A 56701-nucleotide genomic window follows, 5' to 3' on the forward strand; every position below is an offset into this window, starting at 1 on the left:
ACCGGGAACTGCAAATACAGAGGGAAACCGATGCGAACCCATCACTACGCGGCTGGTCTGCTGCTGCTTTGCCTGACGATGTTATCAGGTTGCACAGTCGTCCCGCCTTTGCCAGTGCCAGAGATTATCTGGACTGGCTGTCCACGCGTGACAAGCTGCCCATTCCCGGCCAACAGCCTGCGGACGCAGGGCGATCTGGCGGCGGATAACCGGCAGTTAGAGGCTGCGCTCGCGTCTTGCGGGCTGCAGGTCGAGATCATCAAAGAATGCCAGGAGCAGCACGATGCTGAAACCCAAACAGTTACGCCAGGCGTTAACCGACAGCGTGCTGCTGCTGCAGCGAAGCCCTGACAGCCTGAATATGTTCATTGATAACGGGCGTATTGTGTCAACGCTCGCCAGCTCGCTGTCGTTTGAATATCAGTACCAGCTGAATCTGGTTATTACCGATTACGGTGACAATCTCGACCTGCTGACCGTGCCGCTGCTGGCGTGGCTGCGGGTGAATCAGCCAGACATTATGGCCAGTGAAGAAAAGCGCCGCACCGGGTTCACGTTTAACGCCGATATCATCAGTGATACGGCGGTAGATATCAGCATCAACCTGCAGCTGACCGAGCGGGTGATCGTTAAAGAGCAGGAGGGCGAGCTGCACGTTAACCACGTTGGTGAGCCGCCGCTGCCGGAGAATAATTCCCGCCCGTGGCAGCTGTACGTTAAAAATGAACTGGTTAGCGAGTGGCAGCTATGAATGAACTTGAACCGCTGGAAACAAAGCTCACTGCCCTACTCGCTAATCTGTCACCGGCAGCGCGTAAAAAGATGGCAACTGATATTGCGCGCAAACTGCGGGCCAGCCAGCAACATAACATCAAGCAGCAGCAGGCACCCGACGGCACGCCGTTTAAGCTGCGCAAGGCGCAAACATTACGCGACAAGAAAGGTCGCGTTAAGCGACAGATGTTCGCAAAGCTGCTTACCAGTAATTATCTCAAGACTAAAGCTTCAAATGAGGGGGCCTTGGTTGAGTTCACCGGACGCGTGCAGCACATGGCACGGGTGCATCATTACGGCCTGTTTGATAGACCTGCGCGTTGTAGCAAGGATGTTAAGTATGAATCTCGTCCCTTGCTTGGATTTAATGCAAAAAATCATACGGAAATCATAAATCTATTTTATAAATCTTTAGGAAAGGGATAAAATCATTATGCGTCTATGAGAAAAAATTCTACAAAGGGTATGTGTATGAATAACAAAATTATCGATGACAATGAAATCAACGAATGGTTTGAGTCTGAAGAAGAAATTGATGAAAAACCTATTGATAATACTCAGTTGACAATTGAAGAGAAGTTTTCCCAGTCTCAGCTTAGGGTCATAAGAACTTCAATGGATTTCACCTTGCATCATCTCAAACAATCTTTAGAGGATAAAGAGTACATAAATGCCTCCCCAAAATATCAACGCCGCCATCGTTGGGATATTAAGAAAAGATCTCAACTGATCGAGTCTTTTTTGATGAATATTCCCGTTCCTCCAGTTTTTCTTTACGAAAACAATTATAACCAATATGAAATTATGGATGGTCGCCAAAGGATTGATACCTTAAGGAGTTTTATGAATAATGAATTTCCATTAAGGGGGCTGGAATTTTGGAAAGAGCTTGAGGCTAAACGACACCATGACTTACCACAAATTATTCAGCGAGGTCTTGCAAGAAGGACTATTAATGCAGTTGTGTTATTAGCGGAGACTATGAAAGATAGCAATGACGATATGGATATAAGGAAGATACTTTTTAAAAGGTTGAATACTGGTGGTGTTCAATTAAATCCTCAAGAGTTAAGGAACGCTCTCTATCCTGGTGATTTTAATGAACTAGTGTCAAAGTTATCCCGTTATCCTACATTTACAGAAGCATGGGGGATTCCGGACTCCAATAGTGATGAAAACAATGAATTATCACAAAAGTTAATAAAAAACACTCTTTTTAAGAGCATGGCTGATTGTGAACTTGTACTTAGATACTTTGCTATTAAAAGAATTATTACAGAAAATGCCAAAGGATCACTAAGGAGTATCTTAGATAGAACGGCTAAACAATATCAATTTTTAGATATTGCTGAAATAAAAAGACACGAAGAAGATTTCAAAAAAACAATAGATGGTCTATATGATATTTTTCAAGAGGAATTATTTATAATGCCTTCGACTGGAAAGTTAAGTAGGCCACTATATGATGCATTTATGGTTGCATATAGCAATTTAAACATTTCAGAAATCGGTGCTCCAGATGATATCAAAAGAGTAATTCACTCTGTTCAACCAGGAGCTAAAGAGTATGATATCCTGACTGGTAAAGGGAATACGACTGAGTCTATAAGAGAGCGAATTGACCTCGCTACTGAAATTCTTAAGTCTTAAGGTGCCGCCATGTACACTACATTAGAAGATTTTCATGGTGACATTGCAAAAGCGAAATCATTATTACAAATGACTGTTCTCTTAAAGGATTTTTCTGGAGTGAGCTTTGTTGGTGAGAGTCTTTCTTCCGAACTGAGCCATGAAAAAAAAACAGGAAATTCAGATGGTGATCCTGTAAATAATGCTGATGCTGGGTTATTGAATAAGATTGATTCGCTGTATTCTTGTTCAAGAAACAACCATTCCAACTTAACTATTCTCAATGGCACTCTTTTGCTTTTTATTTCAGGTAGATTCGAGTCGTTTGTTCGTGAAACATTTGAAGAACTATGTAAAAATATCGTTGACATGTCTGAGAGATATTGTTATCTGCCAAAAGAAATGAGAGTGAATTTGATAAAATTCACATCGGAAGTCATCTCCAATCCCAGAAAATATGGACATGCTGATGGTGGGGTTAAGTCCTTTGTAAGAATTCTGTCAAAAAACTTAATTGATGATGAAGACTTGGCTGAGGTAAATCACCAATGTTTATCAGTGACCCATGAGAACATGCGGGCAGAGATTTTATCAGATTTATTTAAAAGAGTTGGGGTGAATGATATCTGGGAGAGAGTTTCTCAACAGTCTCAGATGCAAGTCCACTTCGGAACAGGCGAAGCCTCGGCTGCCAAATCGAAAGCAGAAAAACTGCTGAACGATATTATGACTACAAGGAATCACATCGCTCACCCATCGAGAAGTGTGACATGGCCTGATGCCGAGTTTATTAATGGCGCGCTGAATTTTTTAGAAACCTTAAGTAGTGTTCTGATTGATTCTCTTAATGCATCTGAGTTTGAGGTGAGATCTAAAATAGAATCATCACGCAATAGAAACGGCAGTTGAATGTTATGACATGTTAAATTGGTTCTAAAATGATCGAACAGGAAATCACTCACCACCTCGCCCTGTGATCTTCTTGCCTGTCTGCCATCGGGCGGCACTTCGTTGCTGCCCGACCTTCCTGCAGTGAAACTTGCCGCATGAACGCACAACTCAGCGACACCCTGCGCCTGCTGCGCAACCTGATCCGTATCGGCACCGTGTCCGCCGTCAATCTCGACGGCGGCACCTGTCGCGTGGATACCGGAAACAACACCACTGACTGGCTGCACTGGCTGACCGCCCGCGCCGGAAGAACACGCTCCTGGAATGCCCCGTCGGTGGGCGAGCAGGTGCTGGTTTTATGCCTTGGCGGCGAACTGAATACAGGCTTTGTCATGCCCGCCGTTTTCTCTGATGACAACCCGGCCCCGTCTGCCTCGGCTGATGCGCTTCACTGGGCATTTCCCGATGGCGCGGTGATCGAGTACGAACCCGCCACCGGCGCGCTGACCGCTACCGGGATGAAAACCGCCACGGTTGAGGCGGCGGATTCAGTCACGGTGAAAACCACCAAGGTGCTGGTCAACGCCAGCGAAAAAATCACCCTCGACAGCCCGCTGGTTGAATGCACCCAAAAGCTCAAAGCAGCCACGTTTGAGCTGACCGGCGGCGGCTCCATGAAAGGCAATATTACCCACAGCGGCGGCAGCCTCACATCTAATGGTGTTGTGTCACACAGCCACACACACGGCGGCATCGAGCGCGGCGGAAGCAGTACGGACGGGCCAAAATGACAGCGGCTAAATACAGCGGTATGAACCGCGATACGGGCGTGCAGGTTGCTGATATCGAACACATCCGGCAGAGCGTGCGCGACATTCTTACCACGCCGGTGGGTTCCCGCGTCATGCGGCGCAGCTATGGCTCGCTGCTGTCGGCGCTGATTGACCAGCCCAACAACAACGCGCTGCGTCTGCAAATTATGTCGGCCAGCTACATGGCGATCCTGCAGTGGGAACCGCGGGTAAAGCTGACCGCTATTGACTACATCCCGGATTTCAACGGCGGGATGGTCGTGGAGATCACCGGTGAGCGCACCGACGCGCTGCAAAACTTTTCCCTTACCGTTCCCGTGAGCTAACCCTATGGCAACTATTGACCTGAGCCAGCTGCCCGCGCCTGACGTGGTGGAAACGCTGGATTATGAAACTCTTTTGGCCGAGCGCAAAGCCACGCTGATTTCGCTGTACCCGGCAGATCAGCAGGAGGCGGTCGCCCGCACCCTGTCCCTTGAATCGGAACCCATCGTTAAGCTTCTGCAGGAGAACGCTTATCGCGAGGTCATTCTGCGCCAGCGTATTAATGAGGCGGCAGAGGCCAACATGGTCGCCTGGGCAAGCGGCGCGGACCTTGACCAGCTCGGTGCGAATAACGGCGTCGTGCGTCTGACGCTGACTGCAGCAGATGACAGCGCAATCCCGCCCGTCGCCGCCGTGATGGAAAGTGATGATGATTTCCGGCTGCGCGTAGCCTCGGCGTTTGAAGGGCTGAGTGTGGCCGGTCCGACCGGCGCGTATGAGTTCCATGCCAAAAGCGCCGACGGACGCGTATCAGACGCCACGGCGATCAGCCCGTCGCCCGCCTGCGTCACCGTCACAGTGCTTTCCCGTGAGGGTGACGGCGTGGCCGCTGCTGGCCTGCTGTCCGTGGTGGATGCCGCGCTGAATGACGAGAACGTGCGCCCGGTAGCCGACCGCTTAACCGTTCAGTCAGCCGCGATTGTTAACTACAGCGTGGACGCCGTGCTGTACATCTATCCGGGGCCGGAAGCCGAGCCGGTGCGCGCCGCAGCCGAGGCAAAGCTCCGGGCGTTTGTCTCCGCGCAGCGCCGCCTCGGGCGCGATATCCGTCAGTCAGCGCTGTATGCCGCGCTTCACGTTGAGGGCGTGCAGCGGGTGCAGCTGAACGCACCGACGCAGGATGTGGTGCTGGATAAAACCCAGGCCGGCTACTGCACCGGCTACACCATCACCGTCGGGGGTTCCGATGAGTGATCGCCTGTTGCCCACGGGTTCCTCCGTGCTGGAGGTGGCGGCGGCAGAAGCCTGCGCCGCGATTGAGAAAACCCCCGTACCGCTGCGCAAGCTGTGGAATCCGGCGACCTGTCCGGTTGAGCTGCTGCCCTATCTCGCCTGGGCGTGGTCGGTTGACCGCTGGGATGCAGGCTGGAGTGAGACGACCAAGCGCAGCGTGGTTGCGTCATCTGCGGCCCTGCACCGCCATAAGGGCACTCTCGGGGCAGTGCGTCGGGTAGTGGAGCCGCTGGGCTATCTGATTACCGTCACTGAATGGTGGCAGACCGGCGACGCGCCGGGCACGTTCAGGCTTGAGATAGGCGTGCTTGAATCGGGCATCGACGAAAAGATGTATCTCGAAATGGAGCGCATGATTGCTGATGCGAGGCCCGTCAGCCGTCACCTTATCGGCCTTACCATCACGCAGGATATTCAGGGCGTGATTTATATTGGCGCTGCGCAGTATGACGCAGAGACAACCACTATTTATCCGGGTTAATTATGGCGCAGAAATATCAGTCAATCGTCACCCTGACCGGGCAGGCGCGTATCGCAGCTGCTGTTCAGGGGAGTAGCAAGGCAGACATCACCACTATGGTTGTGGGAGACGGCAACGGCGCACCAACTACCCCCAGCGCTTCACAGACGCATCTCGTTAATGAGGTGTGGCGGGTCAAACTCAACTCGCTGAAGGTGGACGCCAAAAATAAGAACTGGCTGATCGCCGAGGCTATCGCTCCTGCCAGCGTCGGGGGCTTCTGGATGCGTGAGCTGGGTTTACTGGCATCTGACGGTTCACTGATGGCCGTGTGTAACATGGCGGAAACCTATAAGCCGACCCTTGAGCAGGGATCGGGGCGTACCCAGACGCTGCGCATGGTGCTGAGCGTGACGGATACCAGCGCCGTAACACTGCTGATTGATGACAGCATTTCGCTGGCGACAGAGGAGTATGTTAATGACCGGCTGGCAGAGCACGAGCTGTCGCGTAATCATCCTGACGCGACGCTGAGCGAGAGGGGCTTCGCCATCCTCAGCAGCATTATCAGCGAAGATGAAACCCGCGCCGCCACGCCAAAGGCAGTAAAGGCCGCTAACGATAATGCTAATGGCCGCGTGCCTGCCTCTCGCAAGGTAAACGGGCTGGCCCTGACGGCAGATATCAACCTCGGGGCGGCGAGTGTCGGGGCGTACACCAAAGCCGAGACGGATACACAGGTCGCTGTGGCAAAGGCTGCTGCGGATAACGCCAACGCCAACGCTAACGGGCGGGTTCCTGCCTCACGCAAGGTAAACGGGCTGGCCCTGACGGCAGATATCAACCTCGGGGCGGCGAGTGTCGGGGCGTATACCAAGGCTGAGACGGAAACGCGTGTTGCGACGGCGAAGACTGCTGCAGACAATGCCAATACCAATGCTAACGGGCGAGTACCATCGGCCCGTAAGGTAAATGGCAGGGAATTATCTGCTGATATTGAGATCACCGCTGGCGATGTGGGTGCCATTCCCGATGGCTCAATCTTTGGCGGGCCGAATGCGCCTGCGTGGGATGCTAAAAGCGGAATGTATAACCTGTCACTGGACGGTGCATCACAGATGATATTTCATCTGAATCAGGGAGTGGGCAGCTGTCCGGCAGCACAGATTAAGTTTGATTATAAAAATCGTGGCATCTGGTATCGAACTGCCCGCGATAAATTTGGATTTGAGGCTGACTGGTCTGGGTTTTATACAACGACTAATAAACCTTCTGCTGGTGATGTTGGGGCGTTGTCCTTAGCTGGCGGTACTATGGGTGGCAGTATCACGGGAGTTTATACAGAAAGTTCGGCTTGGGCGGATCAATACCGCACAAAAGCACCTTTTTTTGACGACTACGCATCAACAGCAGGAAGCGCTTATCGCCCCATTATTAAGCAACGAGCAACGACAACCGGGAATTCCTGGGCATTTTCGATGGGCACTCTACTTAGTGGCGGAGCGCTTAGCTGGCATCTGCATATTCGTGGTTCGTCTGGATTGGATATTAATCACCGATGGGCAACTGACGGAAATTACTATGCGGCGAATCAGCTAATTCCGGCTAGCTATACCAATTTTGATGCCCGCTACCAGCCAAAAAACACCGCTTCAATTTCAACTGCTGGAGGGTGGCAGCAGGATAGTACGACCGGTCTGATAATTCAGATGGGAACCGTAAGCCGAACTGGCTACAGTACAGCCGTAAATTTTCCTAAAGCATTCCCTAATTTCTGCATGGGCGTCCTGCTTACACTTAGCGATGCCGGCACCGGTAGACTTGACGACTCATTAAGCAACATCAGATCGTTAAGCCACAGTAAAACGGGTTTTACGTATGGTTCGAACGGCGACCCGGAGAAAAAGGCATTCTGGGTGGCATTTGGTAAATAGGATACAAAATGAAAGACAAATATTTCTGGAGTGCTAAAGAAAACGGCTTTTATCCTGAATCAATGAAAGAACTTTATGAAACCAGCCGTGATGGCTGGCCGGAGGACGCCGTTGAAATCAGCGCTGAAGACTACAATGCTCTGTTTGCCGGCCAGTCAGCGGGTAAAGTCATTACGCCTGGGGATAATGGACGTCCAGTGCTGACGGACCCGCCACCGCCTACAAATGAACAATTGGTAGCGCAGGCAAATTCCCGCATTAAATCGTTAATGGCCCAGGCAACTACGGCTATCGCGCCATTACAGGATGCTGAAGATCTCGGAATACAGACTGATGAAGAGGCCGCAATGTTAAAGGCCTGGAAAACTTACCGCGTCCTGCTCAGCCGAGTTAAACCTGAAGATGAAAAGATAAACTGGCCTGAAATGCCCCAAGTTCCACAATAGCTGCCACAATGCTTGCTGGTTGAAGAGCAAGCCGCAACAGCATGCATCCCCTCGCATGAGCTGACAATCTGAGCGCACCCTTAATTTGGAGTGCTACAGATGGCAGATTATCACCATGGTGTCCGTGTCGTCGAAATCAACGACGGCACGCGCACTATCTCCACCGTTTCCACCGCGATTGTCGGCATGGTTTGCACCGCAGAAGACGCCGACGCCGCGACCTTTCCCCTTAACACCCCGGTCCTGCTGACCAACGTACAGGGCGCAATCGCTAAAGCCGGTAAAAAAGGCACCCTGGCGGCTTCGCTGCAGGCCATTGCCGACCAGTCAAAGCCCGTCACCGTAGTGGTGCGCGTGGCCGAGGGCGCGACGGAAGCCGAAACGATTTCAAACATCATCGGCACCACCGACGAAAACGGCCAGTACACCGGCATGAAAGCGCTGCTGAGCGCGCAGACGCAGCTCGACGTTAAGCCGCGCATTCTCGGCGTGCCGGGCCTCGACTCGCTGGAGGTGGCGACGGCGCTTGCCAGCATCTGTCAGCAGCTGCGCGCGTTTGGCTACGTGTCCGCGCACGGCTGCAAAACCATTTCCGAGGCAATGCTCTATCGCGAGAACTTCAGCCAGCGCGAGCTGATGGTTATCTGGCCCGATTTTATCGCCTGGAACACCACGGCCAACCAATCAGAAACCGCCTACGCCACCGCCCGCGCCCTCGGCCTGCGCGCCAAAATCGACAACGACACCGGCTGGCATAAAACCCTGTCAAACGTTGGCGTCAACGGCGTGACCGGGATTTCCGCGTCGGTGTTTTGGGATCTGCAGCAGGTCGGGACCGATGCGGACCTGCTGAATCAGGCATGTGTCACCACGCTAATTCGCAAGGACGGTTTCCGCTTCTGGGGTAACCGCACCTGCAGCGACGATCCGCTGTTCGCGTTTGAGAACTACACGCGCACCGCGCAGGTGCTGGCCGATACCATGGCCGAGGCGCACATGTGGGCCAACGACAAGCCGCTGACGCCGGTGCTGGTGAAGGACATTATCTCCGGCATTAACGCGAAGTTTCGCGAGCTTGTCAGCGCCGGTTATCTGCTGGGCGCGACCGCCTGGTATGACGACACTGCGAACGATAAAGACACCCTGAAAGCGGGCAAGCTCTTTATTGATTACGACTATACCCCCGTGCCGCCGCTGGAAGATTTAACCCTGCGTCAGCGCATCACCGACAGCTATCTGGCGAACTTCGCCGCGTCCGTTAACAGCTAAGGAGCCGGATAAATGGCACTACCTCGCAAACTGAAGGGGCTGAACCTCTTCAATGATTCCAACAGCTATCAGGGCGTCGTCACCGCCGTCACGCTGCCTAAGCTGTCGCGCAAGCTGGACACCTATCGCGGTGGAGGCATGAACGGTGCGGGCTTTATCGATAACGGCCTGGACGATGACGCGCTCGACATGGAATGGACCATCGGCGGCGTCGACGATCTGGTGCTGTCACAGTGGGGCGGCAGTGCCGTACCGCTGCGCTTTACCGGCTCCTACCAGCGCGACGACACCGAGGAGGAAATTGCGGTCGAGATCGAGGTGCGCGGTCGTCATCAGGCGTTTGACTTTGGCGAAGCCAAGCAGGGCGAAGACACCGAAACCAAAATCACCACCAAAAACACCTATTTTAAACTCACCTGGAACGGTAAAGAGCTGATCGAGATCGACACCGTGAACATGGTTGAAAAGGTGAACGGCGTTGACCGCCTTGAGCAGCGCCGCAAAAACCTCGGCCTGATGTAATCCTGACGCCAGCGCCCGGCGCTGGCCCTTACCCCTTCTGAGCAGAGATAAATTAAATGGAACAGAAAGAAAACGTTGTTGTACTGGCCTCACCCGTTAAGCGCGGTGAAACCGAAATCAGCCAGGTGGAACTGATCAAGCCTAACGCCGGTGCGCTGCGCGGCGTGCGCCTGTCGGACCTTGCCGGGTCGGACGTTGACGCGCTGCTGATGGTGCTGCCGCGCATTTCGCAGCCCGCGCTGACTAAGGCTGAGTGCCTGAATCTGGCGCCGGAAGACCTGATCTCGATGGCCGGGGCGGTGATCGGTTTTTTGTCGCCGAAATCGGACGAGTAGACTGGCCCGCAAAGCTGACCGTCAATGACCTGATGGCCGACATTGCCACCATTTTTCACTGGCCCCCCTCTGAAATGTACGTCATGCCGCTGGCCGAGTTGCTCGGCTGGCGGCATCAGGCCATGATCCGCAGCGGAGTAAACCCCGATGAGTAACAACCTCAAGCTGCAGGTGATGCTGAAAGCCGTTGATCAGGCGTCCCGCCCTTTTAAAGCCATCCAGGCCGAAACTAAACAGCTCTCCGGCAGCATCCGCGAAACCCAGGCCAACATTAAAGCGCTGGATGCGCAGGCGGCGAAGATTGACGGATTTCGCAAGACCAGCAGCCAGCTGGCCGTCACGCAGCAGTCGCTGAAAAGCGCGAAGGAAGAAGCCGCCGCGCTGGCGGTTCAGTTTCGTAACACCGAGCGGCCCACCACGCAACAGGCCAGGGCGCTGGAGAATGCGCGCAAGGCCGCGTCCGAACTGCAGACTAAAAGCAACGCCCTGCGCCTGTCTGTGCAGCAGCAGCGCGAAGCGCTCAATGCCGCAGGTATCTCCACCAAAATCCTGAGCAGCGAGCAGCAGCGCCTGAAAACCAGTTCGGCGCAGGCCACCGTCAGCCTGAGCAGGCAGAAGCAGGAGCTGCAGCGCCTGAGCCAGAAGCAGGAGCAACTTAACCGCGTGAGCGAGCGCTACCGCAAGGGGCAAGAGCTGTCATCGAAGGTGCGCAACGGCGGCGCTGCAGCGCTGGGCGCGGCCACGGTCGGCACGATGGCCGGGGTGGCAGTGCTGCGACCGGGCTATGACTTCGCGCTGGCAAACTCCACCCTTGAGGCAACGCTCGGCCTCGATAAGAACTCCGCCGAGTTCCAGTCGCTGCGCACGCAGTCGCGCAGCATCGGGGATAACACGGCGGCATCCGCCAACGATGCGGCGCAGGCGCAGATCATCATCGCCAAGGCTGGCGGCAGCGTGGACGATATCAAGGCGGCAACGCCGGTTACGCTCAACATGGCGCTGGCGAACAACCGCACGATGGAAGAAAGCGCCGCGCTGCTGATGAGCACCAAAAACGCCTTTGGCCTGGCTAACGATCAGGTGGCGCACATCGGCGACGTCATCAGCTCGACAATGAACAAAACCGCCGCCGACTTTGACGGACTGAGCGATGCGCTGACCTACATCGCACCGGTGGCGAAAAATGCGGGCGTCAGCATCGAGCAGACCACGGCCATGATCGGTGCGCTGGCACAGAACGGCACTAAGGGCAGCATGGCCGGGACGGGCGTGCGCGCCATGCTGCTGCGCGTGCAGGCACCGACCGGCGCAGCCTTTAAGGCGATCAAAGAGCTGGGCGTGAAAACCTCGGACAGCAAGGGCAACATGCGTCCGTTCTTCACCGTGCTGAAGGAGATGCAGCAGTCGTTTGAAAAGAACCGTCTCGGCTCGGCGCAGCAGGCTGAATACCTGAAAACCATCTTCGGCGAAGAAGCGGCATCGTCGGCAGTGACGCTGATGAAAGCGGCCTCAAGCGGCATGCTGGACGACCTGACCAAAACCTTTAAAGGCTCCGACGGCAGCACAGAAAAGCTGGTGAAGGTACAGCAGGACAATCTCGGCGGCGACTTCAAAGAGTTCCAGTCCGCATGGGAGGCGGTCGGTACTGACCTGTTCGACGGGCTGGACAGTTCGCTGCGATCCCTGACGCAGAGCGCCACGAAATTCCTGCTGACCGTCGACGGCTGGATTAAAAAAAATCCCGAACTGGCGGGCGGGCTGGCAAAAGCCGCCGTTGCCGGGACGGTTATCCTTGGCGTGCTGGGGGCGGTCGGGCTGGCGTCGTGGCCGGTTGTGTCGGGTATCAATGCCATCCTCGGCGGTGCCGGAAAGCTCCGCATTGCTTTTGCGGTTGCGGGTGAAGCTATCACCGCCGCGCTCGGGGCTGTCACCCTACCGGTGGCGCTGATTGGTATTGCCATCGTCGCTGGTGCGCTGCTAATCCGTAAATACTGGGAGCCTATCAAGGCATTTATTGCCGGTGCTGCCGAAGGGTTTACCGCCGCAATGGGGCCAATCACGGACGCCTTTGCCCCGCTTAAGCCCGTGTTTGACTGGCTGGGCGACAAACTCGGCTGGGTATGGGACAAGTTCAAGGGGCTGATTGAGCCAGTGAAGTCAACGCAGGCCGAGCTGAAAGCGGCCGGTGATATGGGCAAGCAGTTTGGTGAACTGCTCGCGGCGGGCATTAAGTTCGTGCTGTCGCCATTAACCGAGCTGCAGAACGGGATTGACTGGGTGCTAAAAAAGCTCGGCGTTATCGACGACAAGTCGAAATCCCTCAAGGATAAAATCCCTCACCCCGACGACAACGCCGGGGGCGATGTGGGGTTTGTTTATCCCGGTATGCAGTACAACATGGCTAGCGCGGGTAATTATCGGCCCGTGACCGCGCCCGCCGCAGGCGGCTACACCGACAACAGCCAAAACCACAGCACATATGAGATCAACATGCACCCGGGCATGAGTAAAGACGATGCGCTGGCGCTGATAGCGCAGGACAGGGAGCGGCAGGCACGCGCCAGGCGGGCGCAGCAGCAGAGCAAAATGGGATGGGAGGATTAAACCATGATGATGATTTACGGGCTGATCCCGTTTATGCGTCAGACGCTGCCTTACAGCGAGATGCAGCAGAACGTTGATTATCGCTGGCCCACTAACAGCCGCATCGGACAGCGCGCCTCGGCGCAGTTTATCGGGCCAGGCGATGACAAGATCACGCTGTCGGGTGAGCTGCGCCCGGAAATCACCGGCGGCGCAATTTCCATGCTGACCATGAAGCTGCTGGCCGACGAGGGGCGCGCCTGGCCGCTTATAGGCGGAAACGGGACGATTTACGGGATGTACGTCATTGAAAACTACTCGTCGACCAGCAGCGAGTTTTATTCCGATGGCAGCGCCAGAAAAATCATGTTTTCCCTGAGCCTGCTGCGCGTCGATGAAACCCTGACCTCGATGTTTGGCGACATGAAAAAACAGGCTGACGGGATGATGACCGGGGTAGGTAACCTGCCGGGCCAAATCACCTCGGCAATGGACGGCATCAGGACGGCGGCGGGCGGCGTGCTGGGTTCCGTGGGAGGGCTGATCGGATGACCGTGATTAACAGCCTGGCGATGCCTGCCGGGACGATGAGAACCCCGGATTTCATGATTAGGGTTAACTCGGAGAACGTGACGGCCAATATCAGCCCGCGCCTGATATCGCTGACAATGACGGATAACCGCGGCTTTGAGGCAGACCAGCTCGACATTGAGCTGGATGACTCCGACGGACAGCTGGCGATGCCGGTGCGCGGCGCGGTGATCTCTCTGTTTCTCGGCTGGAAGGGCCAGCCGCTGACGGGCAAAGGGGATTTCACCGTTGATGAAGTGGAGCATCACGGCGCGCCGGATACCATGACGATTAGAGCACGCAGTGCGGATTTTCGCGGCACGCTCAACTCCCGGCGCGAAGTGTCCTATCACGACACCACGCTGGGCGCGGTGATCAGGCAGGTAGCCGAGCGCAACAAGCTGCAGCCGATGATTGCCGAGGCGTTTGCGTCCGTGCCGGTCACGCACATCGACCAGACTCAGGAAACCGACGCGGCATTTATGACGCGGATTGCCACGCTTAACGGCGCGGTGGCCGCCATCAAGGCCGGGCGGCTGCTGTTCATCAAGCCGGGGGGCGGCGTTACCGCTGCGGGGAAGCCGATCCCACAGATGACTATCACCCGCCAGGACGGTGACCGGCACAGCTTCAGCATTGCTGATCGTGGGGCTTACACCGGGGTGACGGCCAGCTGGCTGCATACCAAAGAGCCGAAGCCGAAAAAGGTCAAAGTACAGCGGAAACCCAAAGAGCGGCACCTGCGCGCACTGGAGCACCCGGCGGCGAAGAAACGCAAAGCGGCGGCAGCGAAAACGCCCGAGACAAAAGAGGGGGATTATCTGGCCGGCAGTGAGGATAACGTGTTTGCGATCACCACGGTCTATGCCACGAAAGCCGCCGCTATGCGCGCGGCACAGGCGAAGTGGAACAAACTGCAGCGCGGCGTTGCTGAGTTCTCTCTGACGCTGGCAATGGGCCGCGCCGACCTGTTCCCCGAGACGCCAGTGCAGGTCAGCGGCTTTAAGTCGGTGATCGATGCGCAGCCTTGGATTATCAGTAAGGTAACTCACAATTTGGGAGGTTCAGGGTTTACTACGGCGTTGGAGTTCGAAGTTTTGTTGTCTGATGTAGAGTACAAAGCAGAATCAGATAATGATTATTCACAATGAGTGAATTTTCTTGTTCTTTTTTTCTATATAGGGTATTAAAGCATCACTCACAGGGGAGAAAAATTAGATGATGCACTGTCCGCTATGCCTTACCGCCGCCCATGCAAAAAGTAGCCGCTATCTTTCGAAAGAGACAAAGGAGCGCTATCACCAATGCCAAAACATAAATTGCAGTTGCACGTTTAAAACGCACGAATCCATAGCAGCTGTGATCGTTACGCCGGGTGCGATTAACAAAGTCCCACTTCACACTCAGCATGAAAGCCAGCCCTCTTTGCTGCACTGATAACGTCTGCCAGATGAAGCCCGCGAAAGCGGGCTTTTTACTGTGTGCTATTTGCCGTTATAGGTATGGGTGTTGCCGAGCATCACAACGGTTGCGGGCTTCTCCATCAGATTACCCATTTCTTTGCACACGCTGAGCGGGTTCTCAAAAGAGTAACCAATGGCTTTAAATTTATTGGTTACGTTAATCTGCTTGATGGTTTTTAGGTAATTGGCCGGAACGTCCTTAGTCCATATTGGTGAACAAATCCCGCTTGAAACTATGGCGCTGTAGATATCTGAGGTGATGTTTGCGCTGGGAGTAACTACCGTAATCTGATCGCCGCTGAGGCTAACTTCTACAGGTTGCCACGGTTTGAGTTTGCTTTTCAGGGTGGTGATATCTGACCCTGCAGCATTAGCGGAAGATGCAAACGCCAGGGCGGCGCTGAGCAGTGCAACATTTAAGCGCTTCATTTAGATTCCTTCTAAATCACAGTTAGCTCGGCAGCTTTGCCCCAAGCCGGGAAGAGTGTCAGCAAAATACGCATCGCCATTTCACCGCCACTAAGAAAGCTAAAAATAAAAAAGCCACCGCAGAGGGTGGCTTAATTATATGATTCTAAAGCTAAAATCTGGTGGCCCCAGCTGGACTTGAACCAGCGACCAAGCGATTATGAGTCGCGTGCTCTAACCAACTGAGCTATGGGGCCTGAGGCGCAGGATTATAATGTAACTGCGCGGCCCGATCCAGCGCTTAACCGTTGTCTGCTGCAATTCCAGGCAAATTTATTTTGGCCGGAACTGGTTGAATCATAACCGTTATCTGCCGCAGCCCGCGCCGCGCAGGCGCTAACGGTAGCGTGACGCTGACCGATCGCGTGATAAATCGGGGATCAGCGCCGCACGACTTGCCTCGTAGGCCTGCCATTTCTCAATGTTTTCCAGTGACGCAATCGTCACGCTCTCGCCAAGGTCGAGTCCCGCCAGCGCGGCATCAACCAGCGTATCAACCTCCATAATCATCTGCGGCGGCACCTCGTCCAGTGATTTGCCGGAGCGCTCGAAAATTTCGGTGCGCGTTATGCCCGGCAGCACCGCCTGCACGCGCACGCCGTGCGCACTCAGCGACGCTTCCAGCGAACGGCTGAAGGTCAGCACAAATGATTTACTGGCGTTATACGCGCCGTTGAACATCTCATGCACCAGCGCCAGCACCGAAGCCACGTTGATCAGCGTACCGTGGCCGCGAGCTTTAAATGCATTCCCTGCGGCGTGCGCAAGGCGGGTGGGGGCGAGGATATTCAGCGCAATCATCGTCTCTACCCTGTCGATATCGTTATCGAGGAAGTCGCCATCCACGCTCATTCCGGCATTATTCACCAGCAGGCTGATGCTGGCGTCGCTGCGCAGGCGCTGCTCAACGCGGGCAAGCTCCTGCTTATTGGTCAGGTCCGCCGCCAGCACTTCGCTGCTGATGCCGTACTTGTCGGCCAGCTGCTGCGCCAGCTTCTCTAACCGCTGCTGGTCACGCGCCACCAGCAGGACGTTATAGCCGCGTGCCGCCAGGCGCTCGGCATAGACCGCGCCAATACCGCTCGACGCACCCGTAATCACTGCCGTACCCAAAGTTGCCGTTGTCATGGTTATTCCTCTATATGATGGTCATCATGTTTGCACTGAGCTAATATGACGGTCATCATATATACTGTCAATACGTCACCCGCATTGAATATGACGATCATAATAATTACTCTGATAGCCCTGGCCTGTGGGCACTCATTCAGGAAGCCGTTATGTCAGAAGCAATCAGTCACAAAGAACGTACCCGCCAGCGCATTCTCGATGAGGCGGCGGCGATCATGCGCGTGGTCGGCACCGAGGGGATCGGCGTAGCGGCGCTGATGAAGCGCGTTGGGCTGACCCACGGCGGCTTCTATGCGCACTTTAGCTCGCGTGACGATCTGGTGGCGCAGGTGGTCGGGCAGATGTTCGATCAGACCCACGCGCGCGCGCGCAGCGAAATAAGCGACGGCAGCGTCGCGCAGCAGCTGGCACAGCTGATTGACCTCTACCTGTCGCCCGAGGCGCGTAATGCACCGGAGTGCAGCTGCCCGCTGCCGTCACTGAGCGGTGAAGCTTCGCGCCTGCCGCCGGAGGCACGTCAGCGCTTTGACCAGGGGATTCAGGCGATGCATGCTTTGCTGGTGCAGTGGCTGAGTGCGCTGGGGCATGAAGAAGCACGAATGCTGGCGAGTTCGGTGCAGGCGGAGATGATCGGCGCGATGGCGCTGGCGCGCGCGATACCGGATGAAGCCCGTGCCGGGAGTGCGCTGCAGGCGTCGCGCACCGCGCTTAAGCAGCGTATCGGGATTTAAATCAGCGGCGGGTGGTAGATGGCACTGCTCCAGTGGCGGCTGCTGGCGTGTTTCTCCCCCAGCCAGCCGAGCTTGCGCAGCTGGCGCGCAATCAGTTTGTTCATGATGCCGTGGCCGACCAGCAGCACATCGCCGTGCCGGGATAGCGCAATCAGCTGCAGGGCGGCACGCGCCGCGCGCTGGTTTGCCTCGGCGTATGACTCCACCTCCCCCTTGTAGCCAAACAGCCATATTGCGCGCAGCAGCGGCAGCCACAGCAGCGGCGGCAGAGCAGGAAACGCCAGCGGCATCACCGGCATCGCCACCTCACGATATAACGCATCGACCTGCTGCGCCGGTCTGCCCAGCTTCGCCAGCGACGAGCGCGCGCGCGGCAGCGGGCTGGTGACGATCACCTGCGCCCGCGCCGCCAGCCGCAGGCTGCGCTCCGGCGGATGGTCGCAGATCTCAGCCAGATCGTAAGCTTCGCACCACTGCGCCATCGCCAGCGCCGAGCGGCGGCCGGGGAGGTGGTGGTCGGGTTTACCGTGGCGCATCAGGGTTATGGTCATCGCATCTCGCCTGCATAATTCCGTTCGTCAGCTTAACGACACTCCTGCACTAAGACAAACGCCTCGGCATTTTTCAGACGATGTCATCAAAGCGCAACATCTAGCGGTTAAAAACGTCGGGCCAGCGCGCGGTTTAACCTCATTTGTCTTAAGTTTTGCTGCTCCATGGCGCGATAGAAAAAAATTGCATGTTTTTCACACGATTCAGCCCGTTGATTTTATTTGATTTTTTGGCAGGTCCTGGTTGTGAATGTCAAGATAATCTAATTAATCGTGCTGCGATGGCTTGATTTATCTACCCGCGTAGATACAATAGCTCCGTAGTGAAAATTCACGGTGCTTGATGGTTAGCAGTCACCTGAAGGTCAACTTAGTTTCGCGTAACTTATACGACTGGTCATTTTTAGACCGGCGGCGCAAAGCGAAGAAGCGTTCCAACACCAGGGAACCTTACACGACCTTTCGTCATGGCTTTTATATCAGCATCTTCACTGGCGAATTTTCCTCTGCGGAGGAGTGCGAACCAGGGAAGGTGACAAACTGAACTCCTCACATCAGGGAAATTTTCATGTCTACACCGCAAAACGTCGCATCGGATAGTGCAATGCCAGCCACCTCGGCGGCAGATGAACGTTTAACCACCCCCGAAGGACGCAAAGATTTCTGGCGTGCCACCTTGTCCTGCTGGCTCGGCACGGCGATGGAATATGCCGATTTCGCATTATATGGCCTTGCCGCCGGGATTATCTTTGGCGATGTCTTCTTTCCCGAAGCCACCCCCGCCATGGCACTGCTTTCCACCTTCGCGACCTGGTCTGTCGGCTTTATTGCCCGCCCGATTGGTGCGCTGTTCTTTGGCTGGCTGGGCGACCGTAAGGGTCGTAAAGTCGTCATGGTCTCCACCATCATCCTGATGGGCGCTTCCACCACTCTTATCGGTCTTATCCCCAGCTATGCTTCAATTGGCCTGTGGGCGCCTGCCTGTCTGGTGGTCCTGCGCTTTAGCCAGGGCTTTGGCGCGGGGGCGGAGCTGTCCGGCGGCACGGTGATGCTGGGCGAATATGCACCGGCGCAGCGGCGTGGGCTGGTCTCTTCGATTATTGCTCTTGGCTCCAACAGCGGTACGCTGGTGGCGTCACTGGTGTGGTTGGCGGTGGTGCAGATGGACCAGCAGTCATTGCAGGAGTGGGGCTGGCGTATTCCGTTCCTGTGCAGCTCGCTGATTGCGCTGGTGGCACTGTGGATCCGCCGCCATCTGCGAGAAACGCCGGTATTTGAACGCAAGAAAGCGGAAGTTGAAGCGCAGCGTGAGCAGCGAATCGCCGCGCAGCCGCAGGAGGCCGATACCCGCGGTTTCTGGCGCCGCAGCCGTGCCTTCCTGACCATGATTGGCCTGCGCATCGGTGAGAACGGCCCGTCGTATCTGGCCCAGGGCTTTATCATTGGTTACGTGGTGAAAGTGCTGGCGGTGGATAAGTCCGTTGCCACCACCGCCGTATTTATCGCCTCGCTGCTCGGCTTCCTGATTATCCCGCTGGCCGGCTGGCTCTCGGACCGCTTCGGTCGTCGCATTACCTATCGCTGCTTCTGTCTGCTGTTAATCCTCTACGCCTTCCCGGCTTTTATGCTGCTCGATTCGCGCGAGCCGGCGATTGTCATCGCCACCATCGTCACCGGCATGGGGCTGGCATCGCTCGGGATCTTTGGCGTGCAGGCCGCGTGGGGCGTTGAGATGTTCGGGGTAACCCACCGCTACACGAAAATGGCGACGGCGAAAGAGATTGGCTCGATTCTCTCCGGCGGCACCGCGCCGCTAGTGGCTGCGGCGCTGCTCTCCTGGACCGGGCACTGGTGGCCGATTGCGACCTATTTTGCGGTGATGGCGGGCATTGGCTTCCTGACCACCTTTGTGGCACCGGAAACCCGCGGGCGCGATCTTAATGACCCGAACGATGCGATATAAACAGGGATAACGAACTCAAAGGATGCGTGAGCCGGGAACCTGTTCCCGGCTTTGAGCTGTTTCAAACCAAAGGAAAGTGCCTGTGAGCAAACAGAACCCTCAGCGCGCAACCCGCGCCGATGTGGCGAAAGAGGCAGGAACCTCGGTGGCGGTGGTGAGCTACGTCGTCAATAACGGCCCGCGCCCGGTGGCCCCGGCCACGCGCGAGCGCGTGCTGGCGGCGATTAAAAAGATCGGATATCGCCCGAACAACGTGGCGCGAGCGCTGGCTTCCGGCACCACCAAAACCTACGGGCTGGTGGTGCCGAATATCAACAATGCGTTTATCGCCTCGCTGGCAAATGCCCTGCAGCAGGAAGCACAGGCCAATGACATGGTGATGCTGCTCGGCGACTCTGGCGATAACCGCAAGCGCGAGCTGCAGCTGATCAACAATCTGCTCGGCCAGCAGGTCAACGGCCTGATTTACACCAGCGTCGATCGCCACCCCTATATTGATGTTCTGCAGGCCAGCAATACGCCGTTTGTGATGCTGGACAGAGTCGATCCCAGCCTGCAGGTCAGCGTGCTGCGCGTTGATGAGCGCGCGGCTTCGCGCCAGGTGACGGCGCATCTGTTAAGCCACGGCTATCAGGACGTGGGGATGATCTCCGGCCCGCTGGAGATGCTTAACGCGCAGGATCGTCTGCAGGGCTGGCGCGAAGCGCTGGCTGAACAGGGCGTGGCGCAGCGCGAAGAGTGGGTTTTCGCCGCGCCTTACACCCGCAGCGGCGGCTATCAGGCGGCACAGCAGATGCTGCAGGGCGCCACTCGTCCACGCGCGCTGTTCACCGCCAACGAAGCGCAGGCGATTGGCTGCATTCGTGCGCTCTCCGAGCAGGGTATCCGCGTCCCGCACGATATTGCGCTGGTCTGTTTTAACGGCACCGAGCAATCCGCCTTTCATGTTCCTTCGCTGACCACGGTACGTCAGCCGGTGCAGGAGATGGCAAAAACCGCGATTAAGATGCTCGCGGCATGGAAAGGAGAGACCACGCTGCGTGAGTTTTCTCACCAGCTGGAAATTGGCGAGTCCTGTGGCTGCAAGCTGGCCCGATAATAAGAAACCGATAAATGAAACGATTAATTATTGATTGCGATCCGGGGAATGGTATTGCAGGCGCCAACGTCGATGACGGGCTGGCTATCGCGCTGGCGATGGCCGCGGCAGAGATCTCGCTGGAGCTGATCACCATCGTGGCGGGCAACACGCCCAGCGATGTCGGATACAGCGTGGCGAAAGATCTGATGGCGCGCACCGGGCAAGCGGTGCCGGTGATCAAAGGGGCGGATGCCGCGCTATGTGAACCCGCCGCCGCCTGGCGTGAAGCGCTGGATACGCGGGTGCACACCAGCCAGCTGGCACATCTGTGGCGCGGCGTGCGTCAGCCGCAGCCCTGTTCACCGCCGCCGCAGGAAGCTGCCGATGCGATGGGGCAGCTGATTTGCGCCAACCCGGGCAAAATTACCCTGGTGGCGATCGGCCCGCTGACCAATGTGGCGCTGGCGCTGGAGCGTTACCCGGAGATGGCCGATGCGGTGCAGGAGATCGCCATTATGGGCGGGGTGTTTGCGCTGGACGACTTTATCAAAGACACCAACTTTGGCATCGACCCGGAAGCGGCGCACAAGGTGCTGAGCAGCGGGGCAAACATCACCCTGGTGCCGATGGATGTCACCAGCCAGACGCTGATGACCCATCAGGATCTGAATCGCATCGCCAAAATCGATACGGTGCTGGCGCGCTTTGTCACCGAGACGCTGCGCCCGTGGATTGACTATTCCATCCATACCCGTCATCTGCCGGGCTGCTGGATCCACGATGCGCTGGTGGTGGCGTGGCTGCTCAATCAGCAGGTGGCGACCGCCGCTGACTATTTTGTCGATGTCGAGCTGCGGCCGGGCATGACGCGCGGGAAATCCTGGCGTTTCCGCCAGCCGCTGCGGGTGGATGTGGGTATCGGTCAGCCGCAGGGTGGGTTAGTCCACGTACTGCAGACGGTGGATAACCAGCGCCTGCTGGGGATGCTGGAGCGTTATCTGGCGCAGCCGTTGGGTTAAATCCCGGGTCGGGCATGCCCGACCCCTACTCTGATACGGCGTAGGGGCGGCGGCATGCCCCGCCCGGAATTGACTGATCTAATGCGTTTTTTGCCAGCGCCACATATCTATCGCCAGCAGCACCAGCAGGCTGGCGCCCATCACCGGCAAGCTCACCGCCGCAACCGCCACGATCACCAGCAGCAGAAAACGGGCGCTGATTGAAAGCGGGCGCCAGCAGCCGAGCAGGGTATCCAGCGGGGCAACCTTGCCACCCGCCGGGCGGCGCAGCCACCACATGCGGTAGCCGATGACGATCATCACGCACAGCCCAAGGCCAAACAGCGCCAGCACCAGCTGATTCGCTAACCCGAACAGCACCCCCATATGCGCATCCACGCCCCAGCGCGTCAGCTTCGCCAGCAGGCCAAACTGGGCGAATTCCACCTTATCAATCACTTGATTATTCTGCGGATTGACCGCTACGCTGTCGACCTGGGTTGGCCAGCGGCGGTCGATCTCATTCACCGTCCAGGCCTTATCGGCCTGGTAAGCGGGACGGATCTCAAGCTTCGCCGCATCAATCCCGGCTGCCCGCGCCGCGCTGAGCACGCGATCAAACTGTGCGGGATGGATCGCCACTTGCGCGGCATCGTGCGCCATCATCATATGGCCCTGATGCTCGGCGTGTTCATCCATCGGCATCGCTATCGCAGGTTCGGGATGCAGGGCGGTATTGACCTGAGGTGTTAACCAGCCAAAATGGCTGCGCAATTGGGCGATATTCTCTCCGGCCCAGCGCGACCACGTCAGCCCGGTGGCGGAGAAAAATACCAGACCAAGCAGCAGCGCCAGCCCCAGCGTGGTGTGCCAGTGACGCTGCCCGGCCAGGCGCTGCGCACGGGTTGGCTGCGCACCGGCTTTTCGGCGCGGCGCGCGGCGGGTAGCCCACAGCAGAGCACCGCCCAGCGCGGCTATCCACAGCCAGCTGGCGGCCAGTTCGCTGTAGTTGCGGCCGACCTCGCCCAGCAGCAGGCTGCGGTGCAGATAGTCAAGCCAGGTGCGCAGCGGCAGGATACCGCTGGTGCCGTAGGCGGTCAGTGAGCCGCGCACTTCCAGCGTTTTCGGGTCGATAAATATCGCCTGGCTCTCCGACGGGCCGAGGCCGGCGCGGGAAAACATCACCCGCGTGGTTTCACCCTCGTGCGGGGCCGGGCGCACCGCCATAATTCTCGCGCCAGGGCCGTAAAACTCGCTGGCGCGCGCTACCTGGGCAGACAGCGGCCGATCCGCACCGCTGGAGGCGGTAAACAGCTGCTGATGATACAGCGCCTTTTCCAGCTGCGGGGTCAGCACATACAGCGTGCCGGTCAGCGCGGCGATAAAGATAAACGGGGCGATAAACAGCCCGATATAGAAATGCAGGCGACGCAGCAGCGGCAGCACGCTGCTGCGGCTCTGGCTGGCGTGCAGGGTGATAGGTTTCAGTTGTTCTGACATAGTCTCTTCCATCCGCCTGATAAACAGGCATCCATCAGGGCCTGCGCGCGGGCAGGCAATAAATGACGTGATTACAGGAAAGCGACGGCCTGCGGCGGGGCGCGAGGGTGGAAATAGCGGGGCACAATGCGTGCGGCAACCGACTGCACCAGCGGCAGCTGGGGCGGTTTGGCCGCCTGAAGTGCCGACCACAGCAGCGGCAGCACCAGCATGTCGAGCGGCAGGTGCGCCAGCAGCACGCAGTAGCCGCAGGCGCTGTCATCCATCATTGACAGCGGATGGTGGTCCGGCATCGGGTGGTCCATCGCTGGCATCCCGGCCATCTCCATCTCCATACCCATCGCATGATGCATCATCATGCTGTCACCGCCGCGCCGATCCGCCAGTGATTTGGAAATCACCGGAGCAACAAACAGCAGCAGTATCGCCAGCAGGCCAAGCCAGGCAGCAAGCCGACTGCGGGTATAAGAAAATTCGCATAGAGACATGCGCGGATTGTACGTGAATTGGCTGCCGGGAGGGAAAACATTGTTGCTCAGAGTAAGGCGATTTAAGTTGAAACACGGTTAGTGGGCTAATGATTACATGGGTAATAGAATGAAACGCGCGCTTACAGCCTGAATCTAAGCCTGACAAAAGGCCGCCCGGAAACACCTGTATTACATGTTATAAACAAAAGGTTAACACTCCTCTCGCCCTATAAGACAGGATCTGACCCTATGTTTAACTGGACTTCGACCCAGCGCAACGTGGCGTTTGCCAGCTTTGCCAGCTGGACGCTGGACGCGTTTGACTTCTTTATTCTGGTCTTCGTGTTGAGCGATATTGCCGCAAACTTTAATACTAAAATTTCCGAGGTTTCGCTGGCGATTATGCTGACGCTGGCGGTGCGACCGATTGGCGCGCTGCTGTTTGGCCGCCTGGCAGAGAAATTTGGCCGCCGCCCGATCCTGATGGTGAATATCATCACCTTCACCATTTTCGAACTGCTGTCGGCCTGGTCGCCGACGCTGGAGTGGTTCCTGGTGTTCCGCGTGATTTACGGCGTGGCGATGGGCGGAGTGTGGGGCGTGGCCTCCTCGCTGGCGATGGAAACCATTCCTGACCGTTCACGCGGGCTGATGTCGGGCGTATTCCAGGCGGGCTATCCGTGCGGTTACCTGCTGGCGTCGGTGATCTTCGGCCTGTGCTACAGCCTGGTCGGCTGGCGCGGCATGTTCCTGATTGGCGCACTGCCGATCCTGCTGCTGCCGTTTATCTATTTCAAAGTGCCGGAGTCGCCGGTGTGGCTGGCGGCACGCGAGCGCAAAGAGAGCAGCGCGCTGATGCCGGTATTGAAAAGCCACTGGAAGCTGTGTGTCTATCTGGTGCTGCTGATGGCCTGCTTTAACTTCTTCAGCCACGGCACGCAGGATCTCTACCCAACCTTCCTTAAGGTACAGCACGGCTTAGAGCCGCACGTCATCAGCATCATTGCCATTTGCTACAACATCGCCGCCATGCTGGGCGGCGTCTTCTTTGGTTCGCTGTCGGAGAAGATCGGGCGTAAAAAGGCGATGATGATTGCCGCGTTCCTTGCGCTGCCGGTGCTGCCGCTGTGGGCTTTCTCCAGCGGCTCCTGGGCTGTGGGCATCGGTGCATTCCTGATGCAGTTTATGGTGCAAGGAGCCTGGGGCGTGGTGCCGACCTATCTCACCGAGCTGGTGCCGGCCAATGCGCGTGCGGTGCTGCCGGGTTTTGTCTACCAGCTGGGGAATCTGATTGCCTCGGTCAATGCCACGCTGCAGTCAAAAATCGCGGAGGCGCACGGCAACAATTACGGTCTGGCGATGGCGATTGTGGCGGGCACCGTCGCGGTGCTGATCTGCGTGATTGTCGCCTTCGGGCGCGAAACGCGCGGCGTCAAAATCTCCGGGGAACCTTAAATAAAGTAGGGGCGAGGCATGCCTCGCCCTGGGTCAGGCATGCCTGACCCCTACGGTTTCATCGGCGGTTGGCGCATATCCAAATCTCCGGGTAGGGGCGAGGCATGTCTCGCCCTGGGTCAGGCATGCCTGACCCCTACGGATTCATCGGTGGTTGGCACACATCCACCCATTCGGCGTCGGTGAGCTGCGCCATATAGTCGGGGGTAATGCGCACTGCGCTATGGATAGCGCCTGCGGCAGGCAGCACCTCGTCAAAATCCTTTAGCGACACATCACAATAGACGGTCAGCGGATGCTCCAGCCCGAACGGGCAGACGCCGCCGACCGGATGCCCGGTCCAGGTGACCACTTCATCGGTACTCAGCATGCGCGCCTTGCTGCCCAGCGCCTCTTTCAGCTTACGGTTGTCTAGCCGCGCATCGCCACGGGTGACGATCAGCACCACGCGGTCTTTCACCTTCAGCGACAGGGTTTTGGCGATCTGTCCTGGGGTGACCCGGTGGGCTTTCGCCGCCAGATCGACGGTGGCAGTGCTTTCCGCCAGTTCGATGATGCTGATTTCGGGGGCGCGTTCGGCAAAAAACTGCCTGACAGATTCCAGACTCATGCTGTTCTCCTGAATTTTTAGCCGATAAAATTGCCATATTGTTAGCAATCTGTAAACGGCAAAAAATTCGCGCAGGATGAAAAAACAGCGGTGCTAATTACACTGTTCTCGATTTAATTTGGCTTAATATCTTATTCGGCGTGGGCAATAAAGCGTTTGTATTAAGTAAAGGAGAAGTTTTGAAAATGAATGAGCCTGTTATCCAGGCTCATTCATTTTTACAGCGCGTCGGCGGGCTGAGTCAGTGGTTTTTTAATCAAATCCTGATGGCTGAGGATAGTATTACGGCCCTGGTTTTTTGCCAGATATAATGCCCTATCTGCATTAGCCAGCGCAGTGTCAAAATCTTCTTCAATCAGTGGCGCAATTCCGGCGCTGACGGTGACGTGTGTTGCGACCCGATCGTTAAAGTGATGAGGAATATCCAGGTCGAGCACGTACTGGCGGATGCGCTCGGCCAGCTTCAGGGCAATCGACTCATTCACGTTGGTCAGCAGCACCAAAAACTCTTCGCCGCCGTAGCGGCTGACGATATCGCGCGAGCGCACGGCATCACGGATCGCCACTGATACCCGCGCCAGCGCCTGGTCACCCATCGCATGGCCGTAATTGTCGTTATAGGCTTTGAAATGGTCGATATCCAGCAGCAGCACAAAGTGGCTGCCAGCGTGATTCTCCAGAATATTTTCCAGGCGGTTTTTCAGCCCGCGCCGGTTATACAGCCCGGTCAGCGGGTCAAGCATGCTGAGATCGCTGTAGGTCTCTTTCTCTTCATACAGCTGGCTCACTAACCGCCGGGTAAAGTGGTCGCGGCGGCGCTGCATCAGGTGGTGCAGGGTGAAGCCAATCAGCGGCAGCGTAATCGTGAACAGTATTAGCAGCGTGTTTTGCCCCTGATCGAGCATCAGCACCGCCACGGAGGCCGGGGCGGTATGCAGGCAAAAGGCCAGCAGGTGATCTCCCAGCGCAATGGCGCTGATAAAGAACACGCTGACCAGCGCCATCATCAGATAGCTGTCGTCAAAATAAAACGCCTGATTATACTTAACCACAATTTGCCACGCCCAAAGTATTCCGGTAATCAGCGCCGCAATATTTAATAGCGGAAATTTCCCTAAAGGCTTTAACAACATCCATATCAGTAAGGTGACGCTCATTATTACTATCGCGAGGGAGGGCTTGGTTACCATTGACGCGGCATAGCCATTCACGCGCAGCATGCAGAATGAAGCGGTAGCTGTGTTTAAAAATAGAAATAGCATCAGCGATAGCCGACGCTTGCTGTGCAGCAATTCATCGTAGCTTTGTATTTTCATTATGAATACTCATGACTGCCCTGAAATATCAAAACGCTATCATTGCGTGATGGCCGATATCCCAACCTGGAATAGTTTTGAGTTGTTATTATAAGAATTATCTTAATAGTGTTCGCTGCCAATCTACCACTTTAAGCTGGAACTGTCATCTGCGGGGTCAAAGTTTCAACAATGTTGCTGCAAAATGATAAGAACTATCATATGCTATTGGTAATCATTATCATTTGTAAGCGTGTGGATTAGGGGGAAGCTGGATGATAGGTAAAAGACTGGATAGCGGCTGGGGGATCCTGCTGCCGTGCGCCATGATGCCACTGGTGGCGATGATGGAGCTGTCGTTCAGTGAATGGCGCGTGCTGATGGTGGCGGCGTTCCTCGCAACCCTGGTGATGCTGTTTCATAAACGGCTGCGTCACTACATGCTGCTGCCATCGTGCATAGCACTGGCGGGCGGCGTTGCGGCGATTTTGGTGAATTTTACGTCAGGGTGATGAACGGATAAAACAGGGATGAACAGACAATAACAGGGAGTGTTGATATCAGAGAGAAAACGGATGGAATAAGGTGGGAGTCACTACTGAGGGATTCAACATGGTGCGAAGAGAGGGACTTGAACCCTCACGTCCGTTAAGACACTAACACCTGAAGCTAGCGCGTCTACCAATTCCGCCACCTTCGCGTCCTGTTGAACTATCGTACTGCTTATTCATATCACCGCAAATGGTGCGAAGAGAGGGACTTGAACCCTCACGTCCGTTAAGACACTAACACCTGAAGCTAGCGCGTCTACCAATTCCGCCACCTTCGCGCAGATGCTGCGTAATATGAACAACGTGGTTTTTGGTGCGAAGAGAGGGACTTGAACCCTCACGTCCGTTAAGACACTAACACCTGAAGCTAGCGCGTCTACCAATTCCGCCACCTTCGCATACCCGCAACATAACAACGTTATATCGCAACCACGGAGGCGCATTCTAGAGATTTTACCAGGGACGTCAACAGTTATTTCTTATTGTTGAAACAACAGCCTGGAAAAACAGCGCTGCCGTAACGTTTGAAGCGGGTCGGGCATGCCCGACCCTACGGATTGCGGCGTACTATTTCTTTGGTGGGCGGCCTTTAACGGCGCGGTACACTTTGAAACGGCCATTCTGTAGCAGCACTTCGTGGCTGCCGAAGGTTTCGTCCAGCACCTGCGGATAAGGCAGGAAGGCGTTGGCGACAATGCGCAGCTCACCGCCGGTGTTCAGGTGGGTGATGGCCCCGCGGATCAGCGTCTGTGCCGCATCCAGGCTGGTCTGCACGCCATCGTGGAATGGCGGGTTAGAGATGATCATATCGAAGCGGCCGGGGATGTCGGAGTAAACATTACTGGCGAACACTTCGCCTTCCAGCTGGTTGGCTGCCAGCGTGGCTTTACTGGCTTCAATCGCCGCCGCGTTGACATCGGTCAGCGTCAGGCGCACTTTTGGCGAGAAGCTGGCGATCATCGCGGAGAGCACCCCGGCGCCGCAGCCCATATCCAGCACTTTGCCTTTCATATGCGGTTTGAGGGTGGAGAGCAGCAGCTGGCTACCGATGTCCAGACCGTCGCGGCTGAACACCCCCGGCAGGGTTTTCACCGTCAGGTCGCCCAGCGGGTATTCGTCCCAGAAGGTATCGACGTCGAACGCTGGCTGTTTCTCCAGCTGGCCGTGATACAGACCGCAGCGGCGCGCGCTGTCGATTTTCTCAAGTGAACACCAGCCTTCCAGCATCTGCTCGGCGCTGCGCACGCCGCTGCGGTTTTCACCGATGACGAAAACATCGCTACCCACCGGCAGCAGGGCCAGCAGGTTTTGCAGCTGGAACTGCGCTTCCGGCTTGTTCTTCGGCCAGTAGTACACCAGCGTATTGCAGTCGGCGACCATGTCGGCCGTGGCGACGAGGCCATAATGGGCATTTTCTCCCAGGGCGCGGCTGAGGATCTGCCAGTGATGATACTGCTGGGTATGTACCCGGCTGAGCGCGGTATCCAGTTGGGCGGGCAGGTCATCCTGCAGGTCGCCAGCAAACAGCACGCGGCGTTCAGTAAATTCATCACTGTGGCGCAGTATCACTTCACTGGCCGGGGTAAATGCGGACATCGATGGCTCCTTTAATTTCAGAGCGGGGATTATAGTCGTTTGTTGGCTCTTAATCATCGGGTTTGCTAGCATAGGCGCGCAAACGGGCGACCAGACAGGAAAAAAAGATGTCTTCCAGACGTGACTGGTTATTACAGCAAATGGGCATAACGCAGTATACGCTGCGGCGTCCGCGCGCCCTGCAGGGGGAGATTGCGGTGACGTTACCCGCTGAAACTCGCCTGGTGATTGTGGCGGATACCCCGCCCGTCCTGCAGGATCCGCTGGTGGCGGACGTGCTGCGCGCTCTTAACCTGCAGGCACCGCAGGTGCAATTACTCACTCCCGACCAGCTGGCGATGTTGCCGGATGACGCCCGCTGTAACAGCTGGCGTTTAGGGCTGGACGCCCCGGTGGCCTTAGCCGGAACTCAAATCGCTTCGCCAGTGCTGGCGGAGCTTTATCACAATGCCGACGCCAAACGGGCGCTCTGGCTGCAAATTTGCCAACATGAATCAGATTTCTTTACTCACCACGCAAGACCTTGAGCCGGCGTTTGCCATTGAGCAGCGTAGCCACGCTTTCCCCTGGACAGAAAAGACACTCGCCAGCAATCAGGGCGAGCGCTATCTGAATTTTGCCCTGCGCGTCGACGGCGTGCTGGCAGCCTTCGCCATTACGCAGGTGGTGCTGGATGAAGCGACGCTGTTTAACCTGGCGGTAGACCCGGCCTTTCAGCGCCGTGGCCTCGGGCGGGAGCTGTTACGTCATCTGATCGGCGAGCTGGAGCAGCGCGGGGTGATGACGCTGTGGCTGGAAGTGCGCGCCTCAAACGCTGCTGCTATCGCGCTCTATGAGCAGCTGGATTTCAACGAGGTCTCGATCCGCCGTAACTATTATCCAACCAGAGACGGTAAAGAAGACGCGATCATGATGGCCCTCACGATATAAATGACACATTACGCCTGACCTTCAGGTAAGTAAGGAATGCTCCAATGCTACAAAACCGTGACTGGATTCTTTTTGACGCTGACGAAACGCTGTTCCACTTTGATGCGTTCGCCGGCTTGCAGCGTCTGTTTCAGCAGTACGATGTGCAGTTCAACAAGGCGGACTACGACGACTACCAGGCGATCAACAAGCCGCTGTGGGTCGACTACCAGAACGGCGCTATCAGCGCACTGCAGCTGCAGCAGCGTCGATTCGAAGGCTGGGCCAGCAGGCTGAACGTCACCGCGCACCATCTTAACAGCGGTTTCCTGACGGCGATGGCCGAGATCTGCACGCCGCTGCCGGGTGCCGTTGAGTTACTCAACGCGCTGAAGGGGAGGGTGAAGATGGGGATTATCACCAACGGCTTTACCGCACTGCAGCAGGCGCGTCTGGAGCGTACCGGCTTCCTCGGCTACTTCGATCTGCTGGTGATCTCCGAACAGGTCGGCCACGCCAAACCGCACCCGGCAATCTTTGATTATGCTCTGAACCAGATGGGCAACCCGCCGCGCGAGCGCGTGCTGATGGTGGGTGACAACCCGGATTCCGATATTCTTGGTGGCATCAACGCCGGCATGGCGACCTGCTGGCTGAATGCCGATGGCCGCAGCCTGCCGGAAGGCATTGCGCCGACCTGGCAGGTGACTTCTCTGAACGAACTACAACGTCTGCTGGGTCTTTAACCCCCCGGCTGCCTGCGGCTGATTGTCCTGATTGGCCGCGGGTGATGTCCCTATTTGCCCCTTCTCTGCCCCCTCGAGGGCGAAATTCTCTCCATTTTTGAGACACTTATAGCCAGTGAACGCCCATCCTTAAATTTGTCTTAACCAGCCAAATTAGAGCTTTCTGCTGCCTTCGTAGTGGTTATTACTCTCATTTACTGCCTTGTGGCACAGAACCAGGATTTAAGTCTGATACCCCAATCTCATTGTGGCCGGGCGCTAACTGCGTCTCATTTAGTACCGGCATAAACAGTTTTTTTAAAAATTTTTTGTTTCGGGTATTTCACAATTTTGCACGTCAATTACGCGATTTGATAAATAATCAATAAGAATTTCTAGGATTAATCCTAAGCAACTTCTGAAATTGAGTGATATTTGTCTTAACATTGATAGTTAAGCAAACCTAATCATAACTTAAGTGGATTAAGCACGTTGAATTGTTGAATGTTGTCTGTAAACTTATCGTGAAATTTACAAATAAATACTTCCCATTACCTTTTTGAGATGACTTTTGTCAGCCTCATGCGGTAGCTATAGCCAAATTCCAGCGCGACCACTCTTTGTAACTTGATGTTATTGATCGTAATTACGGTTGTTCGCTGGTATGGTAAGGATTGTTGCCGCCTGTGGTGCTTTACAATCCATTTTTGGCTTCATTTGGAGCTGTAGCCATAAGTTTCCGAATTATAAGCGTAATGGAAGCTATCTGGTCTAATCTGTTCTAATCGTAACCTATTGATTTTTACTTTTATAATCGCTGCAAATTAATCAATGATCCTGGGTGGTACCGTTATCACTCTCGGCTTATTGATGTATCGCTTAAGTGAATCAGTAATCTTGTCTGATGTGAGCTTTTGATCAATCTCGCCTGCAGGAAGCAGCGGATAAATCCTGGTGACTTGATTCTTGCCTGGCTCAGCAGCGCTTCGCTGGCAAATGCCCGGCACGCTGCCCCCTTCCTGCTGGTTAAATCTGTACTGCTGTCTTTTTTTGGTGCTGTTCTGCGGGCATATCTGCCCGTCCCTGTCATTTTGAGAAACGTATGAGGATCATGGTGAAAATTCGTATCGCATTAAGCCTGCTGTTTGTGTTGAGCGTTGCCGGATGCAAAGCACCACCGCCGCCAATGACGGATGACACGATTGTTTCCAGTACTGTCGATGGGGTGAAGCTGAGCTATCGCCACGCTATCACTCCGCCGCAGAGCTTCACGCCCGTCAACGAAGAGTACCGTGCGCTGTACGGCGCCTCAGTGATGAGCCGACCTGACTTTGGCGGCAAGCTGGTGCGTAACCTGGATAACGCGCAGAGCTTCACCGTGCTGGGAACGGTAGAGAATAACTGGCTGGCAATTGCCGAAAGCGGGCAGGAGCAGCTGCTGGGCTACGTGCCGCTGCGAGCCGGTGTGAAAAGCGACATTTACGACAAAACGATAAAGGCCGATCAGCGCCGTAAGCGCGTGCGCGCTCCAGCGAAAAAGACCTGCGTTGCGGTGGATGGCGATAGCAAAGCGTGCCAGAGCAGCAACAGCGGAACCTGGATCATCGATTAATCGTTAATGGTCGCCCGATTATGAACAGACTGAATATTTGGCGCCTGAGCCTTCAGGTGCTTTGCCTCACCGCGCTGGCACTGCTGGCCGGCTGCGGTTCATCTTCACGAGACACACCCACGCAATACAGCCTGCTGTTCCAGGCGCATCCGCAAATTAACCAGTCGGCACCGCTGAAAGTGCGCGTGCTGTGGCTGAAATCCGATGCGGATTTCATGTCGGCTGATTTTTACTCTCTGCAAAACAACGCGCAGAGCGTGCTGGGTGCCAACCTGCTGGACAGCGAGCAGTTCTTCCTGATGCCGGGCCAAACCAATAAAAAAATCGTCGGGCAGAACAACCCTGGCGCGCGCTACATCGCCATCATGGCGGAATACCAGGCGCTGGATGGCAAGAGATGGCGTCTCTCCCTGCCGTTACCGCAGCCTTCAGACAGCCGTTTTTATGAGGTCTGGAAGGGGTCGGACGATGAGCTGCATGCCGAAGTCATTGCGGATATCAGCGGCATCCGCGTGGTGAAAAACTGACAGCGCCGGAGACAGGAGCCAATATGAGCAAAGCAGAAAAAGTGGTCTGGACCGAAGGCATGTTCCTGCGCCCGCACCATTTCCAGCAGTCTGAAAGCCACCTGCACAGCACCCTGCGTGACTGGGGCCTGGCACAGCGCCCCTATCTGTGGGGGCTGCACGATATCGAATTCGACGAGGCGATGCTGCGCCAGGGCAAAGTGGCGCTGGTCTCCGCCAGCGGGCTGCTGCCGGATGGCACCGCCTTCTCGTTTCGCGATGCGCGCCAGTCGCCACCCCCGCTAAGCATTCCGGACAACCAAACCAACGTGAAAGTGGTGCTGGCACTGCCGGTACGGCGCGGCGGGCGCGAAGAGGTGATTTTCAGCGAAGCGGGGGATTCCCTGGCGCGCTTTATCAGCTTCGAACGCGAAGTCGATGATTACAACGCTATCTCGGTCGGTCAGGCGGCCGTGCAGTTCGGGCGCCTGCGCCTGCGGCTAATGCTGGAGAGCGAACTGACCGCGGAATGGACGGCGATTGGCGTGGCGCGGGTCAGCGAAAAGCGCAGCGACAGCCAGCTGCGCCTCGACAGCAGCTATATCCCGCCGATGCTTAACGCCATCAGCCAGCCGCTGCTGTACGAATATGTCGGCGATATTCACGGCCTGCTGGAGCAGCGCAGCCAGCAGATCGGCCAGCGCCTGCAGCAGTCCGGGCGCTTCAATACCGCTGATATGGTCGACTTTATGCTGCTGGCGCTGATCAACCAGCAGCTGGGCCACATCAGCCATGTTAAAAATCTGCCGCTGCTGCACCCGGAAGCGCTGTTCCAGCACTGGCTGGCCTTTGCCAGCGAGCTCACCAGCTGGACGCCGCAGCGCGGGCCGCACAATACGCTGCCGGTGTATAACCACGACGATCTGGCAGGCTGCTTCGGGCAACTGACGCTGCTGCTGCGCCAGGGGCTGTCGCAGGTGATGGAAGAGAACGCCATCCAGCTGCCGCTGACCGAGCGCTCCCACGGCCTTAACGTGGCGACGGTTACCGAAGCGTCAATGGTGCGCGAGTTTGGCTTTGTGCTGGCGGTGCGCGCTAACGTACCGGCCGACGCGCTGCAAACTCACTTCCCGGCGCAGATGAAAGTCGCCCCGGTGACCAAAATTCGCGATCTGGTGCAGCTGCAGCTGCCGGGCATGGTGCTGCGCGCGATGCCGACCGCACCGCCGCAAATCCCCTGGCACGCCGGTTACAACTACTTCCAGCTGGAGAAGGGCGGGGAGTTATGGAAAGAGATGGAGAAGTCCGGGGCCTTTGCCCTGCATCTCGCCGGGGAGTTCCCGGGGCTGGAGATGGAATTCTGGGCAATCCGCAGTCACGCCGTCTGAGCAGGGAATGAATCACCATGAAACAGGAACGACACGCCGATGCGCAAGCCTGGGTTTCCGGGGCCAACAGCCATAACCCGCTGGTGGCGGCGGCCAATCCGCTGCTGAATGCTATCCCGCAAATCCGCCACTCGGTTTCCCACCCCGATCCCGCCGGCTTACGCCAGCGCCTGATCGATGAGATCCGCCAGTTTGAGATGAGCTGCCAGCGCGCCGGGCTGCCGTATGAAGCGATTATCGGCGCCCGTTACTGCCTGTGCACCGCGCTGGATGAAGCCGCCGCGCTCACTCCGTGGGGCGGGCGCGGCGTCTGGCCGGGCAGCGGCCTGCTGGTGACGTTTCACAATGAAACCTGGGGCGGGGAGAAATTCTTCCAGCTGCTGGCACGCCTGTCGCAGACGCCGCGTGAACAGATTGCGCTGCTGGAGCTGATTAACTTCTGCCTGCAGATGGGCTTCGAAGGACGTTACCGGGTGATGGATAACGGCCGCTCGCAGCTGGAAACCATCAAGCAGCGCCTGCTGCAGATGATCCGCTCAGTGCGCGGCAGCTATGCGCCGCCGCTGTCGGTCCACCCGGAAGATCACCCGGTGACGCGCAAGCTTTGGCGCCCGGTGGTGCCGCTCTGGGCCTGCACCGCCGTGGTGGGTTTCCTCGCCTGCCTGCTCTACATCCTGCTCAACTGGCGTCTTGGGGATTACACCAGCCCGGTGCTGGCCTCGGTTTATCAGACCGCGCTGCCGGAAGTCACTATCCACGATCCGGCGCCAGCACCGCCTGCCGCGCTGGACCTGAAAACCTTCCTGCGCCCGGAGATCGAACAGGGACTGGTGTCGGTGCGTGATGAAGCCGACCGCAGCGTGGTGACGCTAAAAGGTGATGGCCTGTTCAGCTCGGCCGCCACCTCGGTAAGCGACGGCTACGCCAGCGTGCTCAACCGCATCGCGGCGGCGATGAACAACGTCAGCGGGCGCATCCTGGTGGTGGGCTACAGCGACAATGTGCCAATCCGCAGCGCCCGTTTTGCCTCGAACTATGAACTGTCGCTGGCGCGCGCGCAGTCGGTCACCGAACAGCTGCAGCAGCATCTCTCCCAGCCGCAGCGCGTCAAAGCGGAAGGGCGTGGGGAGAGCAACCCCATCGCGCCGAACAACAGCGCCGCTAACCGCGCGCGCAATCGCCGGGTCGAGATCACCCTGCTGGTGGCACCGGGAAATACCCAGGCCCAGCTTAACGGCCAGGTGCAAGGAACTCACTGATGCTGAATATTCTGTTTGCCGTCTTAACCAACCGCCTGCTGTGGGGCTTTGTTGGTATCACCGCGCTGTCGTTTATTATCTGGGTGATTGGCCCGGTGTTTTCGATTGTCGATTCACGCCCGCTGGAGCCGGAAGTCAACCGCCAGATCAGTATTGGGCTGCTCTACCTGGTGTGGGCTCTGGGCAACGTGGTGCCGCGCCTCTATAACAGCTGGCTGAACCGAAAGCTGATGGGCAGCCTGAAAACCACGCCGGGGGAGTCGCCAGATGGGGAGAGCCCGCGTCTGACCAGCGAAGATCGGGTGCTGGCGGAGCGTTTTAACGAAGCCTCCGAGCTGCTGAAAAAAGCGCACTTCTCTCACGCCAGCGGCCGCTCGCCGTTCTGGGCGCAGCGCTTCAGCCGTCAGTATCTTTACCAGCTGCCGTGGTACGTGATTATCGGCGCGCCCGGGGCGGGTAAAACCACCGCGCTGGTTAACTCCGGCCTGCAGTTCCCGCTGGCCGACCGCTTTGGTAAGTCCGCGCTGCGCGGCATTGGCGGCACGCGCAACTGCGACTGGTGGTTCACCAACGAAGCGGTGCTGCTGGATACTGCCGGGCGCTACACCACCCAGGAGAGTCAGCAGCAGCAGGACGCCAGCGAGTGGCAGGGCTTTATCGGCCTGCTGCGCAAATATCGCGGCCGCCAGCCGATCAACGGCGTGATCGTCACCGTCAGCATCTCCGACCTGCTGACCCAGTCGGCGGAGGCGTCGCAGCAGCAGGCGGTGGCGCTGCGCCAGCGCCTGATGGAGCTGCACGAACAGCTTGGCATTCGCTTCCCGGTGTATGTGCTGGTGACCAAAGCGGACCTGCTTAAGGGCTTCCGCGCTTACTTCGCCAAATTCGATAAGGCGCAGCGCGAGCAGATCTGGGGCTTCACCTTCCCGTGGGATAAAGCGCGGCTGGCCGATTTCGATCTGATGGCGGCCTTCACTCAGGAGTTCGCCCTGCTGCAGCAGCGGCTGGACGCCGGGCTGCCGGACACGCTACTGCAGGAGAGCGATGCCAAAGCGCGCGCGGAAAGTTTCCTCTTCCCGCAGGAGTTCGCCGCGCTGCGCCCGCTGCTGGCCGACTACCTCGACACCGTGTTTGCCCGCTCCAACTTTGAAACCCAGTTCTCGCCGCGCGGTATCTATTTCGCCAGCGGCACTCAAGAGGGGCTGCCGTTTGACCGCGTGATGGGCGAACTGAACCGCGCCATGCAGCTGCCGCAGGATGACAGCGGCGTACAGGGCAGCTGGCAGCAGGTCAGTAAAGAGGCGCCGATCCCCGGCAACAAAGGTCAGAGCTTCTTCCTGAAGGATATGCTGCAAAAAGTGGTGTTTGCTGAAGCCGGTCTGGCGGGCAGCAACCGCTGGTGGGAGCTGCGCAACCGCGCGCTGCTGGGGTCCGGCTATCTCGCTCTGGCCGCCGTGCTGGTGGTGGCCTCGCTGCTGTGGTTCACCAGCTACGGCAACAACAAAAGCTACCTGCAGCAAGTCCAGGCGCGGGTGCCGGAAGTGGCGCGCCAGAGCACGGCGCTGCAGGGCAGCGACCCGCGCGATCTCTTTGCGCTGCTGCCGTTCCTTAATAGCGTGCTGCACCTGCCGGAGAGCGACGAGTTTGACCTTAACTCACCGCCGCTGACCCGCCGCATGGGGCTGTATCGCGGCGCGGAAGTCAGCGATGCCACCCAGGCGCTGTACCAGAAAGCGCTGCAGCAGATGCTGATGCCGCAGGTGGCGCAGCTGATTACCACCTGGCTGCGCAACGACAACGGCAGCGATGCCGACTACAGCTATGAAGCGCTGAAAGCCTATCAGATGCTGTATCAGCCGAAACACTACGACGGCAAATTCCTGCACGCCTGGCTGATGCTGAATATCCAGCGCACTCTGCCGCAAAACGTCACTCAGGCGCAGGTGAAGCAGCTGGAGTGGCATCTCAGCCAGCTGCTGGAGAACCAGATTCAGGCCTCGCCGTATGCCCGGGATGATGCGCTGGTAAAGCGCGAGCAGGCGCTGATTAATCAGATGCCGCTGTCGCAGCGCGTCTACGGACGCCTGAAGCGCCTGCTGGAACGTGATGACAGCTTACGGGCGGTGTCGCTGGCTTCGCTCGGCGGGCCGCAGAGCGAACTGGTGTTTTCGCGCAAGAGCGGGCGCTCGATTGCTGACACCATCCCGGGGCTATACACCCCGGACGGTTACTGGAACAGCTTCGACAAAAACATCGCTGCGGTGACCAAAGCGCTGCATGACGATGACCAGTGGGTGCTCGGCGGTCAGGTACAGGGCGAGACGCAGCAGCAGACCGATGCGGCGGTGCGCCAGCTCTATATCAGCGACTATATTCGCCAGTGGGACGGGCTGCTGCAGGATATCCAGCTCAACGGCAGCGCCGACCTGGCGCAGCGCATCAACAGCGCGCGGCTGCTCTCCAGCAGCAGCTCGCCGCTGCGCAAGCTGGTGATTAACCTCAGCCACTATCTGGTGCTGGAAAAAGTGCCGCAGGGCGATGACAAAGCCGCTAAGCCCGCCGACAGCGTCAGCGATAACAGCGCCACGCGGACCCTGCAGGCGCTGTTCCGCTCGCGCCAGAACAGCCCCGGCGCGGCGGTACAGCAGACGCCGGAGCAGGCAGTGGCTAACCACTTCGCGCCGATTATTGAGCTGGCCGATCCGCTGGAAGAGGGGGGTAAAACCATCGCCTTCGACGACTTCCTTAAGCAGATTGACGACCTGTATCGCTACCTGACGGCGGTGCAGGACGCCGCCAACAGCGGCATGCCACCGCCGGCGGGTGAGGCGATCGGCCACCTGCAGGCCAGTGCGGGCAGGCTGCCCGGCTCGCTGCAAAACATGTTTACCAGTATGGCGGTCGGCGCCAGCAGCGACACCCAGCGCCGTGACCTCGACAACGTGCGTAAACGTATCAACGTCGAAGTCGGCGGCTTTTGCCGCCAGGCGATAGCCGGGCGTTATCCGCTGGTGCGTTCCGGGCGCAGTGAAGTCACCCCGGACGATCTGGCGCGCATGTTCGCTCCGGGCAGCGGCCTGATGGACAGTTTCTTCCGCGACAACCTGGCCAACAAGGTGGATACCACCCAGTCGGCGTGGCGCTTTACGCCAGGCATTGATGGCAAAACCCTGCCGGGCGGCGAGAGTATTCTGCGCCCGTTCCAGCAGGCGCAGAGTATTCGCGACGCCTTCTTTGCCAACGGCTCTACCACGCCGTCATTCCGCGTGACGGTGCGCACGGTGCGGATGGATAACGACATCCTCACCCTGACGCTGGACGTTGACGGTCAGCTGCTGCGTTACAGCCACGGCCCGCAGGCGGTACAGCTGATGAGCTGGCCGGGCAGCGGCGGCACCAACCAGGTGCGTATGCAGCTCGGGCTGGCCAACGGCACCACCTCGACGCTGGTGACCAACGGCTCCTGGGCGCTGAACCGCTTCTTTGACCGCGCCCAGCAGAGCGCAGGTAGCAGCAGCCTGAGCCGCCAGGCCACCTTTAACGTCGATGGTCACCGTGTGACGCTGGAGTTCACCCCAAACAGTATCCGCAATCCGTTCCAGCTTCCCGGGTTCTCATGCCCGTAGCCGTGAGGAGAAGAGAATGAGCCAGACGCCCGCGATTAGCTGGTACGGCAAATTGCCCAGCGCCGGAGATTTTCTCAAGCGCCGCTTTCCCGATGTGCTGTTTAACCAGTGGAGCCACTGGTTCCAGGTTGGCCTGCTTAACTGGCAGAACGGTGAAGAGCAGCCCTCAGAGAGCCGCCGTCAGTTTGCCAATGCCCCGGTATGGAACTTCGTGGTGCCGCCGATGCTGGGCAGCCAGCAGGTGCAGATGGGCTGCCTGCTGCCGGGTAAAGACAGCGTGGGGCGCCGCTACCCGCTGTGCGCGCTACTGAGCTTCAATCCGGCGCAGTGGTCGGCGCAGCAGCTGGCGCTGGCGGGGGAGTGGTATCAGCAGCTCGGGCGCACGCTGCTGCACGCGGTGCGCAACGGCTACTCCGCCGAACAGCTTGACCAGGTATTGCTGACCATTCCGGCACCGCCGCAGCCCGAACACTTAGACACCTCCGGCATTCTGGCGGTGATTGGTCAGCCGGCGGAAGAGAACACCCTCGGCTGGTCACAGGTGGCGGACTGCTTCAGCCCGCAGCAGTACACCAGCTTCTGGTGGACCAACCGCACCGACGGTTACCCGCTCTACACCCATCTGCACAGCGGCAACTTCACCAGCCAGCTGTTTTCGATGCTGTTCGACCCGGCGGCGGGTGCCAAACCCGGTCGGAACGGCCTTTATCCGCCGATGTTTGAATAGGAAATCCGATGAATATCGATGCGCTTCTTACCCCTGTCAGCAGCGAGCAGCCCTGCGGCGAAAACCTCGAATATGACGCCGACTATATGGCGATGGAGCAGGCCTGCGCCGGTAAAGCCGAGCAGCAGTTTGGCGACACCATCATCCCGGCGGAACCCGCCGACTGGAACAAAGTCGAGCAGCTGGCCCTCAGCCTGCTGGAGCGCAGTAAAGATCTGCGCGTGATGCTGGCGCTGACCCGCGCCTGGACCCAGCTGAAAGGGCTGCGCGGCTATGCCAACGGCCTGCTGCTGGTGCAGCAGGCGCTGCTGCTCTACTGGGAGCCGCTCTGGCCGCTGCTGGAAGAGGACGGGCAGCACGACCCGTTCTACCGCGTTAACGCGCTGGCGGCGCTAAGTGATAAATCGGCGCTCAGCACCGCCCTGCGCCAGGCCGCGCTGATACGCCATGCGTCCGACGAGATCAGCCTGCGCGATGCCTGTTCGCTGCTCGACGGCAGCAAGACCGACTGCCCCGGCTATCCCGGCGGTTTGACCCGCCTGCAGGATGAGCTGGCGCGCGGCGGTCCCGGCCCTGAAGCGGTGGTGCTGATAGCCGAACGCCTGCTGACCATTCGTGAAACCGTCACCGAGCAGCTGGGCAACGGCGGCCTGCCGGAGATGGAGCAGCTGCTAAAAACCGTCAACACGGTGGCCGCCGCCTGTCAGAGCACCGATCTCAGCAGCCTGATCCCACCGCCTGCCAGCAGCAGCGCCGCTGAGCCAACGCCTCAGAGCGCGCCGCAGTCCGCCGACTGGCGCACGGTGCAGCTCAGCTCACGCGCCGATGCGCAGCTGATGCTGGAGAAGGTGAAACACTATTTTGTCCGGCACGAACCCAGCCACCCGGCGCCGCTGATGATCGAGCGGGTGCAGCGTATGGTCGAGCTGGACTTTATGGAGATCATCCGCGACCTCGCGCCGGACGGCGTGCATCAGCTGGAAACTCTTTTCGGGCGTCGCGATAGCTAACGCTTGCGGCGCAATATTTTTGTACGCGCACATCCAATGGAGAACACCATGCCAGTCAGTAAATCCAGTGGGCAGAAATTCATTGCCCGTAATCGCGCGCCCCGCGTACAGATCGAGTACGACGTGGAGATCTACGGCGCAGAACGCAAAATCGAACTGCCTTTTATCATGGGCGTGATGGCCGACCTGGTCGGTAAACCCGTCGACGCTCAGCCGGGCGTGGACGAGCGCAAGTTCCTTGAGATCGATATCGATAACTTCGACGAGCGCATGAAGTCGCTGAAACCGCGCGTGGCGTTCCAGGCTGATAACACCCTGACCGGGGAAGGGCGTCTGAACATCGACCTGACCTTCAACAGCATGGAAGACTTCTCGCCGGACGCGGTGGCGCGCAAGGTCGAGCCGCTCAACCAGATGCTGGAAGCGCGCACCCAGCTCTCTAACCTGCTGACCTATATGGACGGCAAAAACGGTGCGGAAGAGCTGATCGCCAAAATCCTGCAGGATCCCACGCTGCTGCAATCCCTCAGCCACCTGCCGAAATCAGACGATGCCGCAGCGGACAGCAGCGCTAAAGAGGAGTAACTGATGAGCAACCCATCCCAGCAGTCGCTGGCGCAGGAGCAGCAGGCCTGGAGCCAGGACGAGTTCAGCGCGCTGCTGAACAAAGAGTTCCGCCCGAAAAGCGATCAGGCGCGTAATGCCGTCGAGAGCGCGGTCAAAACTCTGGCGCAGCAGGCGCTGGAGAACACCGTTACCGTCTCCAACGATGCTTATCGCACCATTCAGGCACTGATCGCCGAGATCGACGAGAAGCTGTCAAAGCAGGTGAACCAGATTATCCACCACGACGATTTCCAGAAGCTGGAAGGGGCGTGGCGCGGTCTGAGCTACCTGGTGAACAACACCGAAACCGACGAGATGCTGAAAATCCGCTTTATGAGCATCTCCAAGCAGGAGCTGGGCCGCACCCTCAAGCGCTATAAAGGCGTGGGCTGGGACCAGAGCCCGATCTTCAAGAAAGTCTACGAAGAAGAGTATGGCCAGTTCGGCGGCGAGCCGTTTGGCTGCCTGGTCGGCGACTACTACTTCGACCACGGCCCGCAGGATGTTGAGCTGCTGAGCGAGATGGCCCGCATTGGCGCGGCCGCCCACTGCCCGTTTATCACCGGTACCGCGCCGGGGGTGATGCAGATGGAGTCCTGGCAGGAGCTGGCAAACCCGCGCGACCTGACCAAGATCTTCCAGAACACCGAGTACGCCGCGTGGCGCAGCCTGCGCGAGTCGGAAGATGCGCGCTACCTCGGCCTGGTGATGCCGCGCTTCCTGTCGCGCCTGCCTTACGGCATCCGTACCAACCCGGTGGACAGCTTCGACTTTGAGGAAGAGACCGACGGCGCGAATCACGGCAACTACACCTGGACCAACGCCGCTTACGCGATGGCGGCCAACATCAACCGTTCGTTCAAGGACTTCGGCTGGTGTACGTCGATTCGCGGCGTGGAGTCCGGCGGCGCAGTGGAAAACCTGCCGTGCCACACTTTCCCGAGCGACGACGGCGGCGTGGACATGAAGTGCCCGACCGAGATCGCCATCAGCGACCGTCGCGAAGCCGAGCTGGCGAAGAACGGCTTTATGCCACTGGTGCACCGCAAGAACTCCGACTTTGCTGCCTTTATTGGCGCACAGTCCCTGCAGAAACCGGCGGAGTACCACGATCCCGATGCCACAGCCAATGCCCGTCTGGCCGCGCGCCTGCCGTACCTGTTCGCCTGCTGCCGCTTTGCGCACTACCTGAAGTGCATCGTGCGCGACAAGATCGGCTCCTTCCGCGAGCGTGACGAGATGGAGCGCTGGCTGAACGACTGGGTGATGAACTACGTCGACGGCGACCCGGCTAACTCCTCGCAGGAGACCAAATCGCGTAAGCCGCTGGCCTCCGCCGAAGTGCAGGTGGAAGAGATTGAAGACAACCCGGGCTACTACGCCGCGAAGTTCTTCCTGCGCCCGCACTACCAGCTGGAAGGCCTGACCGTGTCGCTGCGCCTGGTATCCAAACTGCCATCGCTGAAGTCGAACGACGCGTAATTAATCCCCGCAAGTATTTAGCCATTAATCACTTCGTTGTCATTAATGGCTAACTCTCTGAAATATCCCTGTAGCGATATTCAGAAATAAGGCAGAGGTAAAATATGGACTGTTTTATTCAGCTTCATTGCTTTCCTGTTTGCCATATCAGTGCTTTATCTAGACCCAAAGGTTTCCTGAAGGAAGCAGGGTAAAAGCAAAAACTTTAACTAATGAGAGTAGATAACTATGGCTATTGATATGTATATGAAGGTTGACGGTGTGACTGGCGAATCAAAAGATTCTAACCACACTGGCTGGATCGATATTGATTCATTCTCCTGGGGTGCTTCTCAGCCGGGCAACATGTCTGTGGGTGGCGGTGGCGGTGCCGGTAAAGTGAACTTTAATGACCTGCACATCAATGCAAAAATTGATAAAGCCGTTACAGCACTGCTGAAGAACTGCGCCAGCGGTAAGCACGTAGCAAAAGTAGAAGTGTCTGTCTGCAAAGCTGGTGGTACTCAGGTTGAATATACCCGCATTACGCTGGAAGACGTGTTGGTGACCAGCGTTCAGTTTGTTGGTTCAGAGCATGATGACACGCTGGGTGTGACCTATGCCTTCCAGGCGGCGAAAGTGAAACAGCAGTACTGGGAGCAGAGCACTTCCGGTGGTAAAGGCGCTGAGAGCAGCGCTGGCTGGAATATCAAAGAAAACAAAGAAGCGTAATGCTACTGCCCACTCGCTATGGGTGGGCATCTCCGAAAAGTTTCACGGAAACGCATCGAGTATTTAATCGGGTAGAGTGAACAACCGGGGCAGGATCGGGTCGACGTTTTGGAAAAACATGGCGGCCACCAGGTCCAGCGCCGGCTGTTTAGTATTTCAGTTGACCATAAATCAGACAAATGCTCAGTGACTAAGATGATTTAGAAGACGGCTCGTTATTGTGACTTAACCTCTGTATGCCGTGATAACAGGTAAAGACTAAGAATAATCAGAGAGATGAAAGGCATCTAGTCGGTGAGCCATGTGTTTGATACGTGCTGGATAATCCATGATGCCTCAGGCTGCCAGGATACCAGCCGATTTACAGGGATTCCCCCCGCAATTGAAACAGTAACGTGAGGAGAGTAAATGGCTATTATGGCTTCAGTCGGCCAGGGTGGTAAAAACCATTTCGGCGACGTTAAACAAGTTCAGCAGCTGCTTCAGCGCAATGGCTTCCCGCAGATCCGAGATGATGGCCGCATTGGCCCGAAAACCATTCAAGCGATTAAAGACTTTCAGTCGCGTTTTATGGCCCGGCCGGATGGGGTGATTGATGCAAATGGTAAAAGTTACAGTTATCTGATTCGGGGTAACGCACCGGGGCGTGTCGCACCGCCTGCGCGCTCAACGCCACCGGCTAACACGCCCGCCACCTCAGGGACGCTGACCGTCAGTGCCGGGCAGGTGACATTCGATGCGGAGGGGGGCGATAACCCCAGCCGAAACAACTTCAGCCGCCATATTCACTGTCCAAGCGATGATTCCGGAGTCACTATTGGGCGAGGCTATGACATGAAGATGCGTTCAGAGTCGAGCATTATCAGCGACCTGACGCAGGCGGGCGTGCCACTGGCTCAGGCTCAGCAGATAGCGAAGTCGCATGGCAAGAGCGGGGCCGCTGCTAAAGCATTTGTCAGGGACAATCGTGCCGCAATTGGAACTATCACTCATCAAATGCAAGTCCGCCTTTTCGAACTGATCTATCCACGTTATGTTGAGACGGCCCACCATTTTTATGATTTACGTACGGCGAATATCCCGCAAAGACCGACTTGGGAAAACCTCAAGCCCGCCGTGCGAGCCCTGACCGTGGATTTCGTTTATCAGGGCTTCAAAAGTGAAAATACCATGAAGAAATGTATGTCTAATGATATCGATACACTCATTAACTACATTGAAACCACACCTGAATTATCGCAGTATGAGGGTGGACGAAATCGCGTAGGTTTTTTGAAAAGAAATCGCTGAAAGGATTGTTTATGAATAAGAAGTTATTATCTGTCGCCCTGTTGTCATTATCATTTTCCAGCTTTGCGGCGCTAGCGGAGCAGGATTGTTCTAAGATGGATTCAACGGGTGGTGTTTATGATTGTGTCCAGAAGAATAAAGACGAGTCAGAGGCAGCGCTTAATAAAGCGTATGGCGAAGCAAAGAAAAAAATCACCGCTGCATACAGTAATGACGCAAGCTATGAAAAGCCCCTGCAGCTGGCTTTACTGGATGGACAGCGCGCATGGGTAAAATTTAGAGAGAATCAATGCAAAATGGAGTCCTTGGTCGCCGAAGAGGGCAGCTCTGCAAACAAAACCGCAGCTAACAACTGTATCATCAGAATGAATAAACAGCGCATCGCCCAGTTTGGTGAGATGCCTTACTAATCAATCCAATCCGGGCAGCCATAATGCGATTTATGGCTGCCCGGCAATAAAAAAACTTCTGAAAGACACTCTCACGATTATCGTTCCTGCGTTATTCATAGCGGCAAAGCCTGCTGGTTATTAAACCTTATAGGAAAAGCCTGATCGTTCGCTTCAGCGGCGATAACAGGTAATTAAGCTGTCAGACAGGAAAGAAAATTTTTTTTATTATTGATTAAGTACGGCGTTATTAATGCCGCTACTTCCGCTGAAAAATGTTCGTCAGCTAACTACAGCCGAATGTAACCCGCATGAAAAGCATTAAGCAGCTAGATAACATTCTCAAAAACTGATTTCCCCGCGCCCACCGCTACCTGAATTTCGCCCGTTTTAGTTTCCCTGCCGAGACGGGCGCAGTGCAGATGCCGAATACACCTGAGCAGGAACATCTTATGCGATTTACGATTATAACCACCAAACAGGGTCATCAGCCGCCGCAGAGCAGCTGCGATTTCTTGCCACCCGGCGGCACGATTGGCCGTGGCGTTGACAATAACCTGGTGCTGCCGGACGACGATCGCACCATCTCGCGGCTGCAGGCGATTGTGCACATCAGCGCCGACGGTGAGTGCCGTATCACCAACCGTGGCAACGTGACGCGCGTGCTGCTCAACGATATCCCGCTGGAGCGCGGCCGTCAGGTGGAGCTGCAGGATGGCGATGTGCTGGGCATTGATGACTATCGCCTGCAGGTCAGCGAGCTGGGCGAGGTAGCACGCCCGCTGGTGCAGCCGACGGTGGCCCCGACGGCTGCGCGCCCGCAAAGTGCAGCTGCCGCTGCCCCGCTGGCAAAACAGGCCGCGCAGACTGCCGCCATTCCCAGCGAGATCTGGGACAGCCTGGCGCAGGAGTTCTCCATCTCTGACAACCTCTCCAGCCGCCGGCAGAATAAAAGTGCAGAGAGCTATGCCAACCCGCTCACCGCGCCCGCTGCCGCAGAGCGTAACCCGGCCGACCCGCTGGCGCAGCTGGGGCAGGGCAGCGAGCCGCTCAACTTCGATCGCCGCCAGCAGACGCCGGAGAGCCTGTTCGAGCCTGACCCGCTGTTCAAGCAGGAAAGCATCTTCGATGACAGCACCCCGAGCACGCTGTTCCAGCAGCCCGGTGCTAAAAGCCCGCTGCCGGACAGCAAGCCGCAGGATGAGCAGGACCCGCTGGCACTGTTTGGCGCCGGCAGCAGCCCGGCGCAGGTTAACAGCGACGACCCGCTGGGCCTGATGATAGGTAGCGCCGTGCCGCTGGCGCCGCTGGATGAGGAGCCTGGCCAGCAGAGCGCGCCGATAATTACGCCGCCGCCGCCGCCGCACGTGCAGCCTGAAGCCGCCGCCCAGCCCGAAGCGCACGACGCGCAAAGCGCGCCAGCCGACGACCCGCTGCCGCCGCTCGACAGCGACTTCTCGCTGTTTGGCGCTGACGCCAGCCAGCAGCCTGACAACGCCGGGTTTGCCAGCTCGCCGCTGTTTGATGAGCCTGTCGATGCCGCACCCGCACCGCCGCCGCCGGACTACAGCGGCATTACGCTGCCGACCCCGCAGGCGATGGTGCGCCAGAACGCCCCGGTGCCAAAAGGCCGCCTGCGCATTGACCCGGTCGCCAACAGCAGCCAGCAGAGCAGCGCCGCAGCGGGCGGTGAAACGCTGGATGGCGAGCTGCTCAACGCGCTGATCGGCGGCATGGGTTTGCAGGACCTGCAGCCGACGCCGCGTTTTGACCACGACTCCATCCAGGAGCTGGGGCAGATGCTGAGCATGTTTTCGCAGGGCACCGTGGCGCTGCTGTCGTCGCGTTCGATCCTTAAGCGCGGGGTGAAAGCGGAGATGACGGTGATCCTCGACGAGGCCAACAACCCGTTCAAGCTGCTGCCTTCCGGTAAGTCGGTGCTGATGCAGATGTTTGGCAGCCGCATGCCCGGTTTTATGCCGCCGAAGCAGTCGGTGCGCGATGCGCTGGTGGATCTGCAGGCGCACCAGCTGGGAATGATCGCCGGGATCCGCGCGCTGATCGCCTCCATGCTGCAGTCGTTCAACCCGCAGCAGCTGGAAGAAGAAGCGCGGGCAGAGGGAGCCACCTCGCGCCTGTCACTGCCCAGCAGCCGTAAGGCCGCGCTGTGGGATCACTTCACCAAACGCTATGGCGAAACCGCCGGTGAGATAGAAGACGACTTCCACACGCTGTTTGGCGAAGCCTTCCTCCACGCCTACGACATGGAAGTGAACCAGTACAAAGACTCTCAGATCAGATCGGAAGAATGATGAATATCACCATTGCCTCAATGTCGAACCAGGGTGAACGCGCCAGCAATCAGGATCAGATCGGCGAGATCGTCGGTGAGCGCTCGGCCTGCTTTGTGGTGTGCGATGGCGTTGCGGGCCTGCCGGGGGGCGATATCGCCGCCAGCGTGGCGCGTAACACCATTATGCAGCGCTTTGACGGGCAGCAGCATCTGAATGCCCAGCTGATCCGCGAGTACGTCAACGGTGCCAACGGCGCTATCCGCCAGCAGCAGAAAAGCGAACCGGACTATCACCGCATGGGCACCACGCTGGTCAGCCTGTTTATCGACCGCGACTACGAGCTGGCTTACTGGGCGCACGCCGGGGACAGCCGCCTGTATCTGTTCCGCCGCGGTTATCTCTACCACGTCACCACCGATCACAGCCTGGTGCAGCAGATGAAGGATGCCGGGCATCAGACCGAAGGGATCAACGGCAACCTGCTCTATTTTGCCCTCGGCATGGGCGATGAAGATCGCGATGCCAGCTACAGCGACGTGGTGCCGATTGAAGATGGCGACGCGTTTCTGCTGTGTACTGACGGCTTCTGGCACGGCGTTTCCCAGCACCATATGCAGCAGTCACTGCATATGGTCAACACGCCGGACGAGTGGCTGACGCTGATGCAGCAGATGATTAAGAAAAACGAACAACAGTCGGAGGGCAGCCAGGATAACTACAGCGCCGTGGCCGTCTGGGTCGGGGAGCCGCAGGACACAACGCTGCTGCACTCGCTGTCGGAAGCGGCGCAGTTTATTCCGCTGCGTGATTGAAACAGGAAATGGATGTTATGAAATATTGGCTGTCAGGTGCTCTCTCACTCCTGCTCGCGTCCAGCGCCTGGGCGCAGGACTATCAGATTGTGCAGTCCCGCTCGCTCAAGCTGGATATCTGGATCGACAACGTTAAAAGCAACAGTCCGCAAAGCTGGTGCGCGCGCGAACTGCCGCTGCGCATCGTCGCCAACGGCAAGAAAGATCCGGCGCTGCTGGATGATTTCCTGCCGCGCGTCGCCAGCCTGTTACAGAGCCAGTGCGCTTCGCTCAGCCAGATCCACTGGCAGATGAACGATAGCGCCGGAGCCAAACTGGCGCAGGGCAGCGCCAGCAAAGCGCAGGAGTGGGTTCCCGTGGTGACGCCGGAGGCGCCCGCAGCAGCTGCCGTGGCTGCGGCGACACCGCCGGCCGAAGTGGCGCGCACGGCCCCAGCGGCAGAAGATCTCTCCCCACCCGCCGATACCACGCCGTGGATGCAGTTCAGCCTGATGGACGGCTGCCACTTCCGCACCTGGTGGCGCGGCAGCAGCCAGACCAGCGCACTGTTCGTTCCGGCCAAAGGCGGCGTCAGCTGCGGTGCTGATGGCTGGCTGAGCGGATCGGGGCAGATCACCCTCGTCGGGCACGGCGCCAGCAAAAGCCAGCGCATGAGCTTCCTGCAGGGCTTCCCGGTGGCTGGCCTGAATAACAGAGCGCCAGCCCACGCGCTGCAGATACTGACGGTCAACAACCAGCGCATGGTGCTGAGCGATGAGAAACAGCCCGGCAGCTGGATGGTCCTGCCTTACGCGCCGGAGCTGAACGGTTTCCAGGCCAGCGGCGAGCTGGTGGTACAGATCAGCGCGCAGGACGCGGCGGATAAAACCCTGCTGCAAAAGCGCCTGAATGAGATACGTAACCTGTGGTCACCGTACCTGAGTAACAGCACCGACCTGACCATCAAACTGGTGGATGCGCTGCACCCGCAGCTGCAGGACCCGGCCGCCGGGGCATTCAGCACGCTTCATTAAGGAAAGACCATGCACTCATTACAACAGCTCGTGGCCGGACAGTCGCTGAATGAAGCGCTGGCCCAGGTGGAAGGCCAGATCAAACAGAAGCCCGCCGATGCCGACCTGCGCGCCAGCTTCGTCCAGCTGCTGTGCCTGGTGGGGAACTGGAGCCGGGCGCTGACCCAGCTGAAAAGCTGGCGGGCGCTGAAGCCGCAGGCGCAGCCGACGGTCAACCTGCTGGAGCAGGCGATCGGCGGTGAGTTAAAGCGTGCCCTGGTGTTTAGCGGCAAGGCCACACCGCGTATGCCGGGCGACGGCTGGAGCTGGGCAGAGCAGCTGTTACAGGCGCTGACGGCCGATCGTTGTGGCGACCATGCGCAGGCCCAGGCGCTACGTGCCGCCGCCTTTGACGCCGCCGCGCTGAATCCCGGCCAGCTGATGCGCCAGGGGGAAGCGCAGCCGCACGCTTTTGACTGGCTGATGGATGGCGACAGCCGCTTAGGGCCGCTGTGCGAGCTGATGGTTAACGGTGAGTACAGCTGGCTGCCGTTCGGCGCCATCAGCGAGCTGCGTTTTCAGCCCCCGGCCAGCGTCACCGACCTGGTGTGGCGCCATACGCTGGTGCGGCTGATCGACGGCAGCGAACAGGTGTGCCAGATCCCGGCGCGCTACCCGCTGGCGCAGGACGCCGACGACCGTTACCGGCTGGGATCGCTGACCGAATGGCAGCCTTTACCTGCTGATGAGCAGCAATTCAGCGGCCACGGCCAAAAAAGCTGGCTCAGCGCGCAGGATGACTTTCCGCTGCTGAACCTGGAGACGCTGACCTTCGCCGCAGCGGAGCCTGCACCATGAGCCAGCAAAGCGGAGACGGGCACGACCTGCTGCACGGCGGCTACCGCCAGCGCCGCCAGCAGGAGAGCTTAAGCGCGCGCGACAAAATGCAGGCCTCGCTGCTCGACCGCCTGACCGATAACGCGCCCGATAAGCAGCAGGAGGCGGCTTACCACACGTTGATCTCGCACAGCTCGCTGCGCCGTAACGTACTGCGCGACCTGCAGTGGCTGTTTAACACCATCAACAACGAAGCCCAGCAGGACCTGCAACCCTTTCCGCAGGTTAAACGCTCCACGCTCAACTTCGGTATCGCGCCGCTGGCCGGGCAGCGCATGTCGGACATTGAGTGGCTGGATATTCAGCGCAAGCTGACGGCGGCGATCCTCAACTTCGAGCCGCGCATCCTGCCGGGCGGCCTGCAGGTGCGCTGCGTCTCCGACACCGGATCGCTCGACCTGCACAACGTGCTGTCGATAGAGATTAAGGGCCGCCTGTGGTGCGTGCCGTACCCGCTTGAATTCCTGTTTCGTACCGATGTGGATCTGGAAAACGGTCACTTTGAGCTGAAAGATATCGGTTAATAAAGAAGGTCATTGTCATGGACAGCAAGCTGCTTGATTACTACAACCGCGAACTGGCCTACCTGCGTGAGATGGGGGCCGAGTTTGCCGGGCGCTATCCCAAGGTTGCCGGGCGTCTGGGGATGCGCGGCGATGAAGTGGCGGACCCTTACGTTGAGCGGCTGATGGAGGGTTTCGCCTTTCTCACCTCGCGCGTACAGCTGAAGATGGATGCCGAGTTCCCGCGTTTTTCCCAGCGCATGCTGGAGATGATCGCGCCGAACTATCTCGCGCCGACGCCGTCGATGGCCATCGCCGAGCTGCACCCGGACAGCCGCAAGGGCGATATCAGCGGCGGATTCTGCGTGCCGCGCGGCACCATGATGGACAGCCAGATCCTCAAGCAGAGCGGCGTGACCTGCAGCTACACCACTGCCCACGACGTGATGCTGCAACCGCTGGAAATAAAGCAGGTCGAGCTGGGCGGCATCCCGGCCAATATCCCGCTCGGCCAGCTTGGGCTGAGCCAGCTGGGGGCGGTGAGCGCGCTGCGCATCCGCCTGAAGTGCGATGAAGCGGTAACGCTGGCGCACCTTAACTTCGACAGCCTGATGTTTTTCCTCAGCGGCCCGGATATGCAGGCGCAGCAGCTGCTAGAGCTGGTGATGCAGCACTACGTGGGCGGCTTCTGCCAGAGCGTGACGGCCAGCCCGCGCCGCACGCTGCTGGATGATGGCGCGGTGCAGCAGGAGGGCTTCGCGCCGGAACAGGCGCTGCTGCCGGATGACCTGCGTAACTTTGATGGCTACCGCCTGCTGCAGGAGTATTTTGCCTTCCCGGCGCGCTTCCAGTTTATCAGCATCAGCCAGCTGCGCCCGCTGTTGCAGGGCGCAGGGGAAGGGGAGCGTGAGTTTGACATCGTGCTGCTGCTGGATAAAAGCAGCGAGGCGCTGGAACGGGTGATTGATCGCAGCCACCTGGCGCTGCACTGCACCCCGGTGATCAACCTGTTCCCGAAGGTGGCAGAGCGCCAGAAGCTGAATGACAGCGTGCATGAGTATCACCTGGTGGTGGATAACATCCGCCCGCTCGATTACGAGATCTTCTCGGTGCAGAAGCTGTATGCCAGCGGTGATAACCAGCGCGAGGAGCAGCTGTTCCGCCCGTTCTGGAGCACCTTCAGCGACGACGGCGGTAACTACGGCGCCTATTTTTCGCTGCGCCGCGAGCAGCGCACGCTGTCGGAACACGCGCAGCGCTACGGCACGCGCACCGGCTATGTCGGCTCGGAAGTGTTTCTCTCGCTGGTGGATGAACAGCACGCGCCGTGGCATGAAGATCTGCGCCACCTCAGCGCGGAAGTGCTCTGCACCAGCCGCGACCTGCCGCTGCTGCTGCAGCAGCAGCAGGGCAACTTTGTGATGCCGGACTCGGTGCCGATCCGCCAGCTGACGCTGCGCAAAGGGCCAACGCCGCCGCGTGCTGCGCTGGCCGAGGGCAAAATCGCCTGGCGGCTGATCAGCCATTTGCAGATGAACTACCTCAGCCTGATGGACGGCGATGACGGCCAGGGAGCCGCCGCGCTGCGCCAGATGCTTGGGCTGTATGCCAATCTGGCCGATGCCCCGGTGGCGCGCCAGATTGAGGGCATTCGCCACTGCCAGCTTAAGCCGGTGTTCCGCCGGGTGCCGGAGCCGGGACCGATTGTGTTCGCCCGCGGCATCAGCGTTGAGCTGGAGGTGGATGAACAGGCGTTTTCCGGCGCCAGCCCGTGGCTGCTCGGCAGCGTGCTGGAGCGGGTTTTCTCACGGCTGGTAGCGATTAACACCTTCACCGAAGTGACGCTCAACAGCCAGCAGCGTGGGGAGGTCGGCTACTGGGCGCCGCGCATGGGTAAAAGGACGCTGATATGACCGCGCAGGCTGCAAAAATTCATCGCCTGAAGCGCCTGCCCGCCGACTTCTGGCCCGCGCTGCAGGCCGCGCCCTGGCGTTACGATCTGTTCCAGCTGCTGCGGCGCATCGATGCACAGGGCGGGGAGCGTTATCCGCTGGGGCGTGCGCCGCTGCCGCGCCATGAACCGCTGCGCATCGGCCAGCTGCCCTCGCTGGCGTTTGCTCCCTCGACCATTGCCAGCGTTACGCCGCGCGACGGCAGTCCGCTGCATGAGGTGTCGATCTACAGCTTCGGGCTGTTTGGCCCTAACGGACCGCTGCCGGTTCACCTGACCGAGTACGCGCGTGAGCGCATCTATCACCAGCAGGACCACAGCTTCACTGCCTTTGCCGACCTGTTTCACCACCGGCTGACGCTGCTGTTCTACCGCGCCTGGGCCGATGCGCAGCCGACCGTGGCGCTGGATCGCGCCGGGCAGCGCCATTTTGAGCAGTACATCGCCAGCCTGATCGGCATGGGCCAGCCGGGCCAGCTGCAAAAAGGCAGCCTGAGCGACCACGCCCGCTTCGCCGTTGCCGGGCACCTGGCGCGCCAGGGGCGCGACGGCGAAGGGCTGGAGAAGGTCCTGCGCCACTATTTTCGCGTGCCGGTAAAGCTGGTGGAGAACGTGCCGCACTGGCAGCCGATTGACCCGCGGGAGCGCGCCAGCCTCGGGGCCGGACGGCGTAAACCGCGCCTCGGCGAGTCGGCATTCCTCGGCGTGGCGGTGCGCGATGTGCAGCATAAGTTTCGTATCGAGCTGGGGCCGCTGCCGCTGGAGAAGTACAACCGCCTGCTGCCCGGCGAACCCTGGGCCGTGCAGCTGCGCGACTGGGTGCGCCAGTATCTCGGCATCGAATACGTCTGGGACGTGCGCCTGACGCTGGCGGCGCCGGACGTGCAGGGCATCACCCTCGGCGGCAGCGGGCGGCTGGGCTACAGCAGCTGGCTCGGCCAGCCCGCAACGCCGCAGCCGCGCAGTGACTTAACCTATAGCCCGGAAGTGCAGGAAGAGATCGTCAGCTGACCCCTTGCCTGAGGGCAGGATCCTATCCCATCAGATCTATAACCACTGAGAATAATCATGTCAGAGATAAGCCGCGCCGTACTGTTCGGCAAACTGGATACGCTGTTATTTACCTCTCTGGAAAGCGCCACCGCCTTTTGTAAACTGCGCGGCAATCCCTATGTGGAGCTGGTTCACTGGCTGCATCAGCTGATGCAGCACCAGGACGGCGATTTACAGCAGCTGATCCGCTATTTTTCACTGGATGAAGAGGCGCTGACGCGCGATATCGTGGCGGCGCTCGATCGGCTGCCGCGCGGGGCCAGCGCGGTTTCTGACCTCTCTGAACATATCGACAGCGCGGTGGAGCGCGCCTGGGTTTACGGCTCGCTGAAGTTTGGCGTGCAGCAGATCCGCGGCGGCCATCTGCTGATCGGCATGCTGAAAACCTTCAACCTCGCCAATCTGCTGAAAGGCATCTCGCCTCAGTTCAGCCGCATCAGCATGGACGTGCTGCTGGAGCAGTTCGACGCGGTATTCGACGGCAGCAAAGAGGCGGCGCAGGTTGCCGCCGCACCGCAGGGTAACGCGGGTAGCGTTCCGCAGCAGCAGGGCACGCTGGCGCAGTATGCGCAGGACCTGACGGCGCGCGCGCGCGACGGCAAGATTGACCCGGTGGCCGGGCGTGACGAGGAGATCCGCCAGATGGTCGATATCCTGATGCGCCGCCGCCAGAACAACCCGCTGCTGACCGGCGAGGCGGGCGTCGGCAAAACCGCCGTGGTCGAAGGGCTGGCGCTGCGCATCGCCGCCGGCGACGTTCCGGCCCCGCTGCAGGAGGTGCAGCTGTGGCTGCTGGATATCGGCATGCTGCAGGCGGGTGCAGGGATGAAAGGCGAGTTTGAGGCGCGCCTGCAGGCGCTGATTAACGAAGTGCAGTCGAGCCCGACGCCGATCGTGCTGTTTATCGACGAGATCCACACCCTGATCGGTGCGGGCGGGCAGCAGGGCACCGGTGATGCCGCCAACCTGCTGAAGCCGGCGCTGGCACGCGGCCAGCTGCGCACCATCGGCGCCACCACCTGGGCGGAGTACAAAAAGTATATTGAGAAAGACCCGGCGCTGACCCGCCGCTTTCAGACCGTACAGGTCCACGAGCCGGACGAAGAGAAAGCGCTGCTGATGCTGCGCAGCACCGTCAGCCCGCTGGAGAAGCATCACCGCGTGCTGCTGCTCGATGAAGCGGTGGCGGCGGCGGTGAAGCTGTCGCACCGCTACATCCCTGCGCGCCAGCTGCCGGATAAAGCCGTGGCGCTTTTAGATACCGCCTGCGCGCGCGTGGCCGTCAGCCAGAGCGCGCAGCCGCCGCAGCTGGAAGACTGCCTGCACCGCATTCACGCGCTGGAGATCGAGCGCGATATCGCCGGGCGCGAAGCGCGTCTCGGCATCGGTGAAGGCGGGCGCGTGGCGGCACTGGAGCAGCAGCTGAGCGAGCTGGCCGCCCAGCGCGACCAGCTGAGCGCGCGCTGGCAGCAGGAGCAGGCGCTGGTCGATGCGATTATCGCCCTGCGGGCGCAGCTTCATGATGAAAGCGTGGAAGAGCCTGAAGCGCTGCACCAGCAGCTCAGCGCCCGGCAGCAGGCGCTGCGCGAGCTGCAGGGGGAAACGCCGCTGCTGTTTGCCGCAGTGGATGCCAACGTGGTGGCGGCGGTGGTTTCCGACTGGACCGGCATCCCGCTGGGACGCATGGTGAAAAACGAGATCGACGCGGTGCTGAAGCTGGCCGATACCCTCAACCAGCGGGTGATTGGTCAGCGCCACGGGCTGGAGCTGATCGCCCGCCGCGTGCGTACCTCGCGCGCGCGGCTTGATGACCCGAACAAGCCGGTCGGCGTGTTTATGCTGTGCGGCCCGTCCGGCGTTGGTAAAACCGAGACCGCGCTGGCGCTGGCAGAGACGCTGTACGGCGGCGAGCAGAACATCATCACCATCAATATGAGCGAATTCCAGGAAGCGCACACCGTCTCCACCCTTAAGGGCGCGCCTCCCGGCTATGTCGGCTACGGCGAAGGCGGTGTGCTGACCGAGGCGGTGCGCCGCCGTCCTTACAGCGTGGTGCTGCTCGACGAGATCGAAAAAGCGCACCCGGACGTGCACGAGATCTTCTTCCAGGTGTTTGATAAAGGCTGGATGGAGGATGGCGAAGGACGGCATATCGACTTCCGCAACACCATTATCATCCTCACTTCCAACGTCGGCACCCAGCTGATTGACGCAATGTGTGCCGACCCGGAGCTGATGCCGGAGCCGGAAGTGCTGGCCGGGGCGCTGCGCCCGCCGCTGCTGGAGGTGTTCCCGCCTGCGCTGCTCGGTCGCCTGCTGGTGGTGCCGTACTACCCGCTGAGCGATGCGATGCTGGCGCAGATTGTGCGCCTGCAGCTGCAGCGCATTCAGCGCCGCCTGGAGGAGAACCACGGTATCGCCTCGGTGGTCGACGACAGCGTGATTGCGCAGATTGTGCAGCGCTGCACTGAAGTGGAGTCCGGTGGCCGTATGGTTGACGCCATCCTCACCAATACCCTGTTGCCGCAAATGAGCCAGATGCTGCTGTCTGCCAGCGCGCGCGACGAACAGTATCGCCGCCTGCATGTCTCAC

Annotated in this window: 56 protein-coding genes, 4 tRNA genes and 1 pseudogene (2 of these 61 only partly in view); 49 read left to right on the forward strand and 12 right to left on the reverse strand. The window is 58.4% G+C overall.

Annotated elements, in window-relative coordinates:
* The 20 genes and pseudogenes from J2Y91_RS11145 to J2Y91_RS11240 all read left to right on the forward strand — a co-directional run.
* Positions 1–107, forward strand: a pseudogene (locus tag J2Y91_RS11145) (Rz-like lysis system protein LysB); its annotated part reaches 202 nt to the left of the window's first position; the annotation flags it as partial.
* A complete protein-coding gene (gene lysC, locus J2Y91_RS11150; protein ID WP_253538370.1) occupies positions 31–351 on the forward strand; it encodes an Rz1-like lysis system protein LysC in 321 nt (106 codons plus the stop codon). The pseudogene J2Y91_RS11145 and the gene lysC, both read left to right, overlap by 77 nt.
* Positions 284–751 carry a phage tail protein gene (locus tag J2Y91_RS11155; RefSeq protein ID WP_253538372.1) on the forward strand — a complete coding sequence of 156 codons (468 nt, stop codon included), beginning with the start codon at positions 284–286 and terminating at the stop codon, positions 749–751. The genes lysC and J2Y91_RS11155 overlap by 68 nt, the downstream gene beginning before the upstream one ends.
* Positions 748–1200 carry a phage virion morphogenesis protein gene (locus tag J2Y91_RS11160; RefSeq protein WP_253538374.1) on the forward strand — a complete coding sequence of 151 codons (453 nt, stop codon included), beginning with the start codon at positions 748–750 and terminating at the stop codon, positions 1198–1200. Before J2Y91_RS11155 ends, J2Y91_RS11160 begins: the two co-directional genes overlap by 4 nt.
* Before the next feature lie 45 nt (positions 1201–1245).
* Positions 1246–2424: a DUF262 domain-containing protein gene (locus J2Y91_RS11165; RefSeq protein WP_253538376.1), complete on the forward strand. Its 1179-nt coding sequence runs from the start codon at positions 1246–1248 to the stop codon at positions 2422–2424.
* Between the two features lie 9 nt (positions 2425–2433).
* A complete protein-coding gene (locus tag J2Y91_RS11170) occupies positions 2434–3312 on the forward strand; it encodes a HEPN domain-containing protein (RefSeq protein ID WP_253538378.1) in 879 nt (292 codons plus the stop codon).
* Between the two features lie 137 nt (positions 3313–3449).
* Complete coding sequence (locus J2Y91_RS11175; protein WP_253538380.1) at positions 3450–4085, forward strand: phage baseplate assembly protein V; 636 nt, start codon at positions 3450–3452, stop codon at positions 4083–4085.
* Positions 4082–4432, forward strand: coding sequence for a GPW/gp25 family protein (locus J2Y91_RS11180; protein WP_253538383.1), 351 nt, complete (start codon positions 4082–4084; stop codon positions 4430–4432). The genes J2Y91_RS11175 and J2Y91_RS11180 overlap by 4 nt, the downstream gene beginning before the upstream one ends.
* A 4-nt stretch (positions 4433–4436) precedes the next feature.
* Positions 4437–5345: a baseplate assembly protein gene (locus tag J2Y91_RS11185; protein WP_253538385.1), complete on the forward strand. Its 909-nt coding sequence runs from the start codon at positions 4437–4439 to the stop codon at positions 5343–5345.
* Entirely contained in the window at positions 5338–5865 is a 528-nt protein-coding gene (locus tag J2Y91_RS11190; RefSeq protein ID WP_253538388.1) for a phage tail protein I, read from the forward strand. The genes J2Y91_RS11185 and J2Y91_RS11190 overlap by 8 nt, the downstream gene beginning before the upstream one ends.
* Positions 5866–5867: 2 nt before the next feature.
* The gene (locus J2Y91_RS11195; RefSeq protein WP_253538391.1) at positions 5868–7778 is read left to right on the forward strand and encodes a phage tail protein; all 1911 of its coding nucleotides are present in this window, start codon (positions 5868–5870) and stop codon (positions 7776–7778) included.
* 8 nt (positions 7779–7786) lie between these two features.
* Positions 7787–8224 (forward strand): tail fiber assembly protein, encoded by a 438-nt coding sequence (locus J2Y91_RS11200; protein ID WP_253538395.1) that lies wholly within the window; start codon positions 7787–7789, stop codon positions 8222–8224.
* Between the two features lie 99 nt (positions 8225–8323).
* Positions 8324–9493 carry a phage tail sheath protein gene (locus J2Y91_RS11205; protein WP_253538398.1) on the forward strand — a complete coding sequence of 390 codons (1170 nt, stop codon included), beginning with the start codon at positions 8324–8326 and terminating at the stop codon, positions 9491–9493.
* Between the two features lie 12 nt (positions 9494–9505).
* Positions 9506–10015 (forward strand): phage major tail tube protein, encoded by a 510-nt coding sequence (locus J2Y91_RS11210; RefSeq protein ID WP_062818449.1) that lies wholly within the window; start codon positions 9506–9508, stop codon positions 10013–10015.
* A gap of 56 nt (positions 10016–10071) precedes the next feature.
* The gene (locus tag J2Y91_RS11215) at positions 10072–10350 is read left to right on the forward strand and encodes a phage tail assembly protein (RefSeq protein ID WP_253538400.1); all 279 of its coding nucleotides are present in this window, start codon (positions 10072–10074) and stop codon (positions 10348–10350) included.
* A 32-nt stretch (positions 10351–10382) separates the two neighbouring features.
* On the forward strand, positions 10383–10505 hold the full coding sequence (locus J2Y91_RS11220) for a GpE family phage tail protein (RefSeq protein WP_062818451.1): 123 nt from the start codon (positions 10383–10385) through the stop codon (positions 10503–10505).
* A complete protein-coding gene (locus J2Y91_RS11225; protein ID WP_253538402.1) occupies positions 10498–12954 on the forward strand; it encodes a phage tail tape measure protein in 2457 nt (818 codons plus the stop codon). The genes J2Y91_RS11220 and J2Y91_RS11225 overlap by 8 nt, the downstream gene beginning before the upstream one ends.
* A 3-nt stretch (positions 12955–12957) precedes the next feature.
* The gene (locus J2Y91_RS11230; protein ID WP_253538406.1) at positions 12958–13485 is read left to right on the forward strand and encodes a phage tail protein; all 528 of its coding nucleotides are present in this window, start codon (positions 12958–12960) and stop codon (positions 13483–13485) included.
* The gene (locus J2Y91_RS11235; protein WP_253538409.1) at positions 13482–14654 is read left to right on the forward strand and encodes a phage late control D family protein; all 1173 of its coding nucleotides are present in this window, start codon (positions 13482–13484) and stop codon (positions 14652–14654) included. The genes J2Y91_RS11230 and J2Y91_RS11235 overlap by 4 nt, the downstream gene beginning before the upstream one ends.
* Positions 14655–14721: 67 nt before the next feature.
* A complete protein-coding gene (locus J2Y91_RS11240; protein WP_253538412.1) occupies positions 14722–14940 on the forward strand; it encodes an ogr/Delta-like zinc finger family protein in 219 nt (72 codons plus the stop codon).
* Positions 14941–14987: 47 nt separating this feature from the next.
* Here J2Y91_RS11240 and J2Y91_RS11245 read toward each other — a convergent pair whose 3' ends face one another.
* From J2Y91_RS11245 to J2Y91_RS11255, 3 genes are all read right to left on the reverse strand, one after another.
* Positions 14988–15395, reverse strand: coding sequence for a hypothetical protein (locus J2Y91_RS11245; protein WP_253538415.1), 408 nt, complete (start codon positions 15393–15395; stop codon positions 14988–14990).
* Between the two features lie 159 nt (positions 15396–15554).
* Positions 15555–15631: transfer RNA gene (locus J2Y91_RS11250), tRNA-Ile, on the reverse strand.
* A gap of 139 nt (positions 15632–15770) precedes the next feature.
* The gene (locus J2Y91_RS11255; protein ID WP_133624719.1) at positions 15771–16562 is read right to left on the reverse strand and encodes an SDR family NAD(P)-dependent oxidoreductase; all 792 of its coding nucleotides are present in this window, start codon (positions 16560–16562) and stop codon (positions 15771–15773) included.
* A gap of 152 nt (positions 16563–16714) precedes the next feature.
* On the opposite strand from J2Y91_RS11255, the gene J2Y91_RS11260 reads away from it, so the two are divergent.
* The gene (locus tag J2Y91_RS11260; RefSeq protein WP_133624717.1) at positions 16715–17296 is read left to right on the forward strand and encodes a TetR/AcrR family transcriptional regulator; all 582 of its coding nucleotides are present in this window, start codon (positions 16715–16717) and stop codon (positions 17294–17296) included.
* Here the strand turns inward: J2Y91_RS11260 and J2Y91_RS11265 are convergent.
* Entirely contained in the window at positions 17293–17847 is a 555-nt protein-coding gene (locus J2Y91_RS11265) for a histidine phosphatase family protein (protein ID WP_133624715.1), read from the reverse strand. The genes J2Y91_RS11260 and J2Y91_RS11265 overlap by 4 nt on opposite strands.
* A gap of 568 nt (positions 17848–18415) precedes the next feature.
* On the opposite strand from J2Y91_RS11265, the gene J2Y91_RS11270 reads away from it, so the two are divergent.
* The 3 genes from J2Y91_RS11270 (at position 18416) to J2Y91_RS11280 (ending at position 21910) form a co-directional block, all read left to right on the forward strand.
* A complete protein-coding gene (locus J2Y91_RS11270; protein ID WP_048914705.1) occupies positions 18416–19810 on the forward strand; it encodes an MFS transporter in 1395 nt (464 codons plus the stop codon).
* Positions 19811–19892: 82 nt separating this feature from the next.
* Positions 19893–20909 carry a LacI family DNA-binding transcriptional regulator gene (locus J2Y91_RS11275; protein ID WP_133624713.1) on the forward strand — a complete coding sequence of 339 codons (1017 nt, stop codon included), beginning with the start codon at positions 19893–19895 and terminating at the stop codon, positions 20907–20909.
* A gap of 14 nt (positions 20910–20923) precedes the next feature.
* The gene (locus tag J2Y91_RS11280; protein ID WP_133624711.1) at positions 20924–21910 is read left to right on the forward strand and encodes a nucleoside hydrolase; all 987 of its coding nucleotides are present in this window, start codon (positions 20924–20926) and stop codon (positions 21908–21910) included.
* A 78-nt stretch (positions 21911–21988) separates the two neighbouring features.
* Here the strand turns inward: J2Y91_RS11280 and J2Y91_RS11285 are convergent, their stop codons facing one another.
* The gene (locus J2Y91_RS11285; protein ID WP_133624709.1) at positions 21989–23401 is read right to left on the reverse strand and encodes a PepSY-associated TM helix domain-containing protein; all 1413 of its coding nucleotides are present in this window, start codon (positions 23399–23401) and stop codon (positions 21989–21991) included.
* A 59-nt stretch (positions 23402–23460) separates the two neighbouring features.
* Positions 23461–23877, reverse strand: a complete 417-nt coding sequence (locus J2Y91_RS11290) for a DUF2946 domain-containing protein (protein ID WP_133624707.1) — start codon at positions 23875–23877, stop codon at positions 23461–23463.
* A gap of 231 nt (positions 23878–24108) precedes the next feature.
* On the opposite strand from J2Y91_RS11290, the gene J2Y91_RS11295 reads away from it, so the two are divergent.
* A complete protein-coding gene (locus tag J2Y91_RS11295; RefSeq protein ID WP_133624705.1) occupies positions 24109–25314 on the forward strand; it encodes an MFS transporter in 1206 nt (401 codons plus the stop codon).
* Positions 25315–25450: 136 nt separating this feature from the next.
* Here J2Y91_RS11295 and J2Y91_RS11300 read toward each other — a convergent pair whose 3' ends face one another.
* Positions 25451–25924: a YbaK/EbsC family protein gene (locus tag J2Y91_RS11300; RefSeq protein ID WP_133624703.1), complete on the reverse strand. Its 474-nt coding sequence runs from the start codon at positions 25922–25924 to the stop codon at positions 25451–25453.
* Positions 25925–26142: 218 nt separating this feature from the next.
* On the reverse strand, positions 26143–27240 hold the full coding sequence (locus tag J2Y91_RS11305; RefSeq protein WP_133624701.1) for a GGDEF domain-containing protein: 1098 nt from the start codon (positions 27238–27240) through the stop codon (positions 26143–26145).
* Positions 27241–27494: 254 nt separating this feature from the next.
* Here J2Y91_RS11305 and J2Y91_RS11310 point away from each other — a divergent pair, with 254 nt between their 5' ends.
* Positions 27495–27731: a DUF1435 domain-containing protein gene (locus J2Y91_RS11310; RefSeq protein WP_133624699.1), complete on the forward strand. Its 237-nt coding sequence runs from the start codon at positions 27495–27497 to the stop codon at positions 27729–27731.
* Positions 27732–27832: 101 nt separating this feature from the next.
* Here J2Y91_RS11310 and J2Y91_RS11315 read toward each other — a convergent pair.
* From J2Y91_RS11315 to rsmC, 4 genes are all read right to left on the reverse strand, one after another.
* Positions 27833–27919 (reverse strand) — tRNA-Leu (locus tag J2Y91_RS11315).
* A gap of 42 nt (positions 27920–27961) precedes the next feature.
* Positions 27962–28048: transfer RNA gene (locus J2Y91_RS11320), tRNA-Leu, on the reverse strand.
* 33 nt (positions 28049–28081) lie between these two features.
* Positions 28082–28168: transfer RNA gene (locus J2Y91_RS11325), tRNA-Leu, on the reverse strand.
* A gap of 169 nt (positions 28169–28337) precedes the next feature.
* The gene (gene rsmC, locus J2Y91_RS11330; RefSeq protein ID WP_048914713.1) at positions 28338–29366 is read right to left on the reverse strand and encodes a 16S rRNA (guanine(1207)-N(2))-methyltransferase RsmC; all 1029 of its coding nucleotides are present in this window, start codon (positions 29364–29366) and stop codon (positions 28338–28340) included.
* Between the two features lie 107 nt (positions 29367–29473).
* Here rsmC and J2Y91_RS11335 point away from each other — a divergent pair, with 107 nt between their 5' ends.
* The 23 genes from J2Y91_RS11335 to tssH form a co-directional block, all read left to right on the forward strand.
* The gene (locus tag J2Y91_RS11335; RefSeq protein ID WP_048914714.1) at positions 29474–29893 is read left to right on the forward strand and encodes a DNA polymerase III subunit psi; all 420 of its coding nucleotides are present in this window, start codon (positions 29474–29476) and stop codon (positions 29891–29893) included.
* Positions 29856–30296 (forward strand): ribosomal protein S18-alanine N-acetyltransferase, encoded by a 441-nt coding sequence (gene rimI / locus J2Y91_RS11340; RefSeq protein WP_048914715.1) that lies wholly within the window; start codon positions 29856–29858, stop codon positions 30294–30296. Before J2Y91_RS11335 ends, rimI begins: the two co-directional genes overlap by 38 nt.
* Positions 30297–30340: 44 nt before the next feature.
* Positions 30341–31021, forward strand: coding sequence for a pyrimidine 5'-nucleotidase (gene yjjG, locus J2Y91_RS11345; protein ID WP_048914716.1), 681 nt, complete (start codon positions 30341–30343; stop codon positions 31019–31021).
* Positions 31022–32114: 1093 nt separating this feature from the next.
* Positions 32115–32612 carry a hypothetical protein gene (locus J2Y91_RS11350; protein ID WP_062818463.1) on the forward strand — a complete coding sequence of 166 codons (498 nt, stop codon included), beginning with the start codon at positions 32115–32117 and terminating at the stop codon, positions 32610–32612.
* 20 nt (positions 32613–32632) lie between these two features.
* A complete protein-coding gene (gene tssJ / locus J2Y91_RS11355) occupies positions 32633–33139 on the forward strand; it encodes a type VI secretion system lipoprotein TssJ (RefSeq protein WP_133624696.1) in 507 nt (168 codons plus the stop codon).
* Positions 33140–33162: 23 nt separating this feature from the next.
* Complete coding sequence (gene tssK / locus J2Y91_RS11360) at positions 33163–34506, forward strand: type VI secretion system baseplate subunit TssK (protein WP_133624695.1); 1344 nt, start codon at positions 33163–33165, stop codon at positions 34504–34506.
* 17 nt (positions 34507–34523) lie between these two features.
* Complete coding sequence (locus tag J2Y91_RS11365) at positions 34524–35765, forward strand: DotU family type VI secretion system protein (RefSeq protein ID WP_133624693.1); 1242 nt, start codon at positions 34524–34526, stop codon at positions 35763–35765.
* On the forward strand, positions 35765–39391 hold the full coding sequence (tssM, locus tag J2Y91_RS11370; RefSeq protein ID WP_133624691.1) for a type VI secretion system membrane subunit TssM: 3627 nt from the start codon (positions 35765–35767) through the stop codon (positions 39389–39391). The genes J2Y91_RS11365 and tssM overlap by 1 nt, the downstream gene beginning before the upstream one ends.
* Before the next feature lie 16 nt (positions 39392–39407).
* Positions 39408–40118, forward strand: a complete 711-nt coding sequence (gene tagF / locus J2Y91_RS11375) for a type VI secretion system-associated protein TagF (protein ID WP_133624689.1) — start codon at positions 39408–39410, stop codon at positions 40116–40118.
* Between the two features lie 8 nt (positions 40119–40126).
* Positions 40127–41128: a type VI secretion system protein TssA gene (gene tssA / locus J2Y91_RS11380; protein ID WP_048914722.1), complete on the forward strand. Its 1002-nt coding sequence runs from the start codon at positions 40127–40129 to the stop codon at positions 41126–41128.
* 48 nt (positions 41129–41176) lie between these two features.
* On the forward strand, positions 41177–41713 hold the full coding sequence (tssB, locus tag J2Y91_RS11385) for a type VI secretion system contractile sheath small subunit (protein WP_048914723.1): 537 nt from the start codon (positions 41177–41179) through the stop codon (positions 41711–41713).
* A gap of 3 nt (positions 41714–41716) precedes the next feature.
* On the forward strand, positions 41717–43216 hold the full coding sequence (tssC, locus tag J2Y91_RS11390) for a type VI secretion system contractile sheath large subunit (protein WP_048914724.1): 1500 nt from the start codon (positions 41717–41719) through the stop codon (positions 43214–43216).
* Between the two features lie 228 nt (positions 43217–43444).
* On the forward strand, positions 43445–43927 hold the full coding sequence (locus J2Y91_RS11395) for an Hcp family type VI secretion system effector (RefSeq protein ID WP_048914725.1): 483 nt from the start codon (positions 43445–43447) through the stop codon (positions 43925–43927).
* A 408-nt stretch (positions 43928–44335) separates the two neighbouring features.
* A complete protein-coding gene (locus tag J2Y91_RS11400) occupies positions 44336–45217 on the forward strand; it encodes a DUF8812 domain-containing protein (protein WP_048914726.1) in 882 nt (293 codons plus the stop codon).
* 11 nt (positions 45218–45228) lie between these two features.
* Entirely contained in the window at positions 45229–45627 is a 399-nt protein-coding gene (locus J2Y91_RS11405; RefSeq protein ID WP_133624687.1) for a lysozyme inhibitor LprI family protein, read from the forward strand.
* A gap of 431 nt (positions 45628–46058) precedes the next feature.
* Positions 46059–47918: a type VI secretion system-associated FHA domain protein TagH gene (gene tagH / locus J2Y91_RS11410; protein ID WP_133624684.1), complete on the forward strand. Its 1860-nt coding sequence runs from the start codon at positions 46059–46061 to the stop codon at positions 47916–47918.
* On the forward strand, positions 47918–48712 hold the full coding sequence (locus J2Y91_RS11415) for a PP2C family protein-serine/threonine phosphatase (RefSeq protein WP_133625125.1): 795 nt from the start codon (positions 47918–47920) through the stop codon (positions 48710–48712). The genes tagH and J2Y91_RS11415 overlap by 1 nt, the downstream gene beginning before the upstream one ends.
* 17 nt (positions 48713–48729) lie before the next feature.
* Entirely contained in the window at positions 48730–49725 is a 996-nt protein-coding gene (locus tag J2Y91_RS11420; protein WP_133624682.1) for a hypothetical protein, read from the forward strand.
* A 9-nt stretch (positions 49726–49734) separates the two neighbouring features.
* Positions 49735–50562, forward strand: a complete 828-nt coding sequence (locus J2Y91_RS11425; RefSeq protein ID WP_133624680.1) for a type VI secretion system accessory protein TagJ — start codon at positions 49735–49737, stop codon at positions 50560–50562.
* The gene (gene tssE, locus J2Y91_RS11430; RefSeq protein ID WP_133624678.1) at positions 50559–51125 is read left to right on the forward strand and encodes a type VI secretion system baseplate subunit TssE; all 567 of its coding nucleotides are present in this window, start codon (positions 50559–50561) and stop codon (positions 51123–51125) included. Before J2Y91_RS11425 ends, tssE begins: the two co-directional genes overlap by 4 nt.
* Before the next feature lie 17 nt (positions 51126–51142).
* Complete coding sequence (tssF, locus tag J2Y91_RS11435; RefSeq protein WP_133624676.1) at positions 51143–53017, forward strand: type VI secretion system baseplate subunit TssF; 1875 nt, start codon at positions 51143–51145, stop codon at positions 53015–53017.
* Entirely contained in the window at positions 53014–54066 is a 1053-nt protein-coding gene (gene tssG, locus J2Y91_RS11440; RefSeq protein WP_133624673.1) for a type VI secretion system baseplate subunit TssG, read from the forward strand. Before tssF ends, tssG begins: the two co-directional genes overlap by 4 nt.
* 57 nt (positions 54067–54123) lie before the next feature.
* Positions 54124–56701 carry the 5' portion of a type VI secretion system ATPase TssH gene (gene tssH / locus J2Y91_RS11445; protein ID WP_133624671.1) on the forward strand. The gene runs 35 nt beyond the window's last position, so 2578 of the gene's 2613 nt are visible here — the first part of the coding sequence; the start codon lies at positions 54124–54126; its stop codon lies off the right edge, out of view.

The sequence above is a fragment of the Erwinia aphidicola genome (genome assembly GCF_024169515.1).
In the GTDB taxonomy this organism is placed as follows: domain Bacteria; phylum Pseudomonadota; class Gammaproteobacteria; order Enterobacterales; family Enterobacteriaceae; genus Erwinia; species Erwinia aphidicola.

Coding starts and splice junctions, on each gene's coding strand:
- lysC (WP_253538370.1), top strand. CDS start 31: ATGCGAACCCATCACTACGCGGCTGGTCTGCTGCTGCTTTGCCTGACG.
- J2Y91_RS11155 (WP_253538372.1), top strand. CDS start 284: ATGCTGAAACCCAAACAGTTACGCCAGGCGTTAACCGACAGCGTGCTG.
- J2Y91_RS11160 (WP_253538374.1), top strand. CDS start 748: ATGAATGAACTTGAACCGCTGGAAACAAAGCTCACTGCCCTACTCGCT.
- J2Y91_RS11165 (WP_253538376.1), top strand. CDS start 1,246: ATGAATAACAAAATTATCGATGACAATGAAATCAACGAATGGTTTGAG.
- J2Y91_RS11170 (WP_253538378.1), top strand. CDS start 2,434: ATGTACACTACATTAGAAGATTTTCATGGTGACATTGCAAAAGCGAAA.
- J2Y91_RS11175 (WP_253538380.1), top strand. CDS start 3,450: ATGAACGCACAACTCAGCGACACCCTGCGCCTGCTGCGCAACCTGATC.
- J2Y91_RS11180 (WP_253538383.1), top strand. CDS start 4,082: ATGACAGCGGCTAAATACAGCGGTATGAACCGCGATACGGGCGTGCAG.
- J2Y91_RS11185 (WP_253538385.1), top strand. CDS start 4,437: ATGGCAACTATTGACCTGAGCCAGCTGCCCGCGCCTGACGTGGTGGAA.
- J2Y91_RS11190 (WP_253538388.1), top strand. CDS start 5,338: ATGAGTGATCGCCTGTTGCCCACGGGTTCCTCCGTGCTGGAGGTGGCG.
- J2Y91_RS11195 (WP_253538391.1), top strand. CDS start 5,868: ATGGCGCAGAAATATCAGTCAATCGTCACCCTGACCGGGCAGGCGCGT.
- J2Y91_RS11200 (WP_253538395.1), top strand. CDS start 7,787: ATGAAAGACAAATATTTCTGGAGTGCTAAAGAAAACGGCTTTTATCCT.
- J2Y91_RS11205 (WP_253538398.1), top strand. CDS start 8,324: ATGGCAGATTATCACCATGGTGTCCGTGTCGTCGAAATCAACGACGGC.
- J2Y91_RS11210 (WP_062818449.1), top strand. CDS start 9,506: ATGGCACTACCTCGCAAACTGAAGGGGCTGAACCTCTTCAATGATTCC.
- J2Y91_RS11215 (WP_253538400.1), top strand. CDS start 10,072: ATGGAACAGAAAGAAAACGTTGTTGTACTGGCCTCACCCGTTAAGCGC.
- J2Y91_RS11220 (WP_062818451.1), top strand. CDS start 10,383: ATGGCCGACATTGCCACCATTTTTCACTGGCCCCCCTCTGAAATGTAC.
- J2Y91_RS11225 (WP_253538402.1), top strand. CDS start 10,498: ATGAGTAACAACCTCAAGCTGCAGGTGATGCTGAAAGCCGTTGATCAG.
- J2Y91_RS11230 (WP_253538406.1), top strand. CDS start 12,958: ATGATGATGATTTACGGGCTGATCCCGTTTATGCGTCAGACGCTGCCT.
- J2Y91_RS11235 (WP_253538409.1), top strand. CDS start 13,482: ATGACCGTGATTAACAGCCTGGCGATGCCTGCCGGGACGATGAGAACC.
- J2Y91_RS11240 (WP_253538412.1), top strand. CDS start 14,722: ATGATGCACTGTCCGCTATGCCTTACCGCCGCCCATGCAAAAAGTAGC.
- J2Y91_RS11245 (WP_253538415.1), bottom strand. CDS start 15,395: ATGAAGCGCTTAAATGTTGCACTGCTCAGCGCCGCCCTGGCGTTTGCA.
- J2Y91_RS11255 (WP_133624719.1), bottom strand. CDS start 16,562: ATGACAACGGCAACTTTGGGTACGGCAGTGATTACGGGTGCGTCGAGC.
- J2Y91_RS11260 (WP_133624717.1), top strand. CDS start 16,715: ATGTCAGAAGCAATCAGTCACAAAGAACGTACCCGCCAGCGCATTCTC.
- J2Y91_RS11265 (WP_133624715.1), bottom strand. CDS start 17,847: ATGACCATAACCCTGATGCGCCACGGTAAACCCGACCACCACCTCCCC.
- J2Y91_RS11270 (WP_048914705.1), top strand. CDS start 18,416: ATGTCTACACCGCAAAACGTCGCATCGGATAGTGCAATGCCAGCCACC.
- J2Y91_RS11280 (WP_133624711.1), top strand. CDS start 20,924: ATGAAACGATTAATTATTGATTGCGATCCGGGGAATGGTATTGCAGGC.
- J2Y91_RS11285 (WP_133624709.1), bottom strand. CDS start 23,401: ATGGAAGAGACTATGTCAGAACAACTGAAACCTATCACCCTGCACGCC.
- J2Y91_RS11290 (WP_133624707.1), bottom strand. CDS start 23,877: ATGTCTCTATGCGAATTTTCTTATACCCGCAGTCGGCTTGCTGCCTGG.
- J2Y91_RS11295 (WP_133624705.1), top strand. CDS start 24,109: ATGTTTAACTGGACTTCGACCCAGCGCAACGTGGCGTTTGCCAGCTTT.
- J2Y91_RS11300 (WP_133624703.1), bottom strand. CDS start 25,924: ATGAGTCTGGAATCTGTCAGGCAGTTTTTTGCCGAACGCGCCCCCGAA.
- J2Y91_RS11305 (WP_133624701.1), bottom strand. CDS start 27,240: ATGAAAATACAAAGCTACGATGAATTGCTGCACAGCAAGCGTCGGCTA.
- J2Y91_RS11310 (WP_133624699.1), top strand. CDS start 27,495: ATGATAGGTAAAAGACTGGATAGCGGCTGGGGGATCCTGCTGCCGTGC.
- rsmC (WP_048914713.1), bottom strand. CDS start 29,366: ATGTCCGCATTTACCCCGGCCAGTGAAGTGATACTGCGCCACAGTGAT.
- J2Y91_RS11335 (WP_048914714.1), top strand. CDS start 29,474: ATGTCTTCCAGACGTGACTGGTTATTACAGCAAATGGGCATAACGCAG.
- rimI (WP_048914715.1), top strand. CDS start 29,856: ATGAATCAGATTTCTTTACTCACCACGCAAGACCTTGAGCCGGCGTTT.
- yjjG (WP_048914716.1), top strand. CDS start 30,341: ATGCTACAAAACCGTGACTGGATTCTTTTTGACGCTGACGAAACGCTG.
- tssJ (WP_133624696.1), top strand. CDS start 32,633: ATGAACAGACTGAATATTTGGCGCCTGAGCCTTCAGGTGCTTTGCCTC.
- tssK (WP_133624695.1), top strand. CDS start 33,163: ATGAGCAAAGCAGAAAAAGTGGTCTGGACCGAAGGCATGTTCCTGCGC.
- J2Y91_RS11365 (WP_133624693.1), top strand. CDS start 34,524: ATGAAACAGGAACGACACGCCGATGCGCAAGCCTGGGTTTCCGGGGCC.
- tssM (WP_133624691.1), top strand. CDS start 35,765: ATGCTGAATATTCTGTTTGCCGTCTTAACCAACCGCCTGCTGTGGGGC.
- tagF (WP_133624689.1), top strand. CDS start 39,408: ATGAGCCAGACGCCCGCGATTAGCTGGTACGGCAAATTGCCCAGCGCC.
- tssA (WP_048914722.1), top strand. CDS start 40,127: ATGAATATCGATGCGCTTCTTACCCCTGTCAGCAGCGAGCAGCCCTGC.
- tssB (WP_048914723.1), top strand. CDS start 41,177: ATGCCAGTCAGTAAATCCAGTGGGCAGAAATTCATTGCCCGTAATCGC.
- tssC (WP_048914724.1), top strand. CDS start 41,717: ATGAGCAACCCATCCCAGCAGTCGCTGGCGCAGGAGCAGCAGGCCTGG.
- J2Y91_RS11395 (WP_048914725.1), top strand. CDS start 43,445: ATGGCTATTGATATGTATATGAAGGTTGACGGTGTGACTGGCGAATCA.
- J2Y91_RS11400 (WP_048914726.1), top strand. CDS start 44,336: ATGGCTATTATGGCTTCAGTCGGCCAGGGTGGTAAAAACCATTTCGGC.
- J2Y91_RS11405 (WP_133624687.1), top strand. CDS start 45,229: ATGAATAAGAAGTTATTATCTGTCGCCCTGTTGTCATTATCATTTTCC.
- tagH (WP_133624684.1), top strand. CDS start 46,059: ATGCGATTTACGATTATAACCACCAAACAGGGTCATCAGCCGCCGCAG.
- J2Y91_RS11415 (WP_133625125.1), top strand. CDS start 47,918: ATGAATATCACCATTGCCTCAATGTCGAACCAGGGTGAACGCGCCAGC.
- J2Y91_RS11420 (WP_133624682.1), top strand. CDS start 48,730: ATGAAATATTGGCTGTCAGGTGCTCTCTCACTCCTGCTCGCGTCCAGC.
- J2Y91_RS11425 (WP_133624680.1), top strand. CDS start 49,735: ATGCACTCATTACAACAGCTCGTGGCCGGACAGTCGCTGAATGAAGCG.
- tssE (WP_133624678.1), top strand. CDS start 50,559: ATGAGCCAGCAAAGCGGAGACGGGCACGACCTGCTGCACGGCGGCTAC.
- tssF (WP_133624676.1), top strand. CDS start 51,143: ATGGACAGCAAGCTGCTTGATTACTACAACCGCGAACTGGCCTACCTG.
- tssG (WP_133624673.1), top strand. CDS start 53,014: ATGACCGCGCAGGCTGCAAAAATTCATCGCCTGAAGCGCCTGCCCGCC.